The 57,314-nt window shown below is 52.6% G+C and carries 57 protein-coding genes and 1 tRNA gene (1 of these 58 running past the window's edge); 35 read left to right on the top strand and 23 right to left on the bottom strand.

From position 1 onward, the window contains the following. Both PKY88_10845 and PKY88_10840 read right to left on the bottom strand, forming a co-directional pair. Positions 1-64 carry the 5' portion of a 4Fe-4S binding protein gene (locus PKY88_10845; GenBank protein HOQ05697.1) on the bottom strand. 182 nt of this gene lie to the left of the window's left edge, so the window shows 64 of its 246 coding nt (coding positions 1-64); the start codon lies at positions 62-64; the stop codon falls past the left edge of the window. 302 nt (positions 65-366) lie between these two features. Beyond that, entirely contained in the window at positions 367-1,038 is a 672-nt protein-coding gene (locus PKY88_10840) for a hypothetical protein (GenBank protein ID HOQ05696.1), read from the bottom strand. Between the two features lie 445 nt (positions 1,039-1,483). Between PKY88_10840 and PKY88_10835 the strand changes: the two genes are divergently transcribed. After that, entirely contained in the window at positions 1,484-2,308 is an 825-nt protein-coding gene (locus PKY88_10835) for a hypothetical protein (GenBank protein HOQ05695.1), read from the top strand. Between the two features lie 8 nt (positions 2,309-2,316). Here the strand turns inward: PKY88_10835 and PKY88_10830 are convergent, their stop codons facing one another. Next, positions 2,317-3,273: a DUF3137 domain-containing protein gene (locus PKY88_10830; protein ID HOQ05694.1), complete on the bottom strand. Its 957-nt coding sequence runs from the start codon at positions 3,271-3,273 to the stop codon at positions 2,317-2,319. A 15-nt stretch (positions 3,274-3,288) separates the two neighbouring features. Then, a complete protein-coding gene (locus tag PKY88_10825; GenBank protein HOQ05693.1) occupies positions 3,289-3,849 on the bottom strand; it encodes a LemA family protein in 561 nt (186 codons plus the stop codon). 215 nt (positions 3,850-4,064) lie between these two features. On the opposite strand from PKY88_10825, the gene PKY88_10820 reads away from it, so the two are divergent. The 8 genes from PKY88_10820 to PKY88_10785 are packed head-to-tail and all read left to right on the top strand — an operon-like array spanning position 4,065 to position 10,722. Next, complete coding sequence (locus PKY88_10820; GenBank protein HOQ05692.1) at positions 4,065-6,041, top strand: aconitate hydratase; 1,977 nt, start codon at positions 4,065-4,067, stop codon at positions 6,039-6,041. Then, positions 6,038-6,571, top strand: a complete 534-nt coding sequence (locus PKY88_10815) for an LOG family protein (GenBank protein HOQ05691.1) — start codon at positions 6,038-6,040, stop codon at positions 6,569-6,571. Before PKY88_10820 ends, PKY88_10815 begins: the two co-directional genes overlap by 4 nt. Further along, on the top strand, positions 6,568-7,392 hold the full coding sequence (locus PKY88_10810; protein HOQ05690.1) for a hypothetical protein: 825 nt from the start codon (positions 6,568-6,570) through the stop codon (positions 7,390-7,392). Before PKY88_10815 ends, PKY88_10810 begins: the two co-directional genes overlap by 4 nt. A gap of 23 nt (positions 7,393-7,415) precedes the next feature. After that, the gene (gene hisD, locus PKY88_10805; protein HOQ05689.1) at positions 7,416-8,741 is read left to right on the top strand and encodes a histidinol dehydrogenase; all 1,326 of its coding nucleotides are present in this window, start codon (positions 7,416-7,418) and stop codon (positions 8,739-8,741) included. Positions 8,742-8,744: 3 nt separating this feature from the next. After that, positions 8,745-9,179, top strand: coding sequence for a C-GCAxxG-C-C family protein (locus PKY88_10800; protein ID HOQ05688.1), 435 nt, complete (start codon positions 8,745-8,747; stop codon positions 9,177-9,179). 14 nt (positions 9,180-9,193) lie between these two features. Next, complete coding sequence (locus PKY88_10795) at positions 9,194-9,460, top strand: hypothetical protein (protein HOQ05687.1); 267 nt, start codon at positions 9,194-9,196, stop codon at positions 9,458-9,460. Positions 9,461-9,478: 18 nt separating this feature from the next. Next, complete coding sequence (gene cysK / locus PKY88_10790) at positions 9,479-10,366, top strand: cysteine synthase A (protein ID HOQ05686.1); 888 nt, start codon at positions 9,479-9,481, stop codon at positions 10,364-10,366. A gap of 11 nt (positions 10,367-10,377) precedes the next feature. Then, the gene (locus PKY88_10785; GenBank protein ID HOQ05685.1) at positions 10,378-10,722 is read left to right on the top strand and encodes a nucleotide pyrophosphohydrolase; all 345 of its coding nucleotides are present in this window, start codon (positions 10,378-10,380) and stop codon (positions 10,720-10,722) included. Between the two features lie 71 nt (positions 10,723-10,793). On the opposite strand, the gene PKY88_10780 is transcribed toward PKY88_10785, so the two are convergent. From PKY88_10780 to PKY88_10750, 7 genes are all read right to left on the bottom strand, one after another. Further along, positions 10,794-11,228 carry a response regulator gene (locus PKY88_10780; GenBank protein HOQ05684.1) on the bottom strand — a complete coding sequence of 145 codons (435 nt, stop codon included), beginning with the start codon at positions 11,226-11,228 and terminating at the stop codon, positions 10,794-10,796. Between the two features lie 21 nt (positions 11,229-11,249). Beyond that, positions 11,250-12,656, bottom strand: a complete 1,407-nt coding sequence (locus tag PKY88_10775) for an ATP-binding protein (protein HOQ05683.1) — start codon at positions 12,654-12,656, stop codon at positions 11,250-11,252. A 14-nt stretch (positions 12,657-12,670) separates the two neighbouring features. After that, positions 12,671-15,247 carry an ATP-binding protein gene (locus PKY88_10770; GenBank protein ID HOQ05682.1) on the bottom strand — a complete coding sequence of 859 codons (2,577 nt, stop codon included), beginning with the start codon at positions 15,245-15,247 and terminating at the stop codon, positions 12,671-12,673. Next, positions 15,237-16,028, bottom strand: a complete 792-nt coding sequence (locus tag PKY88_10765; protein ID HOQ05681.1) for a YfiR family protein — start codon at positions 16,026-16,028, stop codon at positions 15,237-15,239. The genes PKY88_10770 and PKY88_10765 overlap by 11 nt, the downstream gene beginning before the upstream one ends. A gap of 298 nt (positions 16,029-16,326) precedes the next feature. Next, the gene (locus PKY88_10760; protein HOQ05680.1) at positions 16,327-16,803 is read right to left on the bottom strand and encodes a hypothetical protein; all 477 of its coding nucleotides are present in this window, start codon (positions 16,801-16,803) and stop codon (positions 16,327-16,329) included. Between the two features lie 112 nt (positions 16,804-16,915). Then, positions 16,916-17,383 (bottom strand): ATP-binding protein, encoded by a 468-nt coding sequence (locus PKY88_10755; protein ID HOQ05679.1) that lies wholly within the window; start codon positions 17,381-17,383, stop codon positions 16,916-16,918. A gap of 54 nt (positions 17,384-17,437) precedes the next feature. Continuing rightward, the gene (locus PKY88_10750; protein ID HOQ05678.1) at positions 17,438-17,800 is read right to left on the bottom strand and encodes an STAS domain-containing protein; all 363 of its coding nucleotides are present in this window, start codon (positions 17,798-17,800) and stop codon (positions 17,438-17,440) included. Positions 17,801-18,142: 342 nt separating this feature from the next. Between PKY88_10750 and PKY88_10745 the strand changes: the two genes are divergently transcribed. Together PKY88_10745 and PKY88_10740 are read left to right on the top strand one after the other, a co-directional pair. Continuing rightward, positions 18,143-18,547: an Rrf2 family transcriptional regulator gene (locus PKY88_10745; protein HOQ05677.1), complete on the top strand. Its 405-nt coding sequence runs from the start codon at positions 18,143-18,145 to the stop codon at positions 18,545-18,547. 12 nt (positions 18,548-18,559) lie between these two features. Then, on the top strand, positions 18,560-18,823 hold the full coding sequence (locus PKY88_10740) for a MazG nucleotide pyrophosphohydrolase domain-containing protein (protein ID HOQ05676.1): 264 nt from the start codon (positions 18,560-18,562) through the stop codon (positions 18,821-18,823). 190 nt (positions 18,824-19,013) lie between these two features. On the opposite strand, the gene PKY88_10735 is transcribed toward PKY88_10740, so the two are convergent. Continuing rightward, positions 19,014-20,561 (bottom strand): sodium-dependent transporter, encoded by a 1,548-nt coding sequence (locus tag PKY88_10735; GenBank protein HOQ05675.1) that lies wholly within the window; start codon positions 20,559-20,561, stop codon positions 19,014-19,016. A gap of 27 nt (positions 20,562-20,588) precedes the next feature. Continuing rightward, entirely contained in the window at positions 20,589-21,365 is a 777-nt protein-coding gene (locus PKY88_10730; protein ID HOQ05674.1) for an amidohydrolase family protein, read from the bottom strand. A gap of 190 nt (positions 21,366-21,555) precedes the next feature. Here PKY88_10730 and PKY88_10725 point away from each other — a divergent pair, with 190 nt between their 5' ends. From PKY88_10725 to PKY88_10710, 4 genes are read left to right on the top strand one after another with little or no spacing between them, the layout of a single operon-like run. Next, entirely contained in the window at positions 21,556-21,972 is a 417-nt protein-coding gene (locus PKY88_10725; protein HOQ05673.1) for a zf-TFIIB domain-containing protein, read from the top strand. Between the two features lie 48 nt (positions 21,973-22,020). Next, a complete protein-coding gene (locus tag PKY88_10720) occupies positions 22,021-22,590 on the top strand; it encodes a LemA family protein (GenBank protein ID HOQ05672.1) in 570 nt (189 codons plus the stop codon). Between the two features lie 3 nt (positions 22,591-22,593). Further along, entirely contained in the window at positions 22,594-23,808 is a 1,215-nt protein-coding gene (locus PKY88_10715; GenBank protein ID HOQ05671.1) for a M48 family metallopeptidase, read from the top strand. A 3-nt stretch (positions 23,809-23,811) separates the two neighbouring features. After that, positions 23,812-25,425, top strand: coding sequence for a glycosyltransferase family 39 protein (locus PKY88_10710; protein ID HOQ05670.1), 1,614 nt, complete (start codon positions 23,812-23,814; stop codon positions 25,423-25,425). Here PKY88_10710 and PKY88_10705 read toward each other — a convergent pair. From PKY88_10705 to PKY88_10695, 3 genes are read right to left on the bottom strand one after another with little or no spacing between them, the layout of a single operon-like run. Further along, on the bottom strand, positions 25,361-26,143 hold the full coding sequence (locus PKY88_10705) for a glycosyltransferase family 2 protein (protein ID HOQ05669.1): 783 nt from the start codon (positions 26,141-26,143) through the stop codon (positions 25,361-25,363). The two genes, PKY88_10710 and PKY88_10705, sit on opposite strands and share 65 nt — an antisense overlap. Continuing rightward, positions 26,136-27,161 carry a class I SAM-dependent methyltransferase gene (locus PKY88_10700; GenBank protein ID HOQ05668.1) on the bottom strand — a complete coding sequence of 342 codons (1,026 nt, stop codon included), beginning with the start codon at positions 27,159-27,161 and terminating at the stop codon, positions 26,136-26,138. The genes PKY88_10705 and PKY88_10700 overlap by 8 nt, the downstream gene beginning before the upstream one ends. Positions 27,162-27,169: 8 nt before the next feature. Continuing rightward, positions 27,170-27,811, bottom strand: coding sequence for a hypothetical protein (locus PKY88_10695; protein HOQ05667.1), 642 nt, complete (start codon positions 27,809-27,811; stop codon positions 27,170-27,172). 369 nt (positions 27,812-28,180) lie between these two features. Between PKY88_10695 and topA the strand changes: the two genes are divergently transcribed. The 3 genes from topA to metK all read left to right on the top strand — a co-directional run bounded on the left by topA (position 28,181) and on the right by metK (position 32,232). Continuing rightward, positions 28,181-30,541 (top strand): type I DNA topoisomerase, encoded by a 2,361-nt coding sequence (topA, locus tag PKY88_10690; GenBank protein ID HOQ05666.1) that lies wholly within the window; start codon positions 28,181-28,183, stop codon positions 30,539-30,541. 54 nt (positions 30,542-30,595) lie between these two features. Further along, the gene (locus PKY88_10685) at positions 30,596-30,916 is read left to right on the top strand and encodes a co-chaperone GroES (GenBank protein ID HOQ05665.1); all 321 of its coding nucleotides are present in this window, start codon (positions 30,596-30,598) and stop codon (positions 30,914-30,916) included. 110 nt (positions 30,917-31,026) lie between these two features. Then, entirely contained in the window at positions 31,027-32,232 is a 1,206-nt protein-coding gene (gene metK / locus PKY88_10680) for a methionine adenosyltransferase (protein ID HOQ05664.1), read from the top strand. A gap of 60 nt (positions 32,233-32,292) precedes the next feature. Here the strand turns inward: metK and PKY88_10675 are convergent, their stop codons facing one another. The 3 genes from PKY88_10675 to PKY88_10665 form a co-directional block, all read right to left on the bottom strand. After that, on the bottom strand, positions 32,293-32,928 hold the full coding sequence (locus PKY88_10675) for a hypothetical protein (GenBank protein HOQ05663.1): 636 nt from the start codon (positions 32,926-32,928) through the stop codon (positions 32,293-32,295). A gap of 88 nt (positions 32,929-33,016) precedes the next feature. Next, positions 33,017-33,295, bottom strand: a complete 279-nt coding sequence (locus PKY88_10670) for a hypothetical protein (GenBank protein ID HOQ05662.1) — start codon at positions 33,293-33,295, stop codon at positions 33,017-33,019. Beyond that, positions 33,265-33,522: a hypothetical protein gene (locus PKY88_10665; protein ID HOQ05661.1), complete on the bottom strand. Its 258-nt coding sequence runs from the start codon at positions 33,520-33,522 to the stop codon at positions 33,265-33,267. The genes PKY88_10670 and PKY88_10665 overlap by 31 nt, the downstream gene beginning before the upstream one ends. Before the next feature lie 443 nt (positions 33,523-33,965). Here PKY88_10665 and PKY88_10660 point away from each other — a divergent pair, with 443 nt between their 5' ends. The 10 genes from PKY88_10660 to PKY88_10615 all read left to right on the top strand — a co-directional run bounded on the left by PKY88_10660 (position 33,966) and on the right by PKY88_10615 (position 45,434). Beyond that, complete coding sequence (locus PKY88_10660; protein ID HOQ05660.1) at positions 33,966-34,403, top strand: hypothetical protein; 438 nt, start codon at positions 33,966-33,968, stop codon at positions 34,401-34,403. A gap of 15 nt (positions 34,404-34,418) precedes the next feature. Beyond that, complete coding sequence (locus PKY88_10655; GenBank protein HOQ05659.1) at positions 34,419-35,477, top strand: hypothetical protein; 1,059 nt, start codon at positions 34,419-34,421, stop codon at positions 35,475-35,477. A gap of 128 nt (positions 35,478-35,605) precedes the next feature. After that, on the top strand, positions 35,606-36,388 hold the full coding sequence (locus PKY88_10650) for an OmpA family protein (GenBank protein ID HOQ05658.1): 783 nt from the start codon (positions 35,606-35,608) through the stop codon (positions 36,386-36,388). Positions 36,389-36,405: 17 nt separating this feature from the next. Continuing rightward, positions 36,406-36,867, top strand: coding sequence for a nucleoside-diphosphate kinase (gene ndk / locus PKY88_10645; GenBank protein ID HOQ05657.1), 462 nt, complete (start codon positions 36,406-36,408; stop codon positions 36,865-36,867). Positions 36,868-37,192: 325 nt separating this feature from the next. Continuing rightward, a complete protein-coding gene (locus tag PKY88_10640; GenBank protein HOQ05656.1) occupies positions 37,193-38,404 on the top strand; it encodes a hypothetical protein in 1,212 nt (403 codons plus the stop codon). Continuing rightward, positions 38,404-40,968 (top strand): PKD domain-containing protein, encoded by a 2,565-nt coding sequence (locus tag PKY88_10635; protein ID HOQ05655.1) that lies wholly within the window; start codon positions 38,404-38,406, stop codon positions 40,966-40,968. Before PKY88_10640 ends, PKY88_10635 begins: the two co-directional genes overlap by 1 nt. Positions 40,969-41,105: 137 nt before the next feature. Then, positions 41,106-41,190, top strand: a tRNA-Ser gene (locus PKY88_10630). Positions 41,191-41,535: 345 nt separating this feature from the next. Continuing rightward, a complete protein-coding gene (locus PKY88_10625) occupies positions 41,536-42,672 on the top strand; it encodes a PilT/PilU family type 4a pilus ATPase (protein HOQ05654.1) in 1,137 nt (378 codons plus the stop codon). Positions 42,673-42,698: 26 nt separating this feature from the next. Further along, positions 42,699-44,345: an ATPase, T2SS/T4P/T4SS family gene (locus PKY88_10620; protein HOQ05653.1), complete on the top strand. Its 1,647-nt coding sequence runs from the start codon at positions 42,699-42,701 to the stop codon at positions 44,343-44,345. A 27-nt stretch (positions 44,346-44,372) separates the two neighbouring features. Then, positions 44,373-45,434, top strand: coding sequence for a hypothetical protein (locus PKY88_10615; GenBank protein ID HOQ05652.1), 1,062 nt, complete (start codon positions 44,373-44,375; stop codon positions 45,432-45,434). Between the two features lie 144 nt (positions 45,435-45,578). Here PKY88_10615 and PKY88_10610 read toward each other — a convergent pair whose 3' ends face one another. After that, on the bottom strand, positions 45,579-45,728 hold the full coding sequence (locus PKY88_10610; protein HOQ05651.1) for a hypothetical protein: 150 nt from the start codon (positions 45,726-45,728) through the stop codon (positions 45,579-45,581). Positions 45,729-46,018: 290 nt separating this feature from the next. Between PKY88_10610 and PKY88_10605 the strand changes: the two genes are divergently transcribed. Genes PKY88_10605 through PKY88_10595 form a run of 3 tightly spaced genes read left to right on the top strand, consistent with a single transcriptional unit; the run spans position 46,019 to position 48,951 of the window. Continuing rightward, a complete protein-coding gene (locus PKY88_10605) occupies positions 46,019-47,047 on the top strand; it encodes a radical SAM protein (protein HOQ05650.1) in 1,029 nt (342 codons plus the stop codon). A 36-nt stretch (positions 47,048-47,083) separates the two neighbouring features. Next, entirely contained in the window at positions 47,084-48,412 is a 1,329-nt protein-coding gene (locus PKY88_10600; GenBank protein HOQ05649.1) for a serine/threonine-protein kinase, read from the top strand. Then, a complete protein-coding gene (locus PKY88_10595; GenBank protein ID HOQ05648.1) occupies positions 48,382-48,951 on the top strand; it encodes a TetR/AcrR family transcriptional regulator in 570 nt (189 codons plus the stop codon). Before PKY88_10600 ends, PKY88_10595 begins: the two co-directional genes overlap by 31 nt. Here PKY88_10595 and PKY88_10590 read toward each other — a convergent pair. Together PKY88_10590 and PKY88_10585 are read right to left on the bottom strand one after the other, a co-directional pair. Then, positions 48,946-50,817, bottom strand: a complete 1,872-nt coding sequence (locus PKY88_10590; protein HOQ05647.1) for a hypothetical protein — start codon at positions 50,815-50,817, stop codon at positions 48,946-48,948. The two genes, PKY88_10595 and PKY88_10590, sit on opposite strands and share 6 nt — an antisense overlap. 105 nt (positions 50,818-50,922) lie before the next feature. Beyond that, positions 50,923-51,741 carry an inositol monophosphatase gene (locus PKY88_10585; GenBank protein HOQ05646.1) on the bottom strand — a complete coding sequence of 273 codons (819 nt, stop codon included), beginning with the start codon at positions 51,739-51,741 and terminating at the stop codon, positions 50,923-50,925. A 54-nt stretch (positions 51,742-51,795) separates the two neighbouring features. Between PKY88_10585 and PKY88_10580 the strand changes: the two genes are divergently transcribed. The 4 genes from PKY88_10580 to PKY88_10565 all read left to right on the top strand — a co-directional run bounded on the left by PKY88_10580 (position 51,796) and on the right by PKY88_10565 (position 56,408). Continuing rightward, positions 51,796-52,269, top strand: a complete 474-nt coding sequence (locus PKY88_10580; protein HOQ05645.1) for a DUF2752 domain-containing protein — start codon at positions 51,796-51,798, stop codon at positions 52,267-52,269. Positions 52,270-52,279: 10 nt separating this feature from the next. Continuing rightward, the gene (locus tag PKY88_10575) at positions 52,280-52,963 is read left to right on the top strand and encodes a hypothetical protein (GenBank protein HOQ05644.1); all 684 of its coding nucleotides are present in this window, start codon (positions 52,280-52,282) and stop codon (positions 52,961-52,963) included. 13 nt (positions 52,964-52,976) lie between these two features. Further along, positions 52,977-54,563, top strand: a complete 1,587-nt coding sequence (gene serA, locus PKY88_10570; protein HOQ05643.1) for a phosphoglycerate dehydrogenase — start codon at positions 52,977-52,979, stop codon at positions 54,561-54,563. Positions 54,564-54,656: 93 nt separating this feature from the next. Then, positions 54,657-56,408 carry a DNA topoisomerase VI subunit B gene (locus PKY88_10565; protein ID HOQ05642.1) on the top strand — a complete coding sequence of 584 codons (1,752 nt, stop codon included), beginning with the start codon at positions 54,657-54,659 and terminating at the stop codon, positions 56,406-56,408. Positions 56,409-56,438: 30 nt separating this feature from the next. On the opposite strand, the gene PKY88_10560 is transcribed toward PKY88_10565, so the two are convergent. Further along, positions 56,439-57,014 (bottom strand): class I SAM-dependent methyltransferase, encoded by a 576-nt coding sequence (locus PKY88_10560; protein ID HOQ05641.1) that lies wholly within the window; start codon positions 57,012-57,014, stop codon positions 56,439-56,441. Positions 57,015-57,314: the final 300 nt, after the last annotated feature.

Genomic DNA, 57,314 nt, shown 5'->3' with positions numbered 1-57,314 from the left:
GACAAACCAGCACGCACAAACCGCATCCCTTGCAATGCTCTGCATAAAAGCGAATTTGAGGCATTGGCAAAAAACCTTTCTTTTCGATACAGAAAAATCATATCCGCCGCCTCCTTGTGCGTCAATGGAAATCGAAAAACCTGTCGATGAATCTTATAGACAATCCTCGATTTTTGATTCCTTTAAATCCGAGATCTTATGGGGCCGTGTCCCTGGATAACAAGACAATGCGCAATATCCGGCTTCTATCAGACCGGAAATGCAGCATCTGAAGAGTGCAGGAATCTTCAAAGAGGATTTAAAAAAAAGAAACCGCCCGACTCGGCGGGCGGTTCCTGAAAAAGCATCCCAACCCCAATAAAGATATTACAGTTCTCGGCGCCGTCTCAGCCAGCCGATCAGACCAGTCCCTACCGCCGCCAGCACAACAGCCCCAGGGGCCGGAACGGCATTGACCAGAATCAGCTGGTCCTGGGCATACCCCGAATAGCATCGGCCGTCGAAATATTTCCACAGGGTCATTACCCTCACATTGCCCAGCCCTTTGCCGTACCATTCTCCGCCCCGAGCAACGGCCTGCTCAGCCAGAAGAACATAATCATTCTTCGGACCAATCACAGAAGCATTTTTGAATTCGGCCTCAATATAGTGAATGGCATTCTGCAGCTTGGTCTGGTCGGTCAGACGGCTGTCCCCTTCCATAAACTTCGTAAAAAGAAACGCCGTCCGCGGGTCCAGCGGGTCGGAATTGACGGCATGAAGCGGCCCCTGTCCATAAATACCGCCGGCCCAGTCCATTCCGCCTTTAACCGCAGAGGTCCCAATCACAGCATAGTACGAAGTATTCGGAGTGAATGTCTCCTGATACTCTAGACAGAACGTCGGCAGAATTGTCCCCGCATCATAGCCGCCGAACCCGTCTTCAAGAATCTGAAAAGCATAGGCGGGTGTCGAATCATTCAGCATTTTAATGGTCGGTCCGGCCGGAACCGAAACACTCAATGCGGCCGCAATAAAAATCACTGTTATCTTTTTCATCACTCACACTCCTAAACAAATAAGATACCGTGTTCTTTTGTCTTCAATGCTTCTATATTTTATACCGGAAAGGCACACCGAAAATGTTAGAAAGAAATAAAAAAACCTATTGTAGACTCATTTTTCCCCTCCAGAGGAACGAATGTATCGAAAATAATGTCTGTAGGACTTAGAGAGGCAAAAAACATCTCCAATCGAATTACTTTTATCGGACTTTTAAGAAATAAGTCACCTTGTGAGTTGAAAAACATGAAACTTTTTTATCCCTGAAATTTCCTAAACCGTCCTTTTTAATTTTTGCAACATAAATGAAAATGTCCGATAAAAAGTCAGCAGACAAAACAAAAACAATATTTATGAAGACTATGTGAGGATTCTATAAAGTTTTTCTTGATTCTTACAGCCGTTTGGGATATATTAGGCTTTATCACAATGGGGGCCGGATATGAACCTTTTTTCGAATTTCTTTGATAGTGCTTCCAGCCAGGAGATCGTTTCGTCCTCTCAAAAAGTTCGTGCGTACCGTTTGGTACAGGAGGAACTCAAGAATCGTGCGGAGAATGCCCAAACGGATACCGCCCAATTCAAGAAAAAACGGGCTGCAGAATGTCTCGAAGAAAACCGCCGCTATCTGGGAAATGCTTATCAGGGATTGGCAATTGTTCAGACGGCGGCCCAAAAAGTAAACCAAATCGAAGAAAAACTGCTTCAGATGAAAGAGCTGGCTTACCGGGCCGCCGGAGGCGTCTATGAGCAGGAAGAAATTCTCGCTTTCCAAGACCGGTACAGCGAGCTGCTTTGCGAAATCACGGAAATTGCCGTCAACTTCCGTCCCGGCGGATTTGCAATGCTTTCGTTCACCGGTTTTGGGACGGTGGGAATCGAAATCGAACGGGGACAGAAAATCGAAGTGGACAGTATGGACATGACCGCTTTGGGGCTGGGGCTTCTGCAGGCAGCGGATTTAACCCGCTCGGCCAAGGATGCCTTGACGAATATTGAACTGGCCCTCGAAGAAACAGCCGCCTATAAACAGCATCTGAAAGAATCAGAACAGCTTCTCGAAAAAGCACTGGATATCCTGAACGATGAGCGGGAGGCGATTCTTCCCGCTGTCCAGTCCATTCGGGAGAAATATTCCGCTCGTCAGACCGTTCGGCAGCTCATCAGCGCCCTGGCAGGCAATTCTCCTCTTTTCGCCGCCCTTTATGCAAAAGTTCAGAGCGACCGTGCATCGTTTCTGCTCAGCAATCGAACAGAGGACGAATAAAACCGACCTCATTCCTTTGACCAGATTCGTGTATTCAGATTCAGGTCCTCGACAACCCCTACCGCCAGCTGAATATCTCCAAAATATTCCTGTATGGTCTGGAAATCCAGCAGACTTTGGAAGAGTTTCGGTTCAAACAAAGACCGGTCGAACCAAACAGCCAGATAGAGTTTGGAGTCGGCAAAAGACAAAAAGATTCTGCGTCCGGTCTTCTGGCGAAATTGAAGAATACGCTCCATCAGAGAGGGAGAAAGAATATATCGGGCTTCAATCGGGTCCTGCCCGTACACGACAAACTCTTTTTCAAACCGGGGATCTTCGAGGACAATCAGATTTGGACGAGCCGGATTCAGAGACTGGAGAGTTTTGCCGAATCGCCCCAACACCCTTTCGGCCGTATCCGGCAAAACAAAGGTTTTGGTTCGAAAATGTTTGGAAAAGTCGGCAATAAAAAAAAGACCGCGGAAAATCGTGTGAACGGTCGTCGTTTTGCCGCTCCTCTGGATATGCTGGGCCAAAATCTCCGAGAACTCAATCTGGGTCTTGCCGACCCGTCCCCAGACCCGATCATCCCCCCTATAAAGGTTCGGCCTTGTCTGAAACAGCTCAGAACGCAGAAAATCCTCCTGAGCAATTTTCCCTTTGGGGTCATACTGCAGACCAGGCTCCAAAAAACAGACCAGACGGCGGATAACCCGTTCTTTGAAATCTCTTTGATAACCCAATCCCAGAACCACAAGAAACCCGACGACCAGTAAGAGCGTCACCAGCAGCGGCACTATCACGGCTGCCGGCTCTTCCGTGAGAGCGAATAAAGGCCCTGCCCAAAAAAGTCCGACCCCCACAAGCACCACCAAACCGATCCCCAACCCTCTCAAAATGTGTTTCCGCCGTTGTTCCAACACCGCCAAATCCGGAAGAAGGGCCTGTTCGTAAAAGGTCTTCATTTCCTCAAAAGTTTTCACCCTCACACCCCCTGCTTACGTTTGACCGAATGAGGCCTTCGGAACCGCCCGCTCAGATGCCTCGATTTGAAAAAGTTCCTGACACCTAAAGCCGAACAGGGCTGCCAGCAGATTCGTTGGAAACATCTCCACAGCATTGTTGTAATCGGTCACAGCGGCATTAAACGCACGCCGTGCCGCCGAAATCTGCTCTTCCAGCTCATTCAGCGTCCGCTGCAGATGCAGAAAATTCTCCGAGGCCTTCAGGTCCGGATACCGTTCCGCAACAACGCGAACGACGCTGACCAGCTGCGTCATCAGGTTGTCGAGGTTTACCTTCTGCTCCGTCGAAAGAGTCTCTTTCATTGCCTGTGCCCGCAGCTCGCTGACTTTCTCGAACAGCTGCCGTTCGTGTTCGGCATACCCCTTGACCGCCGCAACAAGGTTCGGCACGAGGTCCCACCGCTTTTTGAGCATCGCATCCATCGTCCCGAAGATATTGCGGATTTGGTTGCGTTTGGAAATCAGGGAATTGTATCCCCCAATTACAAACATCAGCAGCAAAAACGCAGGCAGCCCAAAAAGCAAGAAACACATCAGCAGCTCCTTACTTGTCCTTTAATCCCGAGAAACCATACCGCCTTTTTCTTACTCCGTCAATCAAAAGAGGGGTTCCCCCCCTGCGGCTGTTTCAAAAATCTTTGAATTTCCCAAGCCATTCTCATTCTTGTAAAATCCCTTTTTTTATGCTATAAGGGAAAGGACATCCGTGACAGATAAAAACCTAACGTACGAATTGACAGGACCTTAGAATGAGTCAGACGCTCACCTACAAAATCTTGCAGCAGCATCTGGTTGAAGGAAAACTTCAGCCGGGTGAACCCATCGGCATCCGAATTGACCAAACTCTCACACAGGACGCCACGGGGACTACGGTCTTTTTGCTGTTTGAGTCCATGGGGCTTGCCCGTGTTCGGACAGAGCTGTCAGTCAGTTATGTGGACCACAATACGGCTCAGTTCGGACCCGAAAACCACAACGACCACCTCTACCTGCAAAGCATCGCCCGCAAAGTGGGAGTTTATCATTCCCGTCCCGGCAACGGCATCTGCCATCAGGTCCATCTCGAACGGTTCGGCAGACCGGGCGCAACCCTGCTGGGCAGCGATTCCCACACCCCCACCTGCGGCGGACTGGGAATGCTGGCCATCGGTGCCGGTGGGCTCGATGTCGCCTCCGCCATGGGCGGCGGGGCCTTTTATCTGACTTGTCCAAAGATCATCGGCGTGCATCTGACCGGACGGCTTCATGATTGGGTTTCCAGCAAGGACATTATCCTCACCCTGTTGAGCATTCTAAGCACAAAAGGAAACGTGGACTGCGTGATTGAATATTTCGGGCCCGGTGTGCAGACACTGACGGTCCCTCAGCGGGCTACCGTGACCAATATGGGTGCCGAACTGGGAGTGACAACCAGCATTTTCCCCAGCGACGAAATGACCGAACAGTTTCTGGCCGCCCAGAACCGGCCGCAGCACTATCGGCCGCTGGCCGCCGACCCGGATGCTCACTACGACCGCATTATTGAAATCAACCTATCCAAACTGGTTCCGATGGCGGCCTGCCCCTCCTCGCCGGATAATGTTGTACCCGTAGAGGAAATTGCCGGACGGAAAATCCATCAGGTCGTCATCGGCAGCTGCACCAACTCCAGCTATACGGATTTGATGATTGCCGCCGAAATCCTCAAAGGGCGGAAAATTGACCCGTCCGTTGAGTTCGGCATCGCCCCCGGCAGCCGTCAGGTGCTTCAGATGATTACGCGCAGCGGGGCCCTGGCCGACCTGCTGGCCGCCGGCGCACGCCTTTTGGAAAGCGCCTGCGGCCCCTGCATCGGGCAGGGCTTTTCTCCGGGCGACGGCACCGTCACCCTGCGAACCTTCAACCGCAATTTCGCCGGACGAACCGGAACAAAGGGCGACCAGTGTTATCTGGTCAGCCCTGAAACGGCGGCGGCCTCGGCCATCATGGGGGAAATTACCGACCCGCGCAGTCTCAAAGAGATGATTGGGCTGCGGTATCCGGCCGTCAAACCCCCGAAGGAATATCTGATTGACGACAGCATGATTGACCCGCCTCTGCCGCCGGAGGAAGCGGCAAACGCCGTAGTCATCCGCGGACCTACAATTGTTGTCCCCGAATCGCCCAGGCCCCTGCCCGAAACGCTGACCGGACAGGTTCTTCTCAAGTGCGGAGATAAAATCACAACCGACCACATTATGCCGGCCGGCGCCTTCCTGAAATACCGGTCGAATGTGCCGGAATATTCCAAGTACGTCTTCAACAGTTTCAATGAGGAAGGCAAGCCAACCTTTGCCCAGCGCTGTCTGGCCCTGAAAAAGCAGGGCCTGTGCGGCATTGTCGTCGCCGGCGAAAGTTACGGTCAGGGCTCCAGCCGCGAGCACGCGGCACTGTGCCCGATGTATCTGGGACTGCGGGCGGTTTTGGCCAAATCCATCGAACGCATTCACCGGGCCAACCTGATTAATTTCGCCATCGTGCCGATTGAGTTCGCCGACCCGGCGGATTACAACCGAATCCAGCCGGACGATATGCTCGAAATCCCGGATCTGACCGGGGCAATCCGCAGTGCCAATGAGGTGGAAATCCGCAACCGTACACAGGAATTTTCCTTCAAAGGCCGCCTGGTCCTCTCTCACCGGGACCGGGAAATCCTGCTGGCTGCCGGTCTGCTCAACTATGCCAAGAAGAAGGCCATGCCGTCATGAACCAAAAACAGCGTATCATTACCTTGTTTGGAACCAGCCGGGCCGACGAACAGGACGAGGTCTTCCGCACCGCCGAGCAGATGGGGGCCCTGCTGGCCCGCAGCGGCTATGCGGTCGCCAACGGCGGCTACGGCGGCGTGATGCTGGCTTCCGCCCGCGGGGCGGCCTCTGTCGGCGGACGGGTCATCGGTGTAACCTGCCGCGCCTTCAAGCGAAGCCCGAATCCCTATCTGACCGAAGAAATTCCGACGGACACCCTTACGGAGCGGCTGGCTTCGCTGATTCGGCTCGGCAGTGCCTATCTGGTTTTCGCCGGCGGGACCGGCACCCTGCTCGAGTTGGCGGACGTCTGGGAACACAAAAACAAAGGGTTTCCGGGAACCGACAAGCCGATCATCCTGATGGGAAATTTCTGGCAGCCGCTGGTGCAGATGATGGCCCAGGCCGACCCCAAAAGCACCCGCTGCCTCCGAACCGCCGAAACCCCTTCAGAAGCCCTGACTATTCTTCAGCAAGAGGGACTCCGATGAAACACAGACTGATTCTTTTTCTGGCTTGGCCGGCAATGGCCCTCGCGCAGGCCGCTGCGGGAGCGGAAAGCACCAAAACTCGCCCCCTGCCCGAAGGGCTGGAGCTGCGGCAGGTGGAAGGGATCGCCCGACTCAATGAAAAAACGAAGGCCTGGCGGTTCAGCCCGCTTACAACACTCACCAGCCGCGGCCTGACGATTGCCCCGGAAACGGAACTGACCATCCTGCCTTCCGGGGCACTCGAAAAAATCCTCTCCTATGCCGGAACGGAAAATCAAGTTCAGGTTCGCATCGATGCCGTCGTAACGCAATACCAAAACGGCAACTTCCTCTTTATTTTTGATGCGGCCCCTCTGAAGAGCTCCTCCGAGGCCGACAAACAGCCGGACAGTCCCAAACCCACGGAAGCAGAGATGAAAAATGTCCTGCGGGCAGCCGCTGACCCCAATGAATCCTCTGTAATTCCGCCGGATATTCTCAAGCGAATGAAGCCGGCTCAGAAAACCGATTTTGCCCGAATGGCGCAGACGGCCCCCGCCGCCGTCAAAGAAGATACGATGCTTGTGAGCCGAACCGGACGCTTTGTCCGCCTTGGTCCGGCGGGCGAGTTCGTGCTGGACGGCTTCGGAAGAAACGTATCCGAACAGTCTTTCGTCCTGCTGCCCTGCCGAACGCTCGAGCAGGTAGAGCAGCAGCACAAGCAGTCGCTCGAACGCCTGCGGTTCCGCGTATCCGGCGTGCTGACCACCTTTCGCGGACGAACCTTTCTGCTCCTTCAGGGGGCCGCCCGAACCTTTACACACGGCAACTTTACTCCGTAATCTTTTCTGTCAGGAGCGTTTGTGTGAGCGGAACACTGGACTCCATTCTGCTGATTTCCGGACAGCCTGACTTTGAGGCCAAAAGCCGACGCCTGCTGGAAGAACATTCGATGCGGGCCTTTCTGGAGGGAAAGCACAGCCTGGCCGAGTCTGTTCGTCAGATTGTCGCTGATGTCGGGCGGCGCGGGGATGCGGCCTTGTGCGAATACAGTGAACGGTTTGACCGAGTCCGCCTGTCGCCGCAGGAGTTTCGCATCCCGCCCAAAGACCTCGAAAAGGCGCATAGACAGCTGCCCCCCGACCTGCTGAAATCCCTCCGCAAGGCCGTCCGGAATGTCCGCAAATATCAGTCGGAGATTTTCATCGGACGAAAAAACCGCCACCTCGGCATCCGCTATCTTCCGTTGGAGCGGGTTGCCGTCTGTGTACCCGGCGCCAGCGCCCCCCTGCCGAGCACCCTGATTATGACCGCCGTGCCGGCACAGGTGGCGGGCGTCAAAGAAATTGCCGTCCTCTCCCCGCCCCGCTGGCAGGGAAGCATCCATCCGGTCATCCTCGGCCTGTGCCGGGAATTGGACATCACAGAGGTTTACCGGCTGGGCGGAGCCCATGCCGTTGCGGCGCTGGCCTTTGGGACTGAAACCATTCGCAAGGCCGATAAAATTGTCGGACCCGGCCACGATGTCGTCCAGCTGGCCAAAAAGGAGGTCTTCGGGCTGGTGGACATTGATTCCTTCGCCGGCCCCAGCGATGTGCTGATTGTCGCCAACCGCCAGGCCAATCCCGACTGGGTGGCCGCCGACATGCTCAGCCAGGCCGAACACAATCCCGGCGCCGGGATTGTTGTAACCGATTCACCGGATTTTGCCCGAAAAGTGCTCGCAGCCCTCGAAGAGCAGCTGCCTCAGCTGGACCGGGCGGAAGGCACACAGCGGTGTCTGCTCGAATCCAGCGGCATCCTCGTGTTCCCGTCGATGGAGGCGGCGATTGACTGGGCAAATGAATTCGCCGCCGAACATGTTCAGGTTCAGTGCGGCCGGCAAAGCCGTGCTGTCGCCCGCCGGCTCCGGAATGCCGGCGCTGTCTTTGTCGGCCCCTATTCGCCGGTGGCCGTCGGCGATTACTGGGCCGGACCCAGCCATACCCTGCCGACACGCCAGACCAGCCGATATTTCAGCGCCCTGACCAGCAACGATTTTGTCAAATCCGTCAGCTGGATTGAATACACAGAAGACCAGCTTCGCCGCAGCGCAGAGGATATCATCCGGCTGGCTCAGACGGAGGGGCTGGATGCCCATGCCAAAAGCATTCAGAAACGCCTGCGCAAACAGCCGCCAAAGAAAGGATAAGCTATGGACCGAACAGAACAGGCCGTCTGTTTATTCCAGAAAGGATACAACTGTGCTCAGGCGATTCTGGCCGTCTGGTGCGAACGGTTCGGGCTTCCGCAGGAAACCGCCGTTAAACTGGCCGGCGGATTGGGCGGCGGCATCGGACGAAACGGGGAAACCTGCGGCGCCCTCACCGGTGCCGTTCTGGTGCTCGGCCTGCGCTACGGCACAGCCGACCCTCTGGACAAGAACACCAAATACGACCTGTACCGCAGGACGCGGGAGCTGATGCATCGCTTCAAAGACCACGCCGGCTCGCTCTACTGCCGACAGCTGCTCGGCTTCGATATGGCCACTCCGGAAGGGCTGGCCGCCTCGCAGAAACCGGGCGCCTTTGACGAATGCCCTCAGTTTGTCCGCATCGCCGCGGAATTACTGGACAAAATGCTCGAATAAGAAAGGAGCCGAACATGCCGCTGAAAAAACACATTATTCTGGGTGTACACATTACAGATCGAATTCATCATGTGGATTCCGTCCAGCATCTCTTGACGGAATACGGCTGCAGCATCCGGACCCGCCTGGGCCTGCACGAAGCGGAGGCAGGCTTTTGTTCCCCAAACGGGCTGATTCTGCTCGAAATGACCGATGATGAGAAAACCGCTGATGAACTGGCGGCCAAACTTAATAAAATCGAAGGCGTCGAAGTCAAAAAAATGCTGTTTAACCACTCCTAATGATTGTGGCCTTTGCGGATGCTTACGGATAATATTCTCGACCTGATCGGCAACACCCCCCTGATTCAGCTGCGGGGCGAGCCCATCTATGCCAAGGCGGAGTTTCTTAATCCAGGCGGGAGCATCAAGGACCGCGTCGCCCTGGCCATGCTCGAAGGGGCCGAGCGGGACGGCAAGCTCAAACCCGATTCCATCATCGTCGAACCCACCTCCGGCAATACGGGCATCGGCATAGCCCTCGTCGGTCGGCTGAAGGGCTACAAAGTCCGCATCGTAATGCCCGAAAATATGAGCATCGAACGCAAGAAACTCATCAAAGCCCTCGGAGCCGACTTGATTTTGACTCCCGCCGAAAAAAGCATCGCCGGCGCCGTCGAAACGGTCGAACAGATGCAGATTGAAAACCCCCGCGTCTTTGTTCCCCAGCAGTTCAAAAATCCAGACAATCCCCGTATTCATTATGAACAGACAGCCGTGGAACTATGGCGGCAGATGACCGGCGATATTGCCTGTTTTGTCGCCGGCGTCGGCAGCGGCGGCACACTCCAGGGCATCGGACGATTCCTGCGGGAGCACAAATCCGATGTACGAATCGTCGCCGTCGAACCCAAAGACGTATCCGCACTGCTGGGGCACGAACCCGGCCTGCATCAGATACAGGGCATCGGCGACGGCTTCATTCCGGACATTCTGGATGTTTCTTTGGTGGATGAAGTCATCGAAGTCACCGATGAAGATGCCATTGAAACCACTCGGCAGCTGAGTATGAAGCATGGCCTTCTGGTCGGCATCTCCTCCGGAGCCAATGTCTGGGCAGCCAGACAGATGGCGGCTCGAATCAAAGGAAATATCGCAACGGTATTGCCGGATCGTGCCGAGCGATACTTCAGCACCGCCCTGCTGTAAAAGGAAAACCAATGGACTACCAAACCCTGAAAAATCGGCTGCTCGAATTCCGCCGACAGCGGGACTGGGAGCAGTTTCACGACCCGAAAAATCTGGCGGAAGGGCTGATTATTGAGGCGGGCGAACTGCTGGAAAACTTTCTGTGGAAGCAGCCCGCCGACTGCAGACACTTGACACCAACAGAGCGGAAAAGGGTGGAAGAGGAAATCGGCGACATCTTCGCCTTTTTGATTTATTTATGCTGCGAGCTGAACATCGACCCCTTCGAAGCCGCCCGCCGAAAAATCGAAATCAACGAGCAGAAATACCCGGTCGAAAAATCCAAAGGAAAAAGCACCAAGTACAAAGACTTATAACCTCTCCGCCAGTCCTTTCAGGAGGATCGAAAAACAGGAACAGCATCTGGTCTTTCCACATCCCTTTTCCCTCAGGAGGATGAATGGGCTGAAGCCCCGGCAGGAGCAGATTCTTTGGATGGATTTTTTGTATCATAATACTTCAGGGCTTCCCGAACCATGGGTTTAAATTCCTCTTCGAGCTTCCACGGCTTGGTGATGAACTTGTAGATGTGCCCTTCATTAATCGCCGTCAGCAAAGTCGTAATCTGGGTATAGCCGCTCAAGACCATCCGGACAATATCCGGATACAGCTCCCGCACTTTGCGGAGCAGCTCCAGGCCGTTCATCTCCGGCATCCGCATGTCGGTCACGATTACATGCACTTTGTTCTTCTTGAGAATCTCGAGGGCTTCCGCCCCGCTGTTGGCAAACAGGCAGCGGTATGGTTCATCCATCAGACCTCGCCGCAGCGACTGCAAAAGCCGCACTTCATCATCCACAAACAGAACGGTAGGGTTTTCCATATCTCACCTCTTATTTCAGTGTTACCGGTTTGACACAGAATGATATTCGGACTGCTCCTGTGAAATCCGGTCTGTCGTCTCTTTCGGACCTTCCCGAGGCAGCTTAATAGTAAATTTCGTCCCTTTTCCGACCTCACTGTCCACCAGAATCTGTCCCTGATGTTTGCTTACCACAATATCATACGAAACACTTAACCCAAGTCCGGTACCTTTTCCGGCGGGCTTGGTTGTAAAAAACGGGTCAAAAATCTGGGAACGAATCTCGAGAGGGATTCCCGGGCCGTCATCTTCAATCTCACAAACCACAAAATCTCCCTCCTCCCGCGTTCGGATGTAAATATGCCCGGGTCCCTGACGATTCTGCGAACGGATGGCCTGAGCCGCATTGACCAGAATATTCAGGAAAACCTGATTGATCTGCCCGGGATGGCAATGAATTTTGGGGAGCGTCCCCAATTCGGTGACTACCTCCATATCATACTTGATTTCATTGCGGGCCACCACAAGGGTGCTCCGGATGCCGTCATTGATGTCATAATCGCCCATCTCCGTACTCTGGTCAATCCGTGAGAAATCCCGCAAATTCTGAATGATGCTGGTAACCCGCTGAAGACCTTCCTGCGACTCTGTAAAGAGGTCCTGAATATCCGCAAGAATAAAATCAATTTTCTTTTCCTGACGATATTGGCGGATTTCAAGCAGTTTTTCCAGTACCGGCGGATACGGATTCTCCTCCAGCACTTCACATACCTGTTCATAAAGTGCCAACAGACCTTTCAGCTTCGTCAAATAGGTCTGAAGGGTCTCAAAATTGCTGGCCACAAACCCCACGGGTGTGTTCATTTCATGAGCCACACCCGCCGCCAGATGACCGATGGAGGCCATCTTCTCGCTTTGAACCATCTGGGCCTGAGCTTTCTGAAGCTGTTTGTGAGCTCTGGCCAGCTCCTCAAGGGCTTTTTGCGTCTGAATCTGATTTTTCTTCCGCTCAAGAGCAAAATAAATCGACTTGGTCAGAGAGGCCTGATTGAATTCTCCTTTGGCCAGATAATCCTGTGCTCCATAGGACATCGCCGTCAAATCCGCCGTTTTGTCATCCTCACCTGTAATAACAATAATGGCGGTGGCCGGATACTGCCGATTAACCTGATCCACCATCTCCAGGCCGTTCCCATCCGGCAGATGCAGGTCCAGCAAAAGAACATCGAAAGGACGCTGGGCCAGATGCTCGAGCATCGTCTGCTTGGTTCCTGCACAAACAATGCAGTCATCCGCCCGTCTCATCCGACTCTTTTCGAGCATTTTCCTCAAAAGAGTCCGACAAGTCGGGTCATCATCCACAATCAGGACGGAAAGAGACCGGCTTCCACAGCCCCGTGAAGAACCGCCCGAAGAACCGCAAAGCAGCTGAGTACTCGTCTGCTCCATCCGCTGTCTGTCCTTTACTGAGCCGATTTGACCTGTTCAATCCAGTCGGGCTGAGTCAAAAAGGCGCTCAGACGTTCAAAGGCCTGACGAATCTCTTCAAACATAGCATCGGCCTTTTCCATCTGATTGTTTTTGGCTGCCAGCTCGAGGGCAAAGGCCTTTTCCGCCAGTTCCGCCGCCGCCATGTTTCGGGCCGTCCCTTTGATTCGATGGGCCAGCAGCTGGACATTCGCTACATCCTTCGACTCCACCGCCTGCTGAAGCTGCTGAAGCACCGAAGGTGTTTCCTCCAGAACCGTCTGGGCCACCACCTGCAGAATCTCCGGGTCATCGCAGATTTTGGACAAGTCCTCCCATCGAATCAGAGGAACAGTCTTGGCAACCGGGCTTTGCGACGCAGTTTCTTCAGGGCTGCCGATAGCGTCCCGGCACAAATCCGTCAATTGTTCTACCTGCGACCGAATCTGGTCTACTTGTTTGTCCATATCATCGTCCTTTCCGGAAAGATATTTATAGAGCACTTCTTTGAGTTTTTCGCGGTCAATGGGCTTTTGCAGATAGCCGTTGCAGCCGGCAGCCAGACATTTCTTTTCATCTTCTTTCATCGCATGGGCCGTCAAAGCGATAATCGGTATGGTACAGCCCCTTTCACGCAGCAGCCGCGAGGCATCGTAGCCGTTCAGAACCGGCATCTGCATGTCCATAAAAATCAAGTCGAACTTCCCCTCCTGAACCCGTTCGAGAGCCTGCTGACCGTTTTCCACAATCTCCACCTCCAGCCCCATTTTCTCCAGCAGCAGACGAATCAGGGCCTGGTTACCCTTGGCGTCTTCCGCCACAAGGATTCGTCCCTTCAGCGGTCCCTTCTGCGGCTTGGATTTTTCCTGCGCGAGTTCCCTGGCCACTGATTCGGAATGGTCATAGCGGTTCATCACCGGCTGGTCTTTGACATTGACACCGGTCGGCAGAATGATGGAGAAGACCGACCCTTTGCCCACCTCGCTTCGCACCTCCATATGACCGCCCAGCAGATGCACAAGCTGTTTGGTAATCGTCAGCCCAAGTCCGGTTCCGCCGTACTTACGGGTTGTGCTGCCGTCGGCCTGGGTAAAGGCCTCAAAGATCTTGTCAATCTTGTCTTCGGGAATTCCGATACCGGTATCCTCCACATCAAACCGGATATAATCCGCCTCATCCTGCCTCTGAATGTAAACATTGACAAAAACATGGCCGGACTCGGTGAACTTAATGGCATTGCTGACCAGATTCACTAGACACTGACGGACCCGTACCGGGTCGGAATAAATCATCACCGGCAAATCACTGCACTGGAGAATCTCGAAATCCAACCCCTTATTCAGGGCCATCGGACGAAGCAGAGAATTGAGGTCTTCGAGGAACTCCCGCAGGGATATCTCCACGATTTCGGTATTCAGTTTGCCGGCTTCAATTTTTGAGAAGTCCAGAATATCATTAATCAGCTGCAGCAGCATTTTTCCGTTGTTGAGAATCAGCTGGATGTATTTGCGATGCTCAGGACTGATGCCGGGTTCTTCATTAAGCACATCGCTGAAACCGATGATGGAGTTCATCGGTGTGCGGATTTCATGGCTCATATTGGCCAAAAATTCGCTCTTGGCCCGGCTGGCCTCCTGGGCCTGTTTGGCCAGCAGATTGGCCTTTTCCACCGCCAGTTCAAGCTGCCGGTTGCTCTGTTTAAGCTCCGCCGTGCGCTCATTGACCATTTCTTCCAGATGGTCCCGATGCTGAATCAGTTCAATCTGGGCTTTCTGCCTTTCTTCAATCTCCTTCTGAATCTGATCGAGCATTCCGTTGAAGGCCTCAATCAGAATCCCCACTTCATCCCGGCTGGTCAGTGCGGCCCGGACGGAATAGTCCTTCCGTTCTGAAACCTGCCGGGCCACTTGCGCCAGAGCCAGAATCGGACCCGAAATCAGATGCTGCAGGGAGGACGAAAGAATATAAGCCACAACGGCCGCCAGCAGAAGAATGCACAAGTTGATGACGGCGCTGCGCTGGAGGGATTCCCGAAGCGGCTGCAGGTTTGAACAGAGAATAATGCGGCCGATCGGCTCATTTTCCAGAACAATTTTCTGAGAAAGAATTAAAAAGGTGTCCGTGAAATAATATTCTTTCTCCGACAGTATTTTCAGGTCAATTCCAAAACATTTCAGTCTTTCCATCCCCCCGTGTTCATGTTTCTGGTGTTCAAGTCCCTGATAGAAATCCGTAAACAGTTCATCATTGCGATCCAGCACACAGACATATTCAATGGTCGGCTTGACCCGGAATATCTGCAGCGTATCCTGAGCCCCATTCACATCATTGAACTGCACCGCCGCCTTGCAGTTCTCCGCCGCAATCTGGGCCTGGACCCGCAGGTCCTGAATCAGCCCCTGCCGCTGCACCTGACGGTCCCAGAGCAGAAAGATTCCGCCGGCCAGAATCAATGCGGCCAGCGAGGTGCCCATAATCACACTGGTAATCTTTCGCCGGATCGTCCAGCGGAAGCAGCTCAGAGGAAACAACCGCTTCAGTACATCCACGTTGGAGCGAACCTTACTTTCCATTTGATTCTTTCTCCTGAATCACTCGACGTGCCAACTTCAACAGCTGTGAACTGATTTTCAGACCCTGTTTTTCAGCCTGAGTCAGATGAATCTCAAATCGAACCTTGTTCTCCTCCTTCACGAAAACAATGATGCCTTTGAAATTAAGAAACCCCTCCGCCTCTCCGACCGTCAGGATAGGAAACGACTGGACCTGCTGGAGATGTTCCGCCAGCCAGTTTTTTTCGGAATTGCAGTAAAACAGAACGTGACAGCCGCGAATTGTCTCCCCCTGCTCATGCCAATACTGCTCGACAGCCGCCTGTTTGTCGGAAACCTTTTTCGCATAAGCCGCCATTCCGGGAACAAAAATCAGTTTCAGAGGGCGGTCTTTGATTTTTTTGTCCATCAGCGGCTCAAAGGCCTTGCCGAACGGATTCTCTCCGACAATACCGACCTGCATCGGCGGCGGGGATGAATCATTCGCTCCTCCATTCTCCATCTTCTCCGCAGGCCATTCCGTGAACTTCATAAAATTGTAAATAAATGCCGCTTTCACCTGATACTCCACTTCCTCCGGGGACTTGCCCGATTCCGTCATCGCCTGGCTTAACAAAACGCCTCCCGGCAGTCCGACAGGCGTATCGGCGGTGCTTTTTGCTCCTTCCAGAAGGCCCAAAAGGAAAAAGACCGCCCAAACAATTCCAGCCCGCCTTCGCGCAGCCGCCGAAGCTGCTGCGGGAACGCCGTCTGCTCTTGGGTGTTGATTCCATTCAGGTTTTAAGCATCGCTTTGACGGCATTCGATGCTTGACCCTTTCAGAAATTCCTTCTTTTAACCTTTCACGGATTCAACTCGGGCTCCCATCGGCTGTCTCGCAAGTCCGAAAACATCATTAACACATTTCTTAACATCTTTGGACTTTGGACATTTCGACATCTTCGTTTATCAACTTAATGGGCAAATCCCCCGGGGCAAATTTCTTCAAAAAACGGCATAAATATTTAGCAATCAGATACTTAAGACAAACCGAACCCCGCAAATATTTTCGGATAACTTTCGAAGTCTTTTATCGGACGTATCAGATTGCCGAGAAAAGTTCAGTCTGGACGGCCGGAAAGAACTTTTGAGGTTCGACTGAGGTGATTCAGGTGGAGCTGGTGAAATTGATTATTTTTATCCAGAAGATTGCAGAGCAGCCGCATCTGTGAGAAAAACAGTTCCATCAGGGCAAGGTTAGCTTGAGCCGTCGCACGGGTATAACCCGGCAGAACGACAAAAAGATACCCAACAGGAAAACGTTCCGTGTACAGTTCGCTTCCTATCAGACAGACGCCTCCCATCGAGCCGAGAACAGGGTCCTGGCCGTCTTCAATGTGTTCACAATAGGACAAAAGGGCCTGCGGGTCCGGAAAATGATGCTGAAAACGAGTCCGGTCATCCGTCCAGATTTTCCGCTCCGGCCCCACCAAGACCAGCCACGGACCGTCCTCAGGCACCTCCGGCAGAATCAGTCGGGCCAGCTGCTCGATAAAAAACTGACTGGATGAGAAAAGCGAATCGTACAGGTCTTCCATAAGCATATCCTCTGCATACAAACGATGAATGCCTCGGCAAAAAGAGAGGACAGCTTTTCCTGCAGAATAAAAAAATAAAGAAAAATGAGAAAAAAATGGGAACGGAGATGTGTTATAAGACGTTTTGTGTGGAGTGATTGGAACCTTTCCCAGGGCCCGGCTTGCTCTTAAACTTGACCATCCGGACCTGATTGCCCTTGGAATTATACTGGACTTGGTCCATAAACGAACGAATCAGCAGGACTCCGCGTCCGGAACATTTATACAGGTTTTCCGGCTCTCGCGGGTCAGGAAGGGCATCCGGCTGAAAGCCCGGCCCTTCATCGGCAATGGAAATCTCGAATCGGCTGGGCGTAATGGAATATTGGACATGAATTTTTTTACTCGGGTCCCCCTGATTGCCGTGCTGAATCGCATTGACAAAGGCCTCCTCCAGAGCCAAATGGATGGCAAACAGGTCCTCTTCACCGAATCCCTTCCGCACAGCTTCCTGAAGAAGTTCGCCGCAAAGACGCTCCGCCGCCTCCATTGTTCCGGGCAGTTCAAGTTGTGTCGGCGAACATTCAGGATTGGCTGCCATAAACCTTTCCTTTTGGACGGCTTCTTCTCAGGACGGCAGAAACCCAAAAAACTCTTAGACCAATCCCTCCAGGGCTTCCTGACGGGTTGGATAAATGTCAAAGACCTTGTCGAGCCGGGTAATTTTGAAGATTTCGTAAATCTTCGGCTGGATACCGCACAGACGGAGAATGCCCTCCGACTCATAAATCTTTTTACTCAAGCGGATCAGAAGCCCAAGGACAGAACTGGTCAGAAAACGGACCTGTGAAAAATCCACCACCAGCTTAATCGGATTATTTTCTTCAATCAGGGGCAGGAAAGAACTTTCCAGCGCCTGGATTTGCGATTCTTCGAGAATTTTTTCATCGACAAGCGTTGCCACAATCACATCGCCGCCGACATAGTCAATTGTCATATTGGGACTCTTCTGGTCCATAAAACCTCCCATATCATTTCATTTGCCGGAATCCTATGTTATCCCCCCTGTGATGTCAAGCATGCACTCAAAAAACCGGAACAAATCCTATCTAAGAACATAATTTTAAGATATTTATATTTATAGATATACAGGAGCCATATCGTCCCTTATAAACCATTCTTATTGGCTCATGCCCCCCAAAAACCATCTTTTTTCTTTTATCGATAATTTTACTCTTGCAAGTCCTGAACATTTATTGATAATAAACCTATAGATTTGTGAGATTCCGATTTATCTGAAAAAGAGTTTTGCAATCAATGAATGTCAATAAATAAACCAGAAATCACAGGAGGTTTCGTTATGAAAATCAGCAGATCAACAGGGTATGCTCTTATTGCGGTAGGTTATATCGCTCAAAATTACAAAGAGGGTGCTGTGCTGGCGGCGCGGATTTCGAAAGAATACAATATTCCTCTGGAATACCTCTTAAAAATCCTCCAGCAGCTGGTTCGGGCAAATGTTCTTCGAAGCAAACGCGGGCCTCGCGGCGGCTTCTTCCTGGCTCGCCCGGCCGAAAACATCTCCCTGCTGGAAATCATTGAAGCCGTGGATGGTCCCCTGCTCACACATCTGCATCTTGCGGAACAGACCAACAATGCCCCGTTCAGCGTAAAAATGGAAGAACTTTGCCGGAAAGCCACCGAAGAGGTACGAGCCATTTACGACAAAGCCAAACTTTCCCAGGTACTCGGGCAAATCTCCTAAAAATCAGCAGCAATGGAAATCCGTCAGTTTCAGCAATGGATTCGTGACCGCTATGAAAAGCGGGATCGAGAACGGGGAACTCCGGGAACATTCCTGTGGTTCATTGAAGAGGTCGGGGAGCTGGCAACAGCCCTGGCAGGCAATGACCCGAAGAATAAGGCCGAAGAGTTTGCGGATGTTTTTGCCTGGCTGTGTACACTGGCGAATATTAACGACGTGGACCTCGAAAAAGCCGTTGAAAAATACACACTCGGAAAGGTCGAGGGCTTCAAATAAAACCTGCTGCAGTCGATAAAAAAACTGAAAACCCCAGCCCTTAAAACAGACTGGGGTTTTTTATTCGCTCCGGCCGGCGGTTTTATGTTCTTTCCCGCTCGAACGCAATGTCCGTAAAAGACAGAAAAGAAACAATCCGGTGATGCCTCCGCAGCTGAGCAGCATAAAAAACCATCCATACGGATTCATCTTACGACTCCCGCCCTCGTCGGCGCCAAACCACCCAAACCATCACACACAAGAAGACAAACAGTCCCAGCAGCCCCAGCCGAGTAATCAGAACAAAAGGCCGGTTAGACTGCGGCACATTTCTCATCAGAAAAACATCCACCCAATCCTGCACAAACCAAGTAGCCAGAATCGCCATCAGAAACAACGGCGTCACATATTTGATAATCAGCCGATAAATCCCCGGGATTTGGATATCGGAGCCCGAATGCAGCTCCGTCCAGGCCCGCTCCATTCCGAAAACCCATCCGAACAGCACTGCTTCGACCGTCGCAAAAACCACCAGCCCTACCATCACCCCCCAGAAATCCATCTCGTCCAATACGCCATTTCCATAGAAGAAAATCACGGGCTGGCAGAGCACAAACGTCACAATTCCAAAAAATAAGCAGGCTTCCCGGCGCGTTAGATTGAACTCATCTTCCATAAAGGCGATTGCCGGCATCGCCAGCGAAATCGAACTGGTCACACCGGCAATGAAAAGCAGGAAAAACCACAGAAGCCCGAACACCTGCCCGAAGGTCATCTTCTGCAGAATCAGCGGCATCGTCACAAAACCCAAATCAAAGACTTTTTGGGCCACATCTCGAATGCCCTCGGGCCCTAAAAAAGCATAGGCCGCCGGAATCACCAGACTGCCGCCCAGCACGACTTCGGCAAACTCGTTGGCCGCCGCCGCCGTCAGCCCCGAGAGAGCCACATCATCCTGCTTGCGCAGATAACTGGCATAGGTGAGGATAACACCGAAACCGCAGCTGAGGGTAAAAAAGATTTGTCCGGCCGCCGCCAGCCAGACCCGCCCTTTCAGCAGAGCCGACCAGTCCGGATTCCATAAGAAACCAAAGCCATTATACACCGAGCGTTCCGGATGGGCCGGGTCCGGCGTTCCGAGCATCAGCACCCGAATCACCAGTACGATGGCGATGACAAAAAGCAGCGGCAAAGCCCACTTGCAAAACCGTTCGATGCCCCGCGTAATACCGAAACTGACAATCAGCAGATTCAGTCCAAAGGTCAGCAGAAAAAACAAATAGGCCGTTCCCACGCCGTCAAAATAGGGATTGTTCGCTCCGCCGAGTCCCTGATAGCCCTGCAGAAAGGTCTTCATCGCCTCCTGCGTCGTACAGGCGGCGTAGCGCCCCGTCACGGCAAAAAAACTATATCCCAGCAGCCAGGATTCAATGTAAGTATAATAGGAAAAAATGACGATCGGACCGAAAATCCCGATGACGCCGAAATACTTGATAAAGCGGTTCTTCTGCCACATCGTCTGGAAGATGCCCGGTGCCGTGCTGTGCTCAAAGCCGCCGCCGAACCGCCCAATGGTCCATTCAATCCACATCAGCGGCAGTCCCAGCAGCAGGAATGAAAGAAAATACGGAATCATAAAGGCGCCGCCGCCGTGATTGGCCGCCACTCCCGGAAACCGAAGAAAATTGCCCAGCCCGACCGCACTGCCGGCCACCGCCAGAATCACCCCCCACTTGCTCGTCCAATGCTCCCGTTCCAACCCAAGCCCCTCAAAAACCAAAGGCAATTACGACAAGCCCAACAAAGACAGACTGTCCCGTTCCACAATGCTCCGCAGTTTCTCCCGCGGCACCGTCGGCAGATGGGAGTCCGAAAGCAGTTTATTAAACCCCAAAAGCGTCTCAATGCATGCCCCCGGCCGGGCATAGGGAAATCCGCTTCCGAACAGAAGCTTATCCATCACCCCCGCCTCATACGCCGAAACCACCGTATTGTACACCTGCCAGACCTTCATCGGATTGACGGTCAAATCGGCAAACACATTCTCATGTTTGGCCAGAAGGCAGAGCGTCTGCTCCAAAAACGGCAATCCCATTCGTCCCACAATCATCTTCAAGCCGGGAAACGTTCGTGCCACTTCATCCAGCAGCCAGGGACGGGCGTAATCCAAAACCGCTTCTGATGAATAAGGCGGACAATTATGAAAGAAAACCGGAATCCCCCGCTCCTGACAGAGTTCATAGAGTTCCATCGCCTGGGTGTGCGACGGATGAAACCGGTCTTCTGCACAATATAAAACAATTCCGCGAAGCCCCAAGTCCTCCGTAACATCCTTCAGAATCCTCTTGGAAACTCCGTCTTCAACCGGGTTGAACACAGCAAACCCAATGGCCTTTGGATTGCCGGAAATATACTCGGAAAGATGATGATTCGCTTCTTTCCGCTCGAACCCGCAGCCGGCCAGCACAAAACAGCCGTCAATTTCACGGCAAACCGATCGGTGCTGTTCTGAATCAACCTGTTCTTCCGGACAACTGATATGTGTATGGCAGTCAATAATCATCCCGAATCCTCTTGTTTTGAAACCGGAGCTACAATCCGGCGATATGTTTTTTGAAGTCAACATCTTAGCGCTCTTCTCGACCCCCTGTCAAGAAGAAACAGCGAGATTTTGTCGGCATTTCACCCGCCGTCTTGACAGGTCTTGCTGATGAGGGTACCATACGAGCCGGCTTGGGAAAAGCGAGGATACTGTGGACTGTGCCATTTGCCGAAATCCAATGATCACCCTCGAACTGGACAACGTTGAGACAGATTATTGTCTGGCTTGCCGGGGCATCTGGCTGGACAGCGGTGAGCTGGAACAGCTGCTGGGCGATTCCGGCAAAGCCCAGGAGGTGCTCCGTTCTTTTCAGCCCACAGAAGGCGTTCAGGAAAACTGGCGGCGATGTCCGATCTGCGGAAAAAAGATGGAAAAAGTCCTCGTCGGGCCTGAATCTTCTTCCGTTCTGCTGGACCGCTGCCGAAAGGGACACGGCCTGTGGTTTGACCGCGGGGAACTGGAAGCGGTCCTGCAGATGGGACGATTTGACTCGCAGAAAAAAATTCCCTCTTTTCTGGGCAAAATGTTTCAAAAACCGGAAACAAAATCGAACCCGACTCCCTCTTGACAATAGTATGGAAAAAGAACGAGTTTCTTTTCTGAAAGGAGCCCAACCGTGGCGGCGGCCGTAATGATTCTGCTGTTTGTTGTAATCGGGATTCCGATTCTGCTGGCTCTGTGGGGAATCGGGATTTATAACGCTTTGGTTCAGCTGAGAAATCAGGTGGAGAATGCCTGGTCTCAGATTGACGTGCAGTTAAAACGCCGTCACGACCTGATTCCGAATCTGGTCGAAACCGCCAAAGGATATATGAAACACGAGCGGGAAACCTTTGAAAAAATCACGGAGGCACGCAGCCGGGCCATGGGAGCCAAAAATGTAGCCGAGGCCGCTAAGGCTGAATCCGCCCTCAGCGGGGCTTTGAGCCAATTTCTCCTCGTGGTCGAAAACTATCCTGAACTGAAAGCCAACCAGAACTTCCTGTCCCTTCAGGAAGCCCTAACCAGCACGGAAAACAAAATCGCCTTCGCCCGCCAGGCGTACAACGACCAGGTGCTCTTTTACAACAACAAAATCCAGATGTTCCCGTCGAACCTCATTGCGGGAATGTTCGGATTTGCCAAACGCGACTTCTTTGAAATCGAACAGCCCGCACAGCGAGAAGTCCCGAAAGTGCAATTTTAAAAAATGTGGGAGCAGATTCGAATCAATAAAAGGAACTCCGTCCTGCTGCTGGCAGGAATGGGATTTTTTCTGCTTTCGCTGGGCTTTATCCTCGGCGCCGCTCTCGGGGGACCGGAAACCGGCTGGGTGGGCATGATGGTCGCTTCGGCAGTCTGGCTTATCCTGATGCTGATAAGTTTCACCAATGGAGACCAGATTCTGCTGGCCTCCAGCCGGGCCGTACCCGTAACCCCGGACGTTCACCCGCAGCTGTTCAATATTGTCGAGGAAATGACCATCGCTGCCTCCCTGCCGAAAATACCGAAGATTTATATCATTAACGACCCCGCCCCCAATGCCTTCGCCACAGGCCGAAACCCCGAAACAGCCTCTGTAGCCGTCACGGCGGGTCTTCTGGCCCGCCTGAATCGAGATGAGCTGCAGGGAGTCATCGCCCATGAAATCAGCCATATCGTCCACCGCGATATCCTCTACGTCACCCTGGCCGGAGTCATGCTCGGCAGCATCGTCCTGCTCAGTCAGGTTTTCCTCAGAGGGCTGTATTATTCTTCTATCGGCGGACGACGATATTCATCAGGAGGACGCAGTCGAGACGGCGGAGCGCAGGCAATCTTTTTCATTGTAGCAATTATCCTGTCAATTTTGGCCCCCCTGTTTGCCCAATTGTTCTATTTTGCCTTATCCAGAAGACGAGAATATCTCGCGGATGCCGGAGCTGTACGTCTGACCCGCTATCCGGAAGGTCTGGCCTCGGCTCTCGAAAAAATTGCCAACACCTCCGTTTCAATGCAGGCCGCCAACGCCATAACTGCCCCGATGTATATTGCCAACCCGTTTCGCGGCCGAAACGCTGCCCACCTGTTCAGCACCCATCCGCCCATTGAAGAACGCATTCGAATCCTCCGGCGGATGAGTCAGGGGGTTTCCTATCGAGATTATGAAGAATCCTACAGAGCCGTAACCCGACGCTCGGGGATTATTCCTCCATCTGCCGTCAAAGACGAACCCGTTCCTCCGCGAAGCCCCTCGGCATCGGAATCCCCCGTCCGCACAGATTCCGCTCAGGTAAACCGCCAAATCGGAGACTTAATCCGGAAAGTCAACGGCTTTGTCTTTCTCCCGTGCTCCTGCGGCATTACGATGAAAATTCCGCCGAACTTTCCCGCTCCCAAGGCCCAATGCCCCCGGTGCGGGCAGATTGTCGCAATTCGGAGATAACCGATGTCCAAAACCGGCTGGCTCCTGGCGGCTATCCTGCTCATCGGCTTCGTCCTGCGAATTTTATATTGTTGGAATCTGCCGCTCAGCGGTGATGAAAGCGTCAGTCTGCTCCAGGCCGCCGGCAAAGCCCTCGATTATCCCAGCCGCATCCCCCACTCCCCCACACCCGTCGGGCAGCTCCAATCCCTGATGGAATACTCCCCCGACCGCGGCGTCCGGGATGTGCTGAAGTCTATGGAGCAAACCGGGATGCACCCGCCGTTGTATTATCTGCTGCTTCATTCCCTCATCAAATATGCTGGAAATGATGTTCTCCTTCTTCGAATATTTTCCGTCGTTTTCTCAGTTTTGTCGATTGGATTGTTCTTTTCGATAGGAAAGAAACTCAGGAGTCCCGCCTGCGGACTTCTGGCAGCCGCTCTTCTGGCGGTCAGTCCCTATAGCATTCAGTTTGCTCTCCTGATCCGGCCGTATCCGCTGGTAATGTTTTTATCCCTTCTTTCTTCCCGACTGATTCTGGAAGTCCCCGAAAGCAGTCAGAAACAGCGAAGTTTGCTGTTATACCTTGCTTTTGTCTTCACGGCGGTCATTGGGCTTTATTCAATCTACCTGTTCATCTTTGTTTTTGTCTTTGACCTGGCCTTTCTCGTGCTGTCTAATCCGAAAGAAAAAATAAATTGGCTGGCCGCCGCTGCAGCCGGCGGCTTGGTTTTCCTCCTTTATCTGCCCTGGCTTCCGTCGTTTTTCCACCAGTTAAAAGTCGTACGCACCGGAAACTATTATTTCTACGGCACAAGCAGTTTTCGTCAGTTGCTCGAATATCTTTTCACCTCGAACTTTTCCGAATTTCTTCCCGGAACATACGCCTTTTACAAATTTCTGATTCTCGGCATTGTCTCCGGAATCGGACTGGCCGGAGTGCTTCAGCTGCAGAAAAACAAAGCCGGCAAAGCCTTTCTTTTGGCATTCGGCATCTACCTGGCGGCGTATTATCTGGCAGACCGCATCTTCCAAATGAAAACACTGAACAGTCCCCATTTTCAATTCTTTACGATTCCCGTCGTTTTGCTGATTCTCGCATTGGGAGTTGTCTCTCTGCCCCGAAAATATTCCCCGCCCGCCGCTGCCTTTTTGTTCCTGGTATTGGGGGCAAATCTTTATCGCTCGTTCGCCGCCCCGAGAACTCACGACGGCCCCCACTGCACACAGAATTTTACGAAGGCCGTTCATTCCTGCTCTCAGAATTCTTTCGGACTGCTGGTCTTCAACAACTCCTTTGAGCGGCTGATTCTGGCAACGGTCGCGCCGCTTCGGGTGCCGCTCGAGGCTATCGCAGCTCCGAGGGCGGCTTATCTCTCAACCTTGAACAATCTTGATACTCTGCAGTCATACGAATATCTCTTTTTCCCCGTCCATGATTGCCCGGACGTCCATTGGAATCCCGATGAACAGACCCTTCAGCAACTGCAGGATTATTTAGAAGAACTCGGTTTCTTCTTCTGTGAAAAAGTCGGAGACCCCTTCTCACAGAAAACCTATATGCTGATTTTCAAACGCGCTTCTTCATCTCCCTCTCGGACGGAGAACGCACCGAAAACAATCTCGAACGGATAAGCCCCCATTTGGCCAGCCGGTACAGCAGGGCCGTCTTCAGACATCCCAGGCCGTACACGCAGCTGCGGCGAAAGTTAATGGACGACGCCTCCGCGAAGTACCTTGTGGGGCAGGATACCTCCCCAATCGGATATCCCAGCCAGAGAATCTGCGCGAGCATCTGATTATCAAAAACAAAATCATCCGAATTGGCCTCCAGCGGCAGCCGCTCCAGCAGCGTCCTCGAAAAGGCCCGATAGCCGGTATGATACTCCGACAGTTTAGCCCCCATCAGCAGATTTTCCGCAAAGGTCAAAAACCGGTTGGCTGCATACCGCCACAGCGGCATCCCGCCCTTGAGGGCATATCCGCCCAGAATCCGCGAACCCAGCACACACGGATACAGGCCGTTGGCAATCATCGACGCCATCGCCGGAATCAGCTGCGGTGTATATTGATAATCCGGATGCACCATAATCACTATATCCGCTCCCTGCTCCAGCGCCAGCCGATAGCAGGTCTTCTGATTGGCCCCATAGCCCTGATTGCGGGGATGAACATGAACCAGCGTACACGGCAGCTGACGAGCCGCCTCCGCCGTGCGGTCTGAACTGGCGTCATCCACCACAATCACCAGGTCCACAATCCCCTGCTCCATCACTTCCTGATGCGTTCTTCGCAGGGTGGCCTCCGCATTGTAGGCCGGCATAACCACCACGACTTTCTGCCCCTTAAACATCGGCGGTTCTGTCTCCTGCAACAATCGATCTGTCCGTCTTGCGAAAAACCAACTCCATCGTCCCCCCGACACCGAAAAGCGACTCCAAAGCCGCCGCCAACACAAACAACGGACTTGTCAGCAAGGCAAAAATCTGCTGAAGCCGCAGCAGTCCCTTCGGATATCCAGCCGTATAGGAGCGGTTGCCTTTTAAAAATTCAAACAAAAGCTCCCGTTTGCGGCAGATGCAGTTCAGAATGCTCTGCTGAATTCCGAAAACGTTCTGTTCCAGAGAAAAGGTCGTCTTTCGGCACAATTGGAATCCCTGCTCACTGAACACCCGCACCAGTCCCTCCGGCGAGAAGAAAACCAGATGCCGCGGCGGGTCCAGATGAAGCCAGCGGCCCTTGAAAAGCCGCGCCTGCCAGCTATGGATATTCGGCATCGACAAAAACAAAAAACCCCCGGGTTTGAGAACAGAATTGATGGTCTGAAGTGTCTTTCTCGGCTGGGGCAAATGCTCAAAGACATGCCAGAGGCAAACCGCATCAAAAAAACCTTTGGGAAAATCCCCTTCCTCCAGAGATCCGATTTTGAGATGGATTCCGGGTACCTCCCCCGCCCGCTGAGTCGCCGGACCCGGCAGCTCCACTCCGTATCCTTCGTACCCCCGCTCAATCAAATAACCAAGAAACCGTCCGTTTCCGCAGCCGACATCCAAAATCCGCGCCGGCGGCCGAACAAAACGGCTCACTGCACGTGCCCGACTCTGTCGAAAAAAATCCAGAACCTTCTCTACGGCGGGAGAAAACTTGTTCGGCCGGGAACCGTAATACGCCTCATCATAATGACGCTTGAGCTGACGGTCATCAGGACACGGAGAAAGAAAATAGGCATCACATCTCAGGCACCGGCAGATGGAAAAAACCTCCCCATAAAGACTTTCGGCCGAATAGCAATAGCGGCTTTGATCTTGCCCGCAGTAAATACACGACTCTTTCGTGATTTCCCCTTCCATCATCGGCAAGCCGGCCCGCACTCGTTTGCCTACCGCATCACCCAGTCCTGCCCCTCAAAACGCAGGGAGGCCTGCCCGCGAAGCTGGGGATCCGCTCCGATGGAATAGTTCAGCTGAAGGGTCTTTCGCAGATAAACCGGCACAGGACGGTCTTGTTCTCTTAAAGTCGGATGTTCTATAGCAATTGTTTCATTGCTCAGCCCGGCCAGGTAAAACCGAACCTCCTTGGCTTTCTCATCAAAATCCGGCCAAAAAACGACAAAATCCCGCCGATTGTCCTGCCCTTTTCGGATGCGATGGTCCTCAAAATCGAGCGATTCAAGAAACGGATATTGCCCCCGATGCCGTGCACGGACAACTTCAAAAAGGCCGAATGTCTCCCCCTGTCCGGCCGACAAAATCTGGAACGTGTCCGTTACCAGCTCAAATTTCGGATAAAACGGGACTTCTTCTTCCGAAGACAGGTTTGTCACGGAAAAAATCATATACCAGAAGCGTTTGGGCTGCCCGGCCTGAGGAGAAGGTACCTGAATCAGGATGGGATGTTCATAGGTAATATCGAGGGTCCAGCGTCCTTTTTCCGGAACCGCCGACGGACGCGGCCAGCCGACCACCAAACTCGAAAGAATCCAGACCCATAGCGTCGAATAAAACCCAACCTTTTTCCTCATACTTCATCCCTTTTCTGAAATCCATTCGCATCTTATCTATAACAGTCATGACCTCTTGTGTAAAGCACAATCTATTCGCTATTCCATTCTTTATTTTTCGGCTTGGAGGCCATGAAATCTGGGCTCCTTTGTACAAAGTGCATTGAAAGTGCATTGCTTGAAAAAGCCGGCTTTTCAGAGGCCGTCCATCAACACAGAAGGCAATACCAGAATATAATAGACCTGTTTAATTCAGAATATTCCCTTTCTTTTCTCTTGACATCCCTCCTGAGCCCCGTTTATTTATCGCCTTGCCTTCAGAATAGGGACAGCGAAAACCGATAATTCCAGACAGACAGGATAAAACGCTTTTAAGCGACTGAGAATATAATGACAAAAAAAGCCAAAGCATTGGTTATCGTCGAGTCACCCGCCAAGGCCAAAACCATCAACAAATATCTCGGCCCGGATTTTGAAGTAGAGGCCTCCATGGGCCATGTCCGCGACCTGCCCTCCAAAGGCCTGAATATTGACATCGAACACAATTTTGAACCGACTTATGAAATCAATCCGGGCAAACGCAAGGTGGTCGCCGCCCTCCGTGCCAAGGCCAAAAAATGCGAGAAGTTCTACCTGGCAACCGATATGGACCGGGAAGGCGAGGCGATTGCCTGGCACCTCAAAGAGGTCCTCAACCTGAATGATGAAGATACATACCGGGTCGTCTTTAACGCCATCACCAAAAAAGACATTGAACGGGCCTTCGCCAATCCGGGCAAGATTGATATGGACCGTGTTCTTGCCCAGCAGGCCCGGCGGGTCCTGGACCGCATCGTCGGCTATCAAATCAGCCCCCTGCTGTGGAAAAAAGTCGCTCGCGGACTGAGTGCCGGACGTGTCCAGTCCGTCGCCGTGCGGCTGGTTGTCGAGCGGGAGCGGCAGATTCGTGCGTTTGTCCCGCAGGAATACTGGCTCATTCCGGCCGTCTTTGCCTCCGAGAAGGCCGACATTACCGCTGAAGAATGGCAAACCTTTCTCAACAGCGCCAAAGACCCGGAAAAAGGACGCACGCTGACCGAACAGGACCAGTGGCTGGCCAAACACGGTGCCTTCCGGGCCGATTTGACATCCGTCAACGGCCAAAAGTTTGAGGCCTCCAATCAGGCGCAGGCTCAGGCTGTTTATGAGAAGCTCAAGGACGCGCGTTTCATTGTCCGCCGTATCGAAACCAAACGCGTCCAGTCCCGCCCGGGCGCTCCGTTTATCACCTCAACGCTTCAGCAGGCCGCCGCCAATCGCCTCGGCTTCGGGGCGCAGCGGACGATGACCATCGCCCAGCAGCTTTATGAGGGCATCGATCTGGGCTCGATGGGCGCTCTGGGACTGATTACCTATATGCGAACCGACAGTACGCACTTGTCCGAAGAGGCCGTTCAGGAAGTCCGCCATTACATTCAGTCCCAAATCGGCCCGGAGTATCTGCCCGAAACCCCCAACATCTTCACCGCCCGCAAAGAGGCCCAGCAGGCCCACGAAGCCATCCGCCCGACCGACCCTGACCTGACCCCCGACGAACTGGCTCCCTTCCTGACGGATGAACAATACAAACTTTATGACCTTATCTGGCGCCGGTTTGTCGCCTGTCAGATGAAAGAAGCCCAGTGGGATACCACCCGCATCGAAATCGAGGCCCAGACGCCGGAGGGGCCCTGTATCTTCACGGCATCCGGCCGTACGCTGGCCTTTGACGGCTTTACGCGAATCTGGCCGACCTCCGCAGAAGAACCGACCCTGCCGAGTCTGCACGAAGGCCAGATTCTCAAGGTCGTGGACCTCAAACCCGTTCAGCACTTTACGAAGCCGCCCGCTCGATATACAGAGGCATCGCTGATTAAGACTCTCGAAAAGGAAGGCATTGGACGGCCCAGCACCTATGCGACGATTATTTCCACCATTCAGGAGCGAAAATACGTCGAAAAGGTCAACCGCGTCTTCTACGCCACCCATATCGGCGAAATTGTTACTGACAAACTGCTCGAGTATTTCCCCCAGATTATGGACATCGCCTTTACCCGCCATATGGAGGAGCAGCTGGACAAAATCGAGGAACAGCACCTCAACTGGGTCCAGGTCCTGCAAGAGTTCTACGAGCCTTTCAAAAAATCACTCGAAGAGGCCGCCCAGAAGATGAAACATGCCAAGGCTGAAACGCAGCCCAGCGAATACACCTGCCCGGAATGCAAGGCCCCGCTCGAGTATCGGTTCGGCAAAAACGGCCGCTTCCTCAGCTGCTCACGCTACCCGGAGTGCAAATTCGGCACCCCCTGCGACAAAGACGGCCGAATGCTCCAGGATCAGCCCACGGAGCACAAATGCCCGGAATGCGGCAAGCCTCTGGTGAAAAAAACCGGACGTTTCGGCCCCTTTTTCGGCTGTTCCGGCTATCCGGAATGCAAAACCATCCTCAAGGCCGACAAGGAAGGCAATCCCCTGCCGCCGGCGCCCCCGCCGACCCCCACAGGAATCCGCTGCCACAAGTGCAAAGACGGTCTGTTCGTCGTTCGCCAAAGCAAACGCGGTCCGTTTATGGGATGCAGCCGTTTTCCGCGGTGCCGAACCATTGTGAGCATCAAACTGCTGGACAAACTCAAAGACCTGCAGGAAAAAGGCCAATGGCCGCCGACAGACCCGGCCCAGGTCGATGAAATCCTGGAGCGGAAAACCGCTTCTGCGAAAAAAAAGAAGTCATAGACGAACGTTTTTTCGTATAATATACCGTCCGAAAGCATCAGACAGGATAGAGGTATGAGCGAAATTGATCCCATCAAAATTGATTCTTTTGAGACGATTGAGCCCATCGGCAAACGGGTCCTGATTCGAAAAGACGAAGACAAAAAGCAGACCAAAGGCGGCATCCAGCTGCCTGACAATATTGAAATTCCCACCATCACCGGCCGGATTGTGTCCGTTTCCGCCGAGGTCGAAATGTCCTCCGAAATCCCCCTCAAACAGTACGACAAAGTCCTGTTCAACCCCAAAGGGGCCATTCCGGTTGATTTCGAAGGCGACAACCGGCTCTTCGTCGTCGATGTAGAGAACATTGTGGCCGTCTTCCGAAAACAGTAGCCCGGTGGGAGCTGCCGGTCTGTTTTTTGTTGACGAAACGGCCGAACACCGCTAAAGTCTCTTTTTTAACAAACTTGTGGAAATAAACTATACAACACAGGAGATATTCAATGGCCAGAACCAATCCATCCGCAGGCGGCTGTTCCTCGGCTCGTCGCTATTATTTCACCAGCGAATCCGTCACGATGGGCCATCCGGACAAGGTGGCCGACCAGATTTCCGATGCCGTCCTGGATGCGATGCTCGCCCAGGACCCCAACAGCCGCGTGGCCTGTGAAACGCTCGTCTCTACCGGCATGGTCGTCATCGCCGGCGAAATCACCTCCAAAGCCGTCGTCGATATCCCCCAGGTGGCCCGCGATACCATCCGCAGCATCGGCTACACCGACCCGAATATCGGCTTTGATGCCGAAAACTGCGCGGTTTTGGTCTCTCTCAAGCAGCAGAGCCCCGATATCGCAATGGGGGTGGATACCGGCGGCGCCGGCGACCAGGGGCTGATGTTCGGCTACGCCTGCACGGAAACCCCGGCCTATATGCCTCTGCCGATATACCTGGCACACGAAATCACCCATCGTCTGACCCAAATGCGTCAAACCGGCAAAATCAAATGGCTGCGGCCTGACGGCAAAAGCCAGGTTACCGTCGAGTACGGCGAAAACGGAAAACCCCGCCGCATTCACGCCGTGGTGTGCAGCACCCAGCATGATGCCTCCGTTGTGGACCGAAAGACCGAGCGGATGTCCGAGCGGGCCCGCAGGGAGCTGATTGAAAAAGTCATCCTGCCCGTTCTGCCCAAAAAACTCGTGGACAAAAACACCATCTTTCACATCAACCCGACCGGACGCTTTGAAATCGGCGGGCCCAAGGGCGACTGCGGGCTGACGGGGCGCAAAATCATCGTGGACACTTACGGCGGACGAGGCAGCCACGGCGGCGGGGCCTTCAGCGGAAAAGACCCTTCGAAAGTGGACCGCTCCGCCAGCTATATGGCCCGCTATATCGCCAAAAACATCGTCGCCGCCGGCCTGGCCGACACCTGCGAAATCCAGCTGTCCTATGCCATCGGCGTTGCCGAGCCCATCAGCGTCCTGGTGAACACCGAAGGCACGGCAAAAATCGACGAAAACCGTCTGGAAGCACTTGTCCGGGACTTCTTCCCGCTAACCCCCAAAGGAATGATTCAGCACTTAAAACTGCGGCGTCCTATTTACACGGAAACGGCACGAAACGGTCATTTTGGGCGAAATCACTCCAATTTCACCTGGGAAAAAACCGATATGGCCGCCAAACTCCGCAAAGCCGCCGGACTCTGAGAGCTGAAACCTGTCGGAAAAACTTAAAAGCCCGGCCTTTCCGCCGGGCTTTTTTTCTTTTTACATATCCCTTCGGTTCACAAACAACCCGCCTAAAGCCAGCAGGCAGACAGCGGACGGTTCAGGGACGAGGATGAATTTGATATTGTCGATAACCGGATCGTATCCGGCTTGATTGAGCAGTTTTATGGCAAAGGTTGAATCGTCCGCCCACGTGCCGGTCAATGTCGTAGTCGCGGGGTTATACAGATAGCTCTTAACAAACATTTCAATGTGCCTGAACTTATCAAAGATTGGTTCACCCTGCTCATTATACCCCACAAAGACATCCGGCACAGTCTGGTAGCTCGAGATGTAATCAATTTGTCCACCATAAAGATGGGCAGTCGCATTTTTATCTAATAAAAGTTCTTCTGTTTCACCACTTAAATAGTCCAAATGGCTATTGTGAAACATTCGTATGTCCCATATACCTCCATATCCTGCAACAAAAGGAGTTGTTGACCACACTTCCAATTTAGAGGAATACCGCATTTCAATTATATCGGCCCCTCCCCCATCCACCACAAGCAAACCGCTTCGGCATTCTACATATCCTTCATAAACTCCGGCGGGAATCAGTCCGCCGTTTTCATATCCTGCCTGCCCCACAGAAAAACTACACCCAATCAGAAAACTCAGAATCATTCGTCTCATCACGGTCTCCTTTCTGACATGAACCCATAAAGACCAAATTGCCTTATGTTCTTCTCTTGCCTCTTTACAGATTTCTGACGCAATGCATTTATTCTTGTTCTCTCCGGACACCGTCGGCCTGCCATTCAAGAAAACTCTGACAGACCATATTCATAAAGTTTTTCCAGACCTCGGCATCAATGTCCTGCTGTACCTCCGGGTCTTCCTGCCAAATGCGCTCCAAAAATGTGATCGCTTCCTGGAGTTGGCTAATCTGGTCTTCAATTGACACCTCAGGATGTTCGATTGCCTCGAAAGCAAACCGCCTGTCTTCAAGTCTCACAGGAACGCCGCTCATCAACAGCATATCCCCGCCGCCGCTGCCCATTCCCCGGAAAGCACCTCATGGAAAGTATAATCGTGAACGGGGGACCGTCCGTACCAAATCCAGTCGGAATATCCCGCCGCATCCAGTTTCGCATAAAAGAAAGGCGGCCCGCCTTGCTGCTGCCAGTCCCCAATGGTCAGCTCCTTGCCGTCAATCGCTCCCCACCCCAGTGCGGTCAACACCCTCAGTCCAAGAATCATCCCCCATCCTGCCCGGCGGTTCTCCATCTGCTTTCTCCCTTCCTTCTTTTTTATCTATATTGCCCATCTTATCAAGGACACCCAACCTTGTCTACAAAAAGGACACTTACGGGATTAAATATATCCTATATCTTCTTTTCTCTTTGATACCTTTCCCTAAGAAAGTCGCACCCGGCTCCTCTGCGATTGATAGAAAAAAAGGGAAATTGCGAAAAATCTCAAAATTTCTTCCCCTCCTGTGCTCAGCAAGCACCCCGAAATGCTTTTTAATTCTTACAAGACTGCTTTCCCTTTTGATTTCGACAGTTTTCTTCGAATTTCGAACTTCGTATTTCGAATTTGTTCAAAATTGCAGCTTTGTTTTCATAATTTCAGCGTCAAATGAGTTAAAAACCAGTTGAACCCCGACAAAAGTCAGGTATAATCGATGGATAAAGCAGTGTTTTTGCGGAGGTTAGGTAAAACCGGAAATGGGTGCATTGAATCGATTTCGTTTTATCGCCGGCATCGCTGTGGGGATAGCCGCGGCGGCACTCCTGTTCCGCACTCCTCTTGAGCCCCTTTCCGTTCGTGCCGGCGAAGCCCCGACCGCCTCCACAATTCTGGCCGTACCTGTTCAAATCAGCCGGGATAATCAGGGCATTGCTCTCATCGATACACGAAACCGCACCATCTGGGTGTATGAATTTTTCGACCGGCAGACCGGTTTCAAGCAGATTCGGCTGATGGCCGCCCGCTCCTGGGAATATGACCGGCTTCTGACCGAATGGAACAGCGCCGACCCGACCCCGCAGCAGATTCGAAGCGTTCTCGAAAATATTCATCAAAAGCAGATGCTCGAAGCGATTCAGCCCACCCCGCCCGAAACTGAAAAGAAAAATCAATCCCAAACGGAACTTATTCAATAAGACAGGAAATCAATTATGGCAGGCAAATATTACACCCTTCAGGAAGTCATGGAAAAGCTCGGCAAGAGCGAAGAGCAGGTCAAAGCCCTCGTCAAAGAAGGTACACTCCGCCAATATCTCGATAAGGGCCAGCCTCTCTTTGACCAAACACAGGTCGATGCACTGGCCGCCGACCAGCAGGGTCTGCTGGACCTGACTGCCGCCGGAACGGACTTTGACCTGAAGCTGGAGGAAACCGCTGAAATCAAGCTTCTGCCCGACGAAGAGGAAACCCCCGAAGCCCCGAAAAAGGAAAGCGAGGGCGGGTTCGGCTTGAGCATGGCCGGCGAGGAAAACCTCAGCTCCGAAGACACGCGGGCGACCTCGATGGGCATTAATGTTTTGGATGAAAGCGATGAGGGCTACAAACTGGCCGCCGATACCAAAGGGGAAACCCGTGCCGGTGAGCTGGAAGAAATCGAAAGTCTGGATGCCGATGCCAACCTTGAAAGCGTCGGCAGCGGCTCCGGCCTTTTGGACCTGTCCCTGCAGGCGGATGACACCTCATTAGGGGCGGTGCTGGATGACATCCTGCCCGCCGCCGCGGAAGGGGCCGCCGAAGTACCGGCGGCTGAAGAACCGCTGAAACTGGCTGAAGAGGCCCCTCTCGAGGAAATGCCGGAAGAACCCAAAGCACCGCAGGCAGTCTCTGCTGCTGAGCCGACTGGGCTTGAAGCTGCACCGGTTGAAGCAGGGCCAGCCGCACAACTGGTGGCATTGGCTCCCGTCGACCCGGCAACGGCCGCTTACGGCCTGGCGATGCTGGTGCCCTTCGCTTCCCTGATTATCGCCGCCATTGCACTCGGTGCAGGACTTCGCCAAATCCGGCCCGGTCTGCTCAATCTCCTGGCCGGTTCCCAATTGATGGGAATTTCTATGACCTGGTGGATTGCAGGCGGTCTTTTTGTTTTGATGCTGCTTTTGCTGGCTGTTTTCAATTCCCTCCTCTCTGAAAAACAGCCCAAGCCGGCAGGTGCTTATCAAAAACCCAAAAAAGAAAAAGCCCCAAAACCAGAGAAAAAAAAGAAAAAATAAATTGGTTTCTCCCCTTCAAACCGATAAAAAAATGAAGGCATGATTGCGTCGATATTCAAATCAAAAGTTAATTTAATTTGATTTGGATAGAAAATAGGGAGTTTTATGGAGCAAGAAAGGGACTGAAAATGAACACCGGTAAAACGATTTTCTTCGTTGTTTTGGGATTTACAGCAATGATCGCTCTTTCCGGATGCTGTCAGCAGGGAATGGATGAGCTGCGAGCGCAAAATCGTCTCCAGCAGGAACGTATCTCCAGTCTGGAAAATGAATTAACTCAGTGCAGCATCAACCTTGAACAATGCCAGAAAGAAAAAGAAACACTGGCCGGACAAGGCAGTGCCGACCTCCAGGCCAAAAACGCACTCATCTCCGCCCTCGAGGCCGATCTGGAAAAGAAGAAAGCCCTGATTGCTCAGATGCAGGCCCAGTTGCTCCAAAGCGGTGCCCCTCTGCCGCCGGAACTCAATATGCGGCTGCAGGAATTCGCCAAAACCAGCGATATGATTACTTTTGATGAAAGCACCGGCATGCTCAAATTCAAGAGCGACCTGCTCTTTGACCTCGGCAGCGATCAAGTCGCCGCCTCCGCCATGGACTCCCTCAAACAGCTGGCCGCTATTATGAAATCCCCGGAAGCCAATGCCTTCGATATGGTCATTGTAGGCCACACGGATGATGTTCCGATTAAGAAACCCAGCACCTTGCAAGCTCACCCGACCAACTGGCATCTGTCAGTTCATCGTGCCATTTCTGTTTTAAATGCTTTAACCGCCGCCGGTATTTCACCGGAAAGAATGGCCGTAAAGGGGTACGGCGAATATCGTCCTGTTGAACCCAATAAACCCAACAAAGGCGGCAATGCGGCCAATCGTCGGGTGGAGATTTACATTGTCCCGAGCACTCGGTAGCCGCAGAGCTGACGGATATGCCGGAAAGGACTCTGATCATCCTCAAGCCCGACGCCGTCCATCGGCATAAAATCGGGCAAATTATTCGGCGATTTGAGGAAAAGGGCCTTAAGCTCGTTGCGGCCAAGTTTATGAAGATTCCCGAATCGCTGGCAAGGAAACATTACGCAGTTCACGAAGGCAAACCTTTTTTCGAGGGTGTGGTCAAATACCTCTCGTCCTCGCCCGTGCTGATTATGGTCTGGCAGGCCGAAGGGGTAATTCAGATGGCCCGAAAATTGATGGGGGCTACCTTTGGCTACGAGGCCGAACCGGGAACTATCCGTGGAGATTTCGGCTGCAGCCGGGGGTTTAATCTTATCCACGGCTCCGACAGCCCCGCCTCGGCAGAATATGAAATCAACCTTTACTTCAAACCTGAAGAAATCTTCGATTATCCGCTCGCCGATGAACCCTATCTCTATGGAAGAAATGACTAATCGCTTCCTCTGTAAAACCCTCCATTTTGACAGAATACGGAAAAAATTAAACTACCTCTTGCCAAGTTTCCGATAATGTGTCAAAATGAGGAAAATTATAATTTAGCTTTTTGTTTATCATATTTTGTCGACCTTTATCATCTTGAAAAAAGTCATTATCGTTTCATAAGAAGGCGGGGGTTTATTATTTTCCCGTTTTTTAACGGGAAAAAACAGCTTCTTTTCAAAGGTACCTGCGGCAATTTTGTTTCTTAAAACAGTCATTCTGACAAAAATCAGATTTCAGAACAAAATCTATCTCCTACTAGATATTCGGAGAGCAAAAATGAACGCTCGTAATGGTTTTCTTCTCCTCTTTTTCTGCGGATCGTCTTTGTCTTTTGGTGCAGCACCTCAGGTCTTTTCCATTAATCCACGCCTGTTTTCGAAAAGTGAGGAACCGCTGGAGATTGTTGCCTGTGCAGACAACCAACCCAACCAAGTCCTCTTGCGATGGTCCTCTTCTCTTGAACAGGGGACAGAAGAAATGACCTGGCAGCCGGATGGGGAATGCTGGAAAGCTTCTCTGAGTGCAAAACAGATCCGAGGAGAAGAAATCCGGTACCAAATTCTGGCCCATTATGACGGAAACATGCTTGTCCAAAGCCCCGAATACATCGTGTCTCTGTACTCCGAGACAATCCCATTGGCTCCCAAAACCATGGCCGTTCAAGCAAAAATTCTGGTTCAACACAAATGGAACGAGAGTCCGGATGCCTTTTCTCTTCACGAGAGCCCCGACGGGACAGTCATCGGCCCTGCTGCAATCGTATGCAGAAAGAATCAGGTCCACGTCCTCGACACAGCCAAGGGGCGAATTCTAACATATGACCTTCATGGACGACGGCAAAAACAAATCCTGCTTCCAACCTCCTCTGCCTCTGATTTGGTTATTGACCCAAATGATAATTCTTTTTTGGTTATTTCTCAGGCGGAGGACCGTGTCCACCGGCTTCGTCCGGGCCGCCCGATTCGAACCCAACCGCTCAACGTCCGCAGGCAACTGGCCTATCCGGCTCAGTTCCGTTACGACCCCTCATCAGAAACCCTGATGGCCAAGGACGGGGCTCGGCAAAACAGATGGGCCGGGGTTCTGCGGCGGAATCAGAATATATTCCGCCAATCCGGCGATATTTCCCCAACCCAATCAGATGTGCTGGCTGAAACAGCAGAGGGCGGAATCCTTGTCAAAAGCCCTCGTTATAAATCCATTTACTCCGTCTCGTTCGAACAGCCGGTTCGCTGCATCGAGGAAACCCTCGAAGACAAAAACGGGGTGATTTGGCTTTTATTTACCCTTGAAGGAGACTATCGAATTCGCCGTCTGTGCCGAATCGACCTCGAAAAACAAACCGCTCAAACCGCACAAATCGATGTATGGTTCTCATTCGAGGCGGCACGCCGCATGGATTTGACCGACCAAGGGGTTGTCCTCCTGGCCGGAGATAATCAGGAAGGACGAATCATACTTTTCGAGTACCAGGGAGAACTGCCGTGATGAAAAACCGCCGAACCTCCATCCGTTTTGTCTTTTGGATTGTCTGCATCCTGTTCCTCGTCCCCGCCGCCCAGGCCGCTTATGACCCGCAATGGTCCAGAAGCCAGTGCGGGGAGTATTCCGCCAACGGTCTGAAAGAACGATACGTTTACGGAGCCAATAAGGGATGGATCAATAATGACGTCTGGGATGATTCGTCCGTGGAAGGTGTGGACTGTGCATCGTACGTCTGCCGCTGCCTGGCTTTGCCGGAGTATGTAGCCGAAAACAAGGCCGCTCCTTACCCTTATACAACGGATAAACTCTATGCTGGCGTTCCCAACACCGTTCAGGTCGAAAGCATCAACAATCTCAAACAATGGGACCTCTGGGTCTATGTGAGCGGCACCAGCAAACACACCGGCCTCTTCAAACAGTACAGCGGCTCCTATATCATCACTCGAGAGGCCCGAAATGCAGCCAGCGGCATTGTTGAGGGCAAATACAGTAAGCAGTATCTGATTGATAAAGGAACCCGTTTTTGGAGAAGGGCCAATTGGGCTTCTCTGGTTCAGCTGCCGACCGTTCAAACCTCCCCGGCGGCCAAAATTACCGCTTCATCAGCCGTTTTAAGCGGCATCATTACCGACGACGGCGGCGGAACCATCGACCAATGCGGTTTCAGTTGGGGTACAACAGCCGCCTGCTCCGACGGCTGGCTGAGCGCGTCCGCTCTTTCCGAAAATGGTTTCAGCGTCACACTGAGCAGCCTGGAATATTCCACTGTTTACTACTTCAAGGCCCGGGTGCATAACAGTGCCGGCTGGGCCGAAGGTTCTGTACTGAGTTTCCGAACGGATGTGAGCCCCAACACCCCGGCCGTCATTGTGGACAATGGCACCTCCGGCACCTCCTCCACGGGAACCTGGAGCATTTCCAGCGCCGCTGACCCTTATGGAAGCAGCAGTCTCTGGGCTCGCGACGGCGCTACATACACCTGGTCCTTCACACCGCCCTCCCCCGGATTCTATGATGTTTCGATGTGGTGGACCCAGATGTCCTCCCGCTCCGCCTCCGTCCCCGTCCGAATTGAATACTCCGACGGCATCTTTGAAACAACCGTCAACCAGCAAACCAACGGAGGGCAATGGAATTCCCTCGGCCAATTTTACTTTGACTCCGCCGGTTCCGTCACAATCACAGCCCTCGGCACTTACCCCGTCAGCACCTGTGCCGATGCCGTCCGGTTCGCTCTCATTAAGACCAATCAGCGGCCGACAGCGCAAATCCTCTCTATCGAACCGCAAATTCTCGAAGAAGGACGTTATATAACCTTCAGCGGAAAAGGATTCGACGATGGAACAATCGTAGCCTACGAATGGACTTCCAACATTGATGGGGTCTTCGGCACCGGCCCAACCGTTCTGATTTCAACATTATCGCAGGGAACACACCTCATCACTCTTCGCGTCTGCGATGATATGGGCATCTGGTCTCTTCCCGCAGAAAAAACCATCACCATTACAGCCCCCGCCTCGGAATTAATTGTGGACAACGGGGCCGCCGGCACTTCCTTTACGGGAACCTGGAGCATTTCCAGTGCCCCCGCACCCTATGGAAGCAGCAGTCTTTGGGCTCGCAACGGCGCCGTCTATACCTGGTCCTTTACACCGCCCTCCCCCGGATTCTATGATGTTTCGATGTGGTGGACCCAGATGTCCTCCCGCTCCGCCTCTGTTCCCGTACAAATTGAATACTCTGACGGCATCTTTGAAACAACGGTAAATCAGCAAACCAACGGTGGACAATGGAACTCTCTCGGTCAATTCTACTTCGACTCCGCCGGCTCCGTCACAATCACAGCCCTCGGTTCGTACCCCGTCAGCACCTGCGCCGATGCTGTGCGAATCGCACTTCTTGAAATCAATCTGAGACCCACCGCTCAAATTCTGTCAATCCTTCCCCAAACTCCCCAGGAAGGGCAATCCGTTACCCTGTCCGGTCAGGGAATCGATGACGGTCAAGTTACCGCCTTTGAATGGATTTCAGACATAGACGGCCGGTTAGGAACAACCGCCGTTTTGACCCTCTCGACCCTTTCGGAAGGTACTCACACACTCTCGTTTCGGGTCTGCGACAATCGGGGGATCTGGTCAGAACCGGTCGAACAGACTCTTACCGTTCTTCATGCCGCAGAAGAAATCATTATCGACAATGGAGAGCCCGGCACCTCTTCTACCGGAACCTGGGCCGTCTCCGGAGGTCTCAATCCATACGGAGCTGACAGTCTCTGGGCACGTTACAATGCAGCATACACATGGTCTTTCCAGCCGCAGCAAGGAGGGTTGTATGATGTCTTCTTATGGTGGACTGAATTTTCTTCTCGCGGGTATTCTATTCCGGTTCTTGTCACTCACCAAGGCGGAACAACGACTTTATATATCAATCAGCAGACAGGCGGCGGGGAATGGAATTGGATTGGAACATTTCCAATGGAAGCAGGTGAAACGTACACCGTGCAAATTAGAACTCCCAATGACAATTCTACAGCATGCGCGGACGCTGTTCGAATCATCCGACAATGAAAGTCCACAACTATCTTTTTTCATTTTAACAGAGCTCCTCACAAGGGTTTCAATTGACAGAACCCTTTGAATCCTTTAAAAAGGTTCAAACAGAATTTTTTTATAGCCGGCCGCTGGAAAGGATTTCTTTCTATGCTGGAGGAGTGACCGAGTGGCTTAAGGTGGCGGTCTTGAAAACCGCTGTGCCGAAAGGCACCGGGGGTTCGAATCCCTCCTCCTCCGTTTTATCCCAGTTCGAATATCCGCCCTATTCATCCCTTTGATAAGCAGGAACCTTATCTATCCGACAGCTCAAACATCAGACTCGTCATGTAGCCGCGGGTCAGGACACTTCGAGCTGGGCAAAAACAATTCCCGGAGCTTCTGTCCGTTGAGCGACAAATCCTCTTAAGGGAGATACGATGTTCCATGGCCATCCCAAGAATCTTCATCTTCTATGTTGACAGGGGCTTAAAAAGAGGATTATAATCCTCTTTTCGGGAACTATCCGCCCGAAAAGAGGGGAAAACAACTCCAGTTTAAACGCTGGAAAAGGAAAAACTTTTGGTATCTGTCGGGAGCAGTTGAATGCCTGAAGGTCAGCCGTTAGATACACATATTGTAAAACTGAAAAATCCGCCTCAGATCGAGAAACTTTTTAAAGCGGCCATTAAGGCCGATGCCAGCGACCTTCACCTGAAGGTCGGAATGCCCCCCAAAATGCGGATTCACAGCAAACTGAAAAACACCACCGGCCAGCCCCTCACCGAAGAGGAAATTGAAGAGCTGATTTTCGAGATTATGAGCGATGAGCAGAAAAAGTATTTTCTCGAACACGGCTCTCTCGATTTTGCTTATCAGGTGGGGGAACTGGACCGTTTTCGAATCAACGCCTTTCGTCAGCGCGGTTATGTGAGCGTCGTGGCCCGGCGCATCAGCGGCAGAATCCCTCCTTTTGAAACCCTTCACCTGCCGCCGATCGTGGAAAAAATCGCCGACAACCACGACGGCCTGATTCTTGTGACCGGTCCGACCGGATGCGGAAAAACATCTACCATCGCTTCTATGATCGACCACATCAACCGCACGCGGTCTGAACACATCATCACCATTGAAGATCCCATTGAATTCCTTCACGTAGATAAAAAATCCATCGTATCGCAGCGGGAAATCGGTATTGACGTACTCAACTGGACGGATGCGCTCCGAACCCTGATGCGTCAGGACCCGGATGTCGTGGTGATCGGCGAAATGCGGGACCAGCAGACCGTCACCGCAGCGATGCGGGCCGCCGAAACAGGCCATTTGGTTTTCGGGACAATGCACGCCAACAATGCACCGCAGACGATTCAGCGGCTTCTGGACATGTTCCCTCAGGAAGAGCGGGACTTAATCCGCCAGACGTTTGCCCTGACAATGCGGGCAATCATCAGCCAGCAGCTTCTACCCGGCATTCGACCGGACGTCCCGCGGATTCCCGCCGTCGAAATCCTTATCAACACACCGGTGGTTCGCAAACTTATCAGCGAATCCCGCGAAGGTGATTTGTCCAGCGTGATTCGGGCTTCGACCGGTGAAGGGATGCTGGACTTTACGGAAAGTCTGCGGCGTCTGGTCGAAGAAGAATATATCGATTTGAGAGTGGCCGAACAATACGCTCCGAATGTCGAAGAACTCAAGATGGCCTTGAAAGGAATCCGCTCCTCTACAGGCGGGATACTCTAAAAACACGAACACAGTGAGGAAACTTCATGGCGGATATGCTTGCAGCGACGGTCACATACGGCGGATACATCAATCTGTTCAAGTTTCTGCTGATTCTGGCGGCGTTTTTCGGCTGGCTTCCGCTGGCCAACTGGATTTATGAAGATTCCCAGGCTGTCGGAACCAACAAAAATCCCTGGACGCTCGCCATTGCCCTCGTCGGCTCCCTCGGACTGCTGCTCTGGCTGCTGATTCCCATCTACATCATCGGACTGCTGATTTTCATCATCGCCATCGGCGGGGTTTCGATGGCCTATGTGATTCACCGAAACACCCTGGTAGCCGACTTTGAAAAGGTTCTGACCGCCGACCACTTCCGCAACCTGTTCGTCAACGCGGAAAAAAAACTTCAAAAGGCCTCCCGGGGATTATCCTTCATCACAGCCAACGGAAACGAAGTGCCGCTTCCCCAACCGAAAACCACAGAGGCCTACGGCTTTGTGACAACCTGTGAAATCCTCGATGACGCCATCTGGCGAAGAGCCAGTCAGGTCTTTTTTAACCCGCAAAAGGACAATTACGAAGTCACCTATATTATCGACGGGGTTCCCGGCAAACAGCAGCCGCGCACGCGGGAGGAAATGGATTATTTCATTTACTATCTGAAACATCTGGCGGCTCTGGAAGTGGAGGAAAAACGCAAACCCCAGCAGGGGCGGTTTAAGGTTGTGGTCAAAGGGGACCAGCTGCATCCAATCAAATGGGAAGTGAATACCGCCGGCTCCACAGCAGGTGAACAGGTTAAGCTGACGCGGCTGGACGAAAATACCGTCAAAAAAGTGACCGAACTGGGACTCAATGACAACCAAATCGCCTCCATCGAATCGCTCAAGAATGAAACCAAGGGGCTGGTGCTGATTTCCGGTCCTGCCGGCAGCGGACGAACCACAACCCTGTATGCCCTGCTCCGCAGTCATGACCCGTTTATGTACAACATCAACACCCTCGAAAAAACCCCCTTGACCGAACTGCCCAACATCACGCAGAATATTTTTACGCTCAGCGATACCGGCACCACCAGTTATTCCCGCAAACTTCAGAGCATTCTGCGAAAAGGTCCGGATATCATCGGCGTGGAAGACTGCGAAGACGCCCAGTGCGCCCAGCTGCTCTGCGCGGCTGTGAAAGACTCTCGAATGGTCTATGCCGTCATGGAAGCCGCCAGTGTCAGCCAGACCCTCGAAAAATGGATTAAATTGGTCGGTGACAAAGAAGCGGCAATTGACTGCCTGACAGCCGTCATCAATCAGCGGCTTGTGCGAATGCTCTGCGACCAGTGCCGCGTGGCCTACAAACCCAATCCGGCCCTGTTTAAAAAATTCAATATTCCGGCCAACGATGTGGATATGTTCTATCGGCCCGGAGAAATCGAGTACGACAAACGGGGCAGACCGATTATCTGCGAAAAATGCCAGGGCACCGGGTATTACGGCCGCACCGGACTCTTTGAGACTATTCGTTTTACGCCGGATTTGGCCCGCGCCCTCAAGCAGGCCAATACTCAGCAGGAAATGATTGCCGCTCTGCGGAAGGCGGGCATGCTGTATATGCAGGAACAGTCGATCAAAAAGGTGTCAATGGGAATTACCTCCATCAACGAGGTGATTCGAAACTTCAGCACGAAAAATACCTGAGCAATTTGAAATCACGGAATCCACTTTATGCTGCCGACAATCTTGGTCTTAATCATCATCGTTGCAGGGGTCCTTTACTTTTACTTCAAATGCAATCTGATTACGGCCATGACCAACCTGCTGGCCGCCGTAATGGGATGCATTCTTGCTTTTTCCTATTATGAACAGCTGGCGGGCCTGCTGGTTTCCGAAAAATGGGCGGTTTCCTGGATTCAAAGTGCCGCTTTTCTTCTGATTTTCTTCTTTGGGTTTCTGTTTATTCGTGTTTTGTCGGGTTTTCTGGCCAAAAGCGACTTTGACCTCGGCCGCCCTGTCAAGCTGATGGTTACAATTCCCTTCGGCATTTTGACAGGCCTGTTTGTTTCGGGCGTGCTTCTGATTGCCGTCGCGCTCTCCCCCCTGCCCCCCAAAACCTTCTACTGCCGGTATCCGGTCTCCCAGCCCCTCCATTTGGGGATCAATTATCCCCCAATTATCAACGCCGACGGCTTTACAACCGCCTTTTATTCCTGGGTCAGCCGGGGGGCCTTAAGCTCGAGCAAAAGCTTTACCGTTCTGCACAGTCATTATCTGACCCGGCTGCATTTGAACCGGTACGCACTCGGGCAGGGTATCCCGGCGGTTTGTTCTCCGAAAGCCATCAAACTGCCCTTGGGCAATGTCCAGCCCGTGCGGCTTCGGGATTTTCCCGACCAGCCCCGGATGGCTGTTATCCGACTGGGCATCTCCGGCAATCCCATCCCCAAAGGCGGAGCCGAACAGGAGGACAAAATCTCTTTTATCCCAGCTCAGATTGCCCTGCTCATAAAGGAAAATGATCAGGCCGGCCATCTGCTCGGTTCAGCGGGGGTTATCTATCCGAGCGGCATCCTCCAAAATAATCAGCTCCATTCCCTGAATCTTCACGAACCAATTGTCGCTGAGGTGAAAAATCTCGGAACAGACCGAACATTGTGGCTGGATATTGTCTTTCAGCTGCCCCCCGAAAGACGGCCGGTGTTGCTGGCCTTCAAACAAAACGCTATTCTCGAACTGCCCAAACCGGTTCCCAGCAGTGACGAAGTGGAAAAGGCATTAGGTGCACTGTGAAGGAAAAACGATTCCGGACCTGAATTGTCCTAAGATTGCTCATTCTCTCCGCTCCCTTTCCAACGCTTTAAAAAAGAACAGGAGGGCAATAGATGGATTTCTACTACCCTCCTGAAGAAGACCTTTGTTAAAAGATCCCCCTACTCAGGCACAGAGGGCCGTTTCCTCCAGGTCTATTTCCATCAGGTGTTCCAGATAAAGATCCAAATCTTCTTTGGAAAACTGGGCCAAAAACTCCGGCTTGGCAGACTTGTTGATTTCGAGGATGCAATCAATGATTTCCCGTTTACTCATACTGCAAATCTCCCTATCTTCAGGCCGTTTTTACTTCCGTGTATAATTTTGTTTATCGGAAGAAGCCCCGTTTTTTCTTGAATTGTCGGCAAGATTCAGACATTGCGGCATTTTCGCAAAGCAGATACAATATCTGTCCGCGGACGACAGACAACTACAGGATATAGAAAAGCCGAACTGATTGGATTTCTTCGTCAGAAGAAACGTCCAATAAAATCTGTTTTCCGCCTTCAAACAGTCATACAAAAAAAAGAAAAAAATTTTGTTTTTTGCTGATTTGCTGAATTGAATTGAAAGAACTGACTCAAAATCTCTACAACCGACGCCAAAACCGAACCGGTCAGAAGCTGAAACTCTGGCGGTACGCCGGACTTTTGCTGACCTATCGGTGTTCTGCTGCCTGCCGGTTCTGTTCCTATTTTTGCTGTCCTCAATCCGGAGGCCTGATGCCGCACGAAATCGCCCTCCAAGCATGGGATTCTCTGGTCAAACTAGCCGGACCTGCCGCCCATATTCATATCACAGGCGGAGAACCCTTCCTCTATTTTGACCATCTGGCCGGATTGCTCGAAGAGGCCGCTGCAAAAGATTATCCCCCTCTGAATTCCCTGGAAACAAACGGTTTTTGGGCCCAAAATCAGGCCGAAGCCCGAGAAAAACTCCATTTTCTTCACAAAATCGGGCTTCAGGAGCTCGCTGTCAGTTTCGACCCCTTCCATGCCGAATTCGTTCCTCTCGAAGCCGTTCGCACCCTTCAAACCCTCGCTCAGGAGATTCTGGGCCCTCATCGCGTCAAAGTACGCTGGGGAAAATACCTCGAAAACTGCCCCCCCATTGAGGTCTTTTTAGACCCCAAAAACAGAACGGTTCTTCAAAAAATGCTCGAGGAGGACCGCTGCCGGTTTACAGGCAGAGCTGCCGAATCCATCGGGCCTCTGGCAGCCAAGTTTCCGCTTGAGACAATCGAGCAGCAATCCTGCCAAAATGCCTTCCTGAACGCTCGCGGAGTCCACATCGACCCATTCGGAAACGTCTTCTGCGGGCAATGCAGCGGCATTATTTTGGGAAATCTTTACCAAAAACCGCTCGAACTGTTGTGGGAAACGTTTGATCCCCCCGGACTTCCTTTTTGGAATCAGCTGTTCAAGTCCGGCCCGGCAGGTCTCCTCCCGCAGGCCGTTGCGAGCGGTTATCAGCCGACCCGCTTGTATGCCTCCAAATGCCATTTGTGCACAGACATCCGAAGGTTTTTTTTTGACAAGGGAAGTTTTTTGCCGATAATTGGACCGGAAGAGTGCTATGGGATAAAGAGATGTTGAAGGAAGGATGCGTGATTTTATCCGACGAGGTCAGGCTTGGCTGACAACGAAGCAACCAGTTTTGATACGCTTTTCGGACGCATGGCGGTCGAGCAGAAGCTCTGCACAGAAGAGGAATTAAAAGAGTGTAAAAAGGAGCTGCAGGCTCGCGCCGCCGGCAGCAATCCGGTTACCTTGGAGCGGCTTATGGTCGAAAAACAGGTCTTAACCCCCTCCCAGGCCGCTCGCCTGAAGGGTTCCATCCGGGAAAGTCGGGATGTCTCCACCCAAATTCCGGGGTATCGGGTACTGGGCAAACTCGGCTCCGGGGCGATGGCTGTTGTGTATAAGGCCAAGCAGCTTTCCTTAGACCGAACCGTTGCCATCAAGGTATTGCCGAAAAAATTTGTCCAGAAAAGCGACTATGTCGAGCGATTCTATAAAGAGGGCCGGATTGCTGCCAAACTGAACCACAACAACATCGTTCAGGCCATCGACGTAGGAGAAGTCGGCGGTCTGTACTATTTTGTGATGGAATATGTGGAGGGCAAAACCCTCTACGACGACCTGTCCAAAGGAAAGATTTTCAGCGAAAAAGAGGCCCTCGATATTATCATTCAGCTGGCCAACGCCTTAGCCCATGCCCACGCCCAGGGGCTTATCCACCGCGATGTCAAACCCAAGAATATTATGATTAACAAGGAAGGCATCGTGAAACTGGCGGATATGGGTCTGGCACGCGAGGCCTCCGACATCAAGGCCGCCAAACACGAACAGGGCAAGGCCTTCGGAACCCCCTATTATATTGCCCCTGAGCAGATTCGCGGCGAGCTGGATATCGACGGTCGGGCGGATATCTATGCCTTAGGGGCTACGCTCTATCATATGGTCACCGGCCGTGTACCCTTTGACGCCTCCAGTCCTTCGGAAGTAATGCGAAAACATCTGAAAGAACCCCTTGTCCCGCCGGACCATATCAACACATCCCTGTCAGCCGGCATCTCCGAAGTAATTGAAGTGATGATGGCCAAAAACAAAGAGGATCGCTACAAAAATATGGAGGAGCTGCTTATTGACCTCCAGGCCGTTCGCGACGGCAACCCCCCCGTCATCGCCCGCCAGCGGTTCAACATGGAGGCCCTGGAAAAACTCGAAGACGGCGTCGAGGTCAACCACCGGGATGAAACCCAAAAAGTCTATAACGATGCACTCCTCGCCAAATACAAGGTAGCTGTTGTGGCCTTAATTGCACTCAGCGCTGTCCTGTTTTTGATTGTGCTCTTTCTGGCTTTCCAGTTGAAAAATAAAAGTGAGTCGTACGATTCCATGACATACGGACAGGCCCCTTTTTCGTCATGTCCAGAAATCCCGTCCAAACCCGCCTGAGTATTCTGAACGCCGCGGGCAATCTTTTCAGCCGGCACGGCTACTGCGCCACATCTCTCAACGATATTCTGAATGCAGCAGGGATTACCAAAGGGGCCTTCTATCACTATTTCAAAAGCAAAGAGGAGATTTGTTCGGTTCTGCTTGAACAGGCCCTCGAATGCACCCACCGAATGTTTTTATCTTTTGCAGAAACCAATCCGTATGAAGCATTCGAACACTGGACGAACCGCATCCTCGACACCGGCAGTGAAGAAGGCCGTGCCTTCCGGCTGGTTTTGCGCCTTTCCGATGAACTGACCGTCTTCCACAGCCCCATTCCAGACCGGCTGAATCAGTTCTGGAACGAACAACTCGGCGGCCTCGAAAAAAACCTCTCATCATTTGAGTCCGCCGGAAACCTGCTTCCCGACCGCCGTTCGGCTGCTCTGCTCCTGCTGAGCACGACAATAGGTCTCACCCGTCTGGAAAACACCGCTCTCTCCGGCGTTCCGGCCAAGTTTCTGCTTGAAACAACCCTGCGGCTGATTCTCTCATAAAGGACCGCCGCCGGGAGCCGCGGGCTGTACAGGTTGCGTCGTTGGCTGATTCTGATTCTGCTGAAACTGCCGCATCATCATCCGCTGCTGAATCTGCATCGACCAGCTCATAATTTCCATCAGATGCTGCTTGGGCAGAATCAGATGAGTCTGAATGCGCCTGCCGTCCGCCCAGACCCCAACCGCCATCGCACTTTGCGTCTGGACCGGAATCGACTCTATACTCTCGAAAAACGGCGGCATCGGGGCCTCCGGATTGAGGGCCTGCATTGAGCGCATCATCCCGCCCATTCCCTTCATCAGCCGGATGAAATTAACCGAAACGACTGCATCCGCCGCTTGAGCATTCGGAACGGCTTTCAAAGCCGCCTGCATCTCCGCAGGAGCCGGGCCATTCGCCGGCAAATCAATCAGTTTTTGGATGGTTTCCTGCGCCTGCGAACCCATCGCCAGAAACAAATTTTTATTTGTAAGGGCAATAGGATACGTCAACCCCTCCTTGCCGTACATTGCTTCCAGCATCTTTTTCTCCTGCTCGGAAGCGGTTTCCGATGCAGCAAACTGAATCACAATCTGATCGATTGACACGCCTTTGTACTGAGCCGCTTTTTCCTTCATCGTAAAGACAGCCGGAATTCCGAACATTTTGTAAAACTCATTCGCGAGGTCTTTGCCTCCCTGCATCACTTCCCGCATCGCCGCCGCATCCGTAATTTCAACCGCCTCACGAACCGAAAACGGCGGAGTCCCCGCTGTGTATCCAAACGAAAAGGCTGCCTGCATTCCCATCGCCTTCATACTTTTGGTCAACATTGATTCAAATCGGCTTCGCAATTCCGATCCCTTGTCACCGGCAAGCGGAAGGAAAATATCGATAAAAATCCTGTTGGCTTTATCCATCAGCGGTCTATTGATCACCCACAAACCATTGACCGGCGCCTCCGCATCCAGATAGCCGCCCATGAAAAAGCCCGGTTTCATCGCCGGGTCGCGCACCAGCATTTTGGCCAGTTCCGTATCCTTTTTCGCTGTAAAAAGCACCTCCGCCGTCAGCTGTTCCGGCACAGGCGAAAGCAGAATGCTCAAACTGTCCACCTGCACCATCCAGGCATCTACGGCATTCAGCATCGTCGAAATCGCCTCCGGCTTAAAGGGCATCGCCGCCCCCCCTTGAACGGCCTCCTGCAGCCCTTCCTGAACCGCACTTTTGAACGGCTCTGCTCCAATCCGATATCCCTTTTCCACATTCAGCCAAAACCAAGCCGGAGCAGATACGGCATTCTGAGCATCCGCCGGGCTCAGGCGAGCCGCCAGGGACTGCTTCTTTTCCTTAAACATCGAACGGGCAAACAGAATGGATTCTTTCTCCTCACCCGGCGCCAGCAGCAGATAAGAGCTGCCTTCCAGCGGAATAAACGCAACAGGGCCTGCCGAGGAACCCGGAGCAGAGAGGGTATAAACTCCGTTTTCATCCGCCCCCTGACAATAGGGACTGGATGTATAGGGTTTGGGGTCTGTAACAGGCAGCAAAATCACCATCTCCGGCCCTTCATTCGGGTCCTTCAGAAAAACAGCAGCGGCAATCGTTCCGTACTTATTGACTCCGTTGAGCATCGGGTCCCCCAACGCCCCCCCCAGAAACGTCGTAAATATCATCGAAACGGGCATCGGTGCTGCACCAGCCAGATATTGGTCCAGTTTCTCCAGCGTTCCGGTAAAATTATTCAGCCGAAAACAAATCAGCGTATCGGCAGGCAGCAAATCCAGCAGCGGATCCTGGGAAGAAGCCGAATATCCGGCAGGCACAAACAACCCCGCCAACGTCAATAGAAGACCTGCACGGACTGAAAACGATTTAAAGTTCATACAACCTCTCCTTTCAAAAACGATTCTTTCCTTAGTTTCGCTGAATTCGGGATTAAATAATAAGACGGACCTTATCAGGGTTTCATTACCAAAAAAACGTTTTTTTTATTTCATTTGAAAAAATTCCAGAATTTCCTCCTTTTTCTTCAGGGAACCCGCAACAATCGGCAGATAGTCTCCCTGATAAGAGCTCGGGTCCGCAGGAAAAAGACTTTTTCCATCCGGAGAAGATACAAATCCCCCCGCCCGTTCCACAAGGAGGGCACCGGCCGCAATATCCCATAAACGAGAACGAACGGTCACAGAGCCGACCATCGCACCTTTGGCGACATACGCCAAATGCAGGGCCGTCGAACCCAGACAGCGAAAACGGGTTTTAACCATAATGGCCTGATACGGCTTGGCAAACTCCGCCGTCAAATAGCTCTCAATTCCAAAGCAGGCGAATCGATTCAGATCCTGCCGGCTCACCTGAATCCGGGAGCCGTTCATCTGCGCTTCCATCCCCGCCGCCGCTGTAAACATCGAATCGGTCGCCGGTTCAAAAACCACCCCGACAATCGGCTGCCCATCCTGCAGGGCGGCAATGCTTACCGAAAAACACAGCAGTCCGTTAGCAAAGTTGTTCGTACCGTCAATCGGGTCAATGACCCACCAGATTCCCTGCTCGCCGCGCGGTGCCAGCTTGAACATCTTGCCGCCGTGTCCTTCCTCACCCAGAAAACCGTGGTCCGGGTAGTTCTCCTTAATATGGTCCACAATAATTTTCTGGCAAATCGGGTCGGCCTGCGTAACCAACTCATCTGCATCTTTCTGCGTCGTATGAACAAAACGAAGTTCCTCCAGAGCCCGCTGTCCTGCCAGACGTGCAGCCACCACAGCCGTCTCGAGCAAATAACTGATTTCCGTCGAAGACAAGCCCATATCTTCCCTTTCATCTTGACTATTAAACCTGAATATTTTATTCTATCAGAGCCGATGAATAAATGCCAGCCGATAAGATCAGGAAAATCTTCCAACCGCATTTCTCCAGGGGGGCGGATTGCCGCCGCTTTTGTCGCCCTGGTTATTGCCGCCGGATTCGCCTTTTTCCACGCCTGCGACCGACAGTGGCTCGACATCAGTCCTATCCTCGGGGTTTGCGGCTTCAAACAACGGTTCGGTCTGCCCTGTCCCGGCTGCGGCTGGACCCATTCCATCCAGGCCTTTGCATCGGGACGCATTGGGGAGTCCTTTTGTCTTCAACCCGCCGCCGCTGTCTTTTGCCTGACAGCCGCTGCGGCCTTTTTTTTTGCTTTACACATCGCCTTTTTTGGGATAGATTTTTCGTTTTTGAGGTGGGCTCGCTCACCTGGAGGATGCAAAGTGATAATTCTTGCGGCCGCCCTGATTATCTTAGTCGGATGGCTGGCTGCTTTGCTGCTGACCCTGGCCGGGCAAGGTCAATCCTGAAGAAAAACAGATGAAGCAAAAAAAACTGCATCTTTGTCTATGGTTCTCGGCAGCAGGGCTGCTCCCGATGATGAGCAGCTGCACCCTGCTGGGGTTTCTGCTGAGTCCTTCTTCTTCCGAACAGAAAATCGCCGCCCAGTTCCCTCTGTATGCCCAGAAGGATAAATCCGTGTATCTGGCTGTCCGGACCTCCCCCGGCAGTCGAGCCGATGCCGACATCCCGGGTCTTCTCCAGAAAACGCTGGCTGCTGATTTCCAGAGGAAAGTCGGAGTCCCCTCCGAAAAGATTTTTCAAATGCCGTCTGTTCTTCAAAATCCCTCCGCATCCTTTTCCTGGTCCCAGGTCGAAGAAGAAGCCCGCCGGGTTCGGGCCGCTTATCTGCTTTCCATAGAAATCGTCGAATTTGAGGCGGTTCCGCTGGGACCGCAGAATTATTACATGGGCACTCTGGCTGTCCGGGCAATCCTTTCCGAAACCCAAACCGGACAGACCGTCTGGCCGCCCGAAAAAACTCCGCGTCTGATCCGCACCGCGGTTGATTTTGAAGCCAACGGCCGTTCCCAACTCGTTTATCGAATGCTCTCCGCCGTCTCCCACTGCATCGTCCGTCACCTCTATCCGTGCCCGAAAAACGCCTTTCGAGTCAGCGAAGAAATGGAACCCCTCGAATCCCTTATGAACCAGACAGAATAGGAGACAACAAACTATGTACCGAATTCTCATTACGGACAAACTGGCGCAGGAAGGAATTGACCTGATCAACTCCGCCGACGATTTTGAGGCCGTCGTGCGGACCGGCATCAAAGAAGAGGAGCTTGCTTCGATCATCGGCGAATACGACGGACTCATCATCCGCAGCGACACCAAGGTCACGGCAAAAGTCCTCGAGCGACCCGGCAAACTGAAAGGCATCGCACGTGCCGGCGTCGGCATCGACAATGTAGACGTCCCGACTGCTACCCGAAAAGGCATTCTCGTCATGAACACTCCCGGCGGAAACACCCTCAGTGCCGCCGAGCACACCATGGCGCTGATGCTGGCACTGAGCCGAAATATTGTCCCCGCCTGCAACAGTCTTAAACGCGGCGAGTGGGACCGCAAACGCTACACCGGCAATCAGCTCAACAACAAAACCCTCGGCATCATCGGCCTGGGCCGAATCGGAATGGCTGTAGCCAAAATGGCCCTCGGCTTCAATATGAAAATTCTGGGCTACGACCCCTTCGCCGCTCCCGTCGAAGCGGAAAAACTCGGCATTGTCATCACGGATTCCCTCGAAAAAATCTTCAAGGAATCCGACTTTATCACCGTGCACGTTCCCAAAAACGAAAAAACACTCAATATGATTACCGCCAAGGAAATGAAGATGATGAAGCCGACCTGCCGGCTGATTAACTGCGCCCGCGGCGGCATCATCAACGAAGAAGACCTGTACAACGCACTGGCGGCCAAAACCATTGCCGGCGCCGCACTGGATGTTTTCTCCAAAGAACCGCCGGAAAATACCCGCTTCAAAGAACTGGACAACTGCCTGGTTACTCCGCATCTGGGTGCCAGCACGGAGGAAGCCCAGATCGAAGTCGCCGTGGAAGCCGCCCAGATCCTGATGGACGCCATCAAAGGCGGTCCGATCCGCAATGCCGTCAATGCTCCGGCTATGGGCGGTCTGTCGCCGATTATCAGCCAGTATGCCGTTCTGGCTCAGCGAATCGGTTCGCTGGCCAGTGCCATGGTCACCGGCCATCTGAAAAGCGTTCAAATCGAATTCCGCGGTTCCATCGCCGAAAAGACCGTGGACCCGATTGCCACCTCGTTTGCTATTGGGCTCCTTCAGCCGCATTTTGACACCACCGTCAATCTGGTCAACGTGCCGGTCCTGGCCAAAGAGCGAGGCATCAGCATTGACCAAATCAAAAATCCCGAAATCAAAGATTTCGAATCCACTTTTGCTGCGACTGTTCAGACTGACCAGTCTAAACGAACCATCATCGGCACCGTTTTCGGCGGCAATCTGCCCCGCATTATCGAAATTGACGGGTTCCCCATCGAAGTAACCCCTGAGGATGCCATGCTGATTATCTTCAACGATGACAAGCCGGGCGTCATCGGCGCGGTCGGCACCATCCTGGGCAAGCACGGCATCAACATCAATACGATGGGTGTCGGACACAAGCGGGCCGAAGGCAAGGCTATTCTGGCTTTCAGTCTGGACAAACTGCCCGATGAAAAGGCCGCCGCCGACTTGAAAAAATTGGATTTTGTCAACGAACTGTACATCTGCAAGCTTCAATAACACTCAAACAGAACGAGTAGTCAGAACGGAATCAACCCTGCCCTGTTCGTTTGACAGGGCAGGGCTTTTGTGCCTTTACGGAGAAATGCTGGAATGACCGCAGGAAAACGCACCCAGACCAAACAGCTGAATCTGGCTTTTGATGAGACGGAAAACCCTAAACCCTCTCAAACCGAACCTGTTGCAGTCGAGCATCCCGCTGAAGAAGCGGAAAACGAGAAAGAAACCTCCGCCGTTCCGGGCAGCTCTCGAAAACGCAAAGCCGTTGCGGCCACCGCCGAAACCCTGGCGGCAAAACAGCGGGATATCAGCGTCAGCGAATTTTTTGCCAAGAACCGCCACCTACTCGGTTTCGACAATCCCCGCAAGGCCCTTCTGACCGCTGTTAAAGAGGCCGTCGACAACTCCCTGGATGCCTGTGAGGAAGCCCATATCCTGCCGGATTTGGAAATCTCCATCCAGCCCTTTAACGGCTCCGAAAACAAGTTCACCGTCTCCGTGCAGGACAACGGTCCGGGCATTGTCGGCCAGCAGGTCCCGAATATCTTCGCCCGGCTCCTGTACGGCAGCAAGTTCCACACCCTGAAAATGAGCCGCGGCCAGCAGGGCATCGGCATCAGCGCCGCCGGAATGTACGGCCTGCTCACTACAGGTCAGCCCGTGCAGATTATCACCCGAACCAGTCCCAAGAAAAAAGCCCGTCATTACCATGTTCAAATCGACACCTCCCGCAACCGCCCGGAAACCATTCTCGATGAAGAATGCGATTTTGACCTGCCCCATGGAACCCGCGTGACCATTACGCTCGAAGGACGCTACCAGAAAGGCCGTCAAAGCGTCGATGAGTACGTGGCCCAGACTGCCATGGCCAATCCGCACGCTCGGATTCTTTATCGAACACCGGACGGTCAAACCATCGAATATCCCCGACGCAGCAATCAAATGCCCTTTATCCCCATCGAGGTCAAACCGCATCCCTACGGCGTCGAATTGGGAGTCCTTTACAAAATGGCACGGGAAAGCCGGGCCAAAACGCTCTCCGAGTTCCTTCGGACTCACTTCTCCCGAATCAGCGACCGGCTGGCAGCCGAAATCCTCAAAAAAGCCAAACTCTCCGCCAAACTAAAACCCGAAAAAATCACCCTCAAAGACGCAGAGGCACTTCACACCGCCATTCAGGATACAAAGATCATGGCCCCGCCGACAGACTGTATCGGTCCTATCGGGGAGGAGGCGCTCCTGGAAGGGCTCAAACGGGTTGTGCAGGCCGAATTTTATACCAGCTGCACCCGAAAGCCCGCCGTTTATCGCGGCAATCCTTTTCTCGTAGAAGCAGCCTTGGCCTTCGGTTTTAAAGATGAAGAGGCCGAAGCGGAATCCGAAGACAAAGAACCGATGTTGCGGCTGGTGCGGTTTGCCAACCGTGTCCCCCTGCTCTATCAGCAGTCCGCCTGCGCCATTTACAAGGCGGTCCTCGAGACCAACTGGCGAAACTACGGCATCAGCCAAAGCCGCGGCGCCCTGCCGACCGGGCCGATTCTCCTGATGGTGCACTTCGCCTCCGTCTGGGTTCCCTTTACCTCAGAAAGCAAAGAAGCTGTAGCCCACTACCCGGAAATTATCAAGGAAATCAAACTGGCTGTTCAGGAATGCGGACGAAAACTCGGGATGCATGTCCGCCGCCAGAAACGCATCCACACCGAGATGCTCAAACGCAGCTACATCGAAACCTATCTGCCCTATATCGGCGAGGCCCTGCGGGATATTCTCGCCCTCAAGGAAAACCAGGTCCATGACGTCCAGGAAAAACTCAAGGTCATCCTCGAGAAAACCCGTTCCATCTGACAGGACCTTCCGGACAGATGACCGATGCCCCTATCGTCTCTTCTGGAAAACCCTCATATTTTTAAGACACAGCAGTTCTCGGAGGCGCCCGCAGGAAACAACGGTCTCCTCAACCGCCCGTCGAACTCCGTCAAATCTCTCCACTCCCGTATCATGAAAAATGAGAAGTCCATTTCGGATCACCCACGGCTCCCAGAGCTGAATGTCCAGCAGAACATCCTCATAGAGGTGGGAACCATCCACAAAGAGCAGTCGAATCGGCTCATTCCACTGTTTCGCCGCCTCCTCAGACGCCATCCGAAGCGGGCAAACTGTATCGCCAACAGAATGAATTTGAAGATTCTCAAGAAAAACCTCATAACTGCCGCGAAGATGCGGATCAACCGCAAAGACCTTCTCTGCACGGCCGGCTTTCTTCAGACCGGACGCCAGCGCAATCGTTGATTTACCCCTAAAAGAGCCGATTTCAACAATCGAACCTTTCTCTTTGGGAAAATAGGAAAAATAAAAAAGGGTCAGAAGCTCCTTGTCGGACAAATGCCCTTCTATCCCGGAAAGCACCCGAAACTCCTGAGCCGTCAGCACGTTCAAAAGCTGACGATTCATTTTTTTTGCACGCCAGGCGCTGAGGCGAAAAAACCGGGGAACTCGCGTTGCCTTCGGCTTAATAACAGGTAATACCCGCCTTTTCCGCTGAAACTCTGACACGCTCTCAAGCCCACTCTGATTCCGCCTAAAGAATAAAAAACCATACGGCTTTCTGCAAGAACAACCATCCTTTTCAAACACGAAAAGAAAGAAGGTCTTTCGAATAACTCTCCGGTCAGGAAAATCATACTCTGAATGCAAATTTTTTCTGTCTGTTATCGGGGCAGGTATCCGCGGACCATATAATGGAGGTCTTCG

The sequence above is a fragment of the Anaerohalosphaeraceae bacterium genome (assembly GCA_035378985.1).
Taxonomy (GTDB): Bacteria; Planctomycetota; Phycisphaerae; order Sedimentisphaerales; family Anaerohalosphaeraceae; genus JAHDQI01.
Note: the sequence above shows the minus strand (reverse complement) of the source record. Positions and strands in the feature narration are given on the sequence as shown.

Coding starts and splice junctions, on each gene's coding strand:
- PKY88_10800 (HOQ05688.1), top strand. CDS start 8,745: ATGGACCGAACAGAACAGGCCGTCTGTTTATTCCAGAAAGGATACAAC.
- PKY88_10795 (HOQ05687.1), top strand. CDS start 9,194: ATGCCGCTGAAAAAACACATTATTCTGGGTGTACACATTACAGATCGA.
- PKY88_10750 (HOQ05678.1), bottom strand. CDS start 17,800: ATGGACCAGAAGAGTCCCAATATGACAATTGACTATGTCGGCGGCGAT.
- PKY88_10785 (HOQ05685.1), top strand. CDS start 10,378: ATGGACTACCAAACCCTGAAAAATCGGCTGCTCGAATTCCGCCGACAG.
- PKY88_10695 (HOQ05667.1), bottom strand. CDS start 27,811: ATGAGGAAAAAGGTTGGGTTTTATTCGACGCTATGGGTCTGGATTCTT.
- PKY88_10675 (HOQ05663.1), bottom strand. CDS start 32,928: ATGAGACGAATGATTCTGAGTTTTCTGATTGGGTGTAGTTTTTCTGTG.
- PKY88_10815 (HOQ05691.1), top strand. CDS start 6,038: ATGAACCAAAAACAGCGTATCATTACCTTGTTTGGAACCAGCCGGGCC.
- PKY88_10610 (HOQ05651.1), bottom strand. CDS start 45,728: ATGAGTAAACGGGAAATCATTGATTGCATCCTCGAAATCAACAAGTCT.
- PKY88_10780 (HOQ05684.1), bottom strand. CDS start 11,228: ATGGAAAACCCTACCGTTCTGTTTGTGGATGATGAAGTGCGGCTTTTG.
- PKY88_10650 (HOQ05658.1), top strand. CDS start 35,606: ATGAACACCGGTAAAACGATTTTCTTCGTTGTTTTGGGATTTACAGCA.
- ndk (HOQ05657.1), top strand. CDS start 36,406: ATGCCGGAAAGGACTCTGATCATCCTCAAGCCCGACGCCGTCCATCGG.
- PKY88_10660 (HOQ05660.1), top strand. CDS start 33,966: ATGGGTGCATTGAATCGATTTCGTTTTATCGCCGGCATCGCTGTGGGG.
- PKY88_10825 (HOQ05693.1), bottom strand. CDS start 3,849: ATGTGTTTCTTGCTTTTTGGGCTGCCTGCGTTTTTGCTGCTGATGTTT.
- PKY88_10565 (HOQ05642.1), top strand. CDS start 54,657: ATGACCGCAGGAAAACGCACCCAGACCAAACAGCTGAATCTGGCTTTT.
- PKY88_10670 (HOQ05662.1), bottom strand. CDS start 33,295: ATGGGCAGCGGCGGCGGGGATATGCTGTTGATGAGCGGCGTTCCTGTG.
- PKY88_10745 (HOQ05677.1), top strand. CDS start 18,143: ATGAAAATCAGCAGATCAACAGGGTATGCTCTTATTGCGGTAGGTTAT.
- PKY88_10730 (HOQ05674.1), bottom strand. CDS start 21,365: ATGATTATTGACTGCCATACACATATCAGTTGTCCGGAAGAACAGGTT.
- PKY88_10710 (HOQ05670.1), top strand. CDS start 23,812: ATGTCCAAAACCGGCTGGCTCCTGGCGGCTATCCTGCTCATCGGCTTC.
- PKY88_10775 (HOQ05683.1), bottom strand. CDS start 12,656: ATGGAGCAGACGAGTACTCAGCTGCTTTGCGGTTCTTCGGGCGGTTCT.
- PKY88_10560 (HOQ05641.1), bottom strand. CDS start 57,014: ATGAATCGTCAGCTTTTGAACGTGCTGACGGCTCAGGAGTTTCGGGTG.
- PKY88_10595 (HOQ05648.1), top strand. CDS start 48,382: ATGTCCAGAAATCCCGTCCAAACCCGCCTGAGTATTCTGAACGCCGCG.
- PKY88_10685 (HOQ05665.1), top strand. CDS start 30,596: ATGAGCGAAATTGATCCCATCAAAATTGATTCTTTTGAGACGATTGAG.
- PKY88_10715 (HOQ05671.1), top strand. CDS start 22,594: ATGTGGGAGCAGATTCGAATCAATAAAAGGAACTCCGTCCTGCTGCTG.
- PKY88_10770 (HOQ05682.1), bottom strand. CDS start 15,247: ATGGAAAGTAAGGTTCGCTCCAACGTGGATGTACTGAAGCGGTTGTTT.
- PKY88_10820 (HOQ05692.1), top strand. CDS start 4,065: ATGAGTCAGACGCTCACCTACAAAATCTTGCAGCAGCATCTGGTTGAA.
- PKY88_10755 (HOQ05679.1), bottom strand. CDS start 17,383: ATGGCAGCCAATCCTGAATGTTCGCCGACACAACTTGAACTGCCCGGA.
- PKY88_10640 (HOQ05656.1), top strand. CDS start 37,193: ATGAACGCTCGTAATGGTTTTCTTCTCCTCTTTTTCTGCGGATCGTCT.
- PKY88_10575 (HOQ05644.1), top strand. CDS start 52,280: ATGAAGCAAAAAAAACTGCATCTTTGTCTATGGTTCTCGGCAGCAGGG.
- serA (HOQ05643.1), top strand. CDS start 52,977: ATGTACCGAATTCTCATTACGGACAAACTGGCGCAGGAAGGAATTGAC.
- PKY88_10705 (HOQ05669.1), bottom strand. CDS start 26,143: ATGTTTAAGGGGCAGAAAGTCGTGGTGGTTATGCCGGCCTACAATGCG.
- PKY88_10740 (HOQ05676.1), top strand. CDS start 18,560: ATGGAAATCCGTCAGTTTCAGCAATGGATTCGTGACCGCTATGAAAAG.
- PKY88_10625 (HOQ05654.1), top strand. CDS start 41,536: ATGCCTGAAGGTCAGCCGTTAGATACACATATTGTAAAACTGAAAAAT.
- PKY88_10655 (HOQ05659.1), top strand. CDS start 34,419: ATGGCAGGCAAATATTACACCCTTCAGGAAGTCATGGAAAAGCTCGGC.
- PKY88_10810 (HOQ05690.1), top strand. CDS start 6,568: ATGAAACACAGACTGATTCTTTTTCTGGCTTGGCCGGCAATGGCCCTC.
- PKY88_10585 (HOQ05646.1), bottom strand. CDS start 51,741: ATGGGCTTGTCTTCGACGGAAATCAGTTATTTGCTCGAGACGGCTGTG.
- PKY88_10580 (HOQ05645.1), top strand. CDS start 51,796: ATGAATAAATGCCAGCCGATAAGATCAGGAAAATCTTCCAACCGCATT.
- PKY88_10665 (HOQ05661.1), bottom strand. CDS start 33,522: ATGGAGAACCGCCGGGCAGGATGGGGGATGATTCTTGGACTGAGGGTG.
- topA (HOQ05666.1), top strand. CDS start 28,181: ATGACAAAAAAAGCCAAAGCATTGGTTATCGTCGAGTCACCCGCCAAG.
- PKY88_10590 (HOQ05647.1), bottom strand. CDS start 50,817: ATGAACTTTAAATCGTTTTCAGTCCGTGCAGGTCTTCTATTGACGTTG.
- cysK (HOQ05686.1), top strand. CDS start 9,479: ATGCTTACGGATAATATTCTCGACCTGATCGGCAACACCCCCCTGATT.
- PKY88_10840 (HOQ05696.1), bottom strand. CDS start 1,038: ATGAAAAAGATAACAGTGATTTTTATTGCGGCCGCATTGAGTGTTTCG.
- PKY88_10635 (HOQ05655.1), top strand. CDS start 38,404: ATGAAAAACCGCCGAACCTCCATCCGTTTTGTCTTTTGGATTGTCTGC.
- metK (HOQ05664.1), top strand. CDS start 31,027: ATGGCCAGAACCAATCCATCCGCAGGCGGCTGTTCCTCGGCTCGTCGC.
- PKY88_10615 (HOQ05652.1), top strand. CDS start 44,373: ATGCTGCCGACAATCTTGGTCTTAATCATCATCGTTGCAGGGGTCCTT.
- PKY88_10620 (HOQ05653.1), top strand. CDS start 42,699: ATGGCGGATATGCTTGCAGCGACGGTCACATACGGCGGATACATCAAT.
- PKY88_10760 (HOQ05680.1), bottom strand. CDS start 16,803: ATGGAAGACCTGTACGATTCGCTTTTCTCATCCAGTCAGTTTTTTATC.
- PKY88_10765 (HOQ05681.1), bottom strand. CDS start 16,028: ATGCCGTCAAAGCGATGCTTAAAACCTGAATGGAATCAACACCCAAGA.
- PKY88_10835 (HOQ05695.1), top strand. CDS start 1,484: ATGAACCTTTTTTCGAATTTCTTTGATAGTGCTTCCAGCCAGGAGATC.